Here is a 57671-nt window from a genome sequence, read left to right as displayed (position 1 = left end):
GGAATGTATATAAATAGTCGCCGAACTTGCATTTAACCAAACTTTAGGCGGATTAACACAATTATCTATAGCTTTTTGAAGTATTTGTGTACTGTCGATTCGAGAAGAATAAATTTCCTTTTTGTTTTTTTCTGTATATCTGCAATCAACTGATTTGCCAGTCAGGTTAATCAAAACATCCGCATTTTCAAACAAATTCTTCCAATCTCCTAATGTTTTTGCATCCCAATACACCTCATTTTCTCTTTTAGGATTTCGGGTTAAAATAAAAACCTGATTTCCTTTTTCAATAAAATATTTTTCAAGATTTTTCCCTAGAAACCCTGTTCCTGCAGCAATTATGATTTTCATCCTTTTGATTTTTATGGTTAAATAATATATTTTTTTGTTTTCACTTCTATTTCAGAACCTTCTGCTAACATTACAGAAATAGGATCTTGATGATTTAAATATTCAAAATCATTTCCGTAGATTTTTTTGAAATCAATTTCAATTTCATAATTTTTCACTCTGTAATAATTCCATTTCGGATGGCAAACTTCATACTCCGAAGTTGTATTTCCTATCTTCGTAAATCCCCAATAATGCTCAGTAATAAATTCAAATTCAGAGTCCTTTTCCATTTTCAAAGGTTCATTTTCAGCACAAACTTCAATAGAATGCCAAGTTTTATCTTTCCAAGAATATTTAATCAACAACTCATTATCTTTCTCATGAATCAAATTTTGCATTGGCATTGTCTCATAATTTTCTTTATAAATTGAATTGGCAACAAAACTCAAAGCAGGTTTGGGAACAATTTCTTTAATGAAAACAACACCTCTCTTCCACTCATTTCCTTCTTTTTTCTTCACATAAAATCTCAAATTCACTTCTTCAAAATTTCGGTGAAATGGAATTGATAATCCCAACAATTTTGTATTTAAAAACATAAATCCAACCAAACTCACATAGCATTTACCTTTATAAAAATCGAGTTCAGTACCTTCCGGTAGATATTTTGTTAAGATTTCAGGATTTATTTCGTAATTGATAATGGCCAACTTACGCCATTCTGCTTTTAAAAAATTCATAGCAATTCTTATTTTTAATTTCAATTAATCGTCATTTTTTCCGCTGTACTTTTAATGAGTTCATTTCTTTCCATCAAAAACTTTTTCAGATAATTTTTCAGAAAAACATTGTTGAAGAGTTTACCGATAATTCCAAATGGAGACTCAAATTCAAAAATGTCTATCATTATAGTGTATTCTCTTTCTTTTCTAAAAATATGTTGATGTTTCATAGATTTGAATGCTCCTTTTATCATGACATCCGTAAAATGATACGGTTTTTCCATTTGGATTATTTTGGAAGTTAATTTTTGATAAAAGCCCAAATGTTTGGCTCTCCAAGTGACAGTTTCATTTAATTCTATTAAGCCAGAAGTTTTTCCTGCAATTGCTTTTTCGTTAGTTTTTTGAGTTGATTTTTGATGCAAATCAATATCTCTTGATAAGTCAAACACAGTTTCTATATCTGATTTCATAATTGTTTTAAGATAAATTCTAGACATATAAGCATATTAATATAATTGCAACTAAAACTCTGAAAATCATCCATGAAAGTGTTGGAAGAAAATTTAATTTCAAGATTTTGCATCTTCTTAAATGTTCTAAAAACATGATGAAAACGACAAATCCAAAATAAATAAGATTGAAAAATGGATTGAAATTTGTAAATAAAGCAGGAATTAATAATATTGTTCCTATTAAAGAAACGGTCATCATATTTCCGAGGTAATTCCAAAATCTATCTTTTAAATAAACATTAAGAAATAAGGTTTGCCAAAGGATTTGGCCAATACAAATCATCAATTCTCTTGAAAAATTTTGACCGAAATTCAGTCCTAATTTCACTGAAAAAAGACTTAAAATATAAGATGAGAAAATCACTACAAATCCAATATACAACAATCTGTATTTCAAACTAAAATCTGGCGTACAAGATGTTTCAGTATTATCTTTTGCAGAAGGAATAATTTGTTTTCTATTGTAAGAAACAAAAGAATACAATTTTCTAAAAAACCAATAAAAAGGTGGTATTCTGGCTATTTTTTCTAAAAAAGGAAAAGAATTTCCGATAATAACCAATAGACTGTCTAATCCGTAGATTACCTGATTTTTGTTGTGGTCTACCAAAGCAATTTCATTTTTAGCACGATTGAAATCAATCAAGTTTTTATTCTGAAAACTAAGTTCCGTAAAGGCTTCTCTCCCGTTTTCGTCCAACATTCCTGATCTAATAAAACCTTTTGAGTAAATGTTACACATTGGACATTCGTTATCGTAAATAAGAGTGTGATTTTTGAGGGTTTTCATTGTTGTGGATTTAAAGATTTATATGAGTAATAATTTTCATATACATACATTATAGCTAATAATGGACTGTAAAAGAAGGCTGCTAAAATGATAAGACCAAAGAAATTAGTAATATCATTATATTGTTTAAAAGCTATAATTACTGTAAAAGACAACCAAACGGGAAGAATAAAAATCCCATAAATAATATAGCTTGTCGACTTTGGTATCTTCAAAAACAACTTTATCAGAAAACTTATTAACTGGGGGATTCCAACTATAAAATAGAACAATAAAATTCCCCATCCATTCGAACCACCAACAATAGCAACAACAATTCCTATTATGAGAAATAATAACTGTGCGTAATAATCATATTTAATAAACTTTTTCATCTTAATATATTTTAAATGTTAACTTTTACTTTCATTTTCCACCGAAGTAGAGTATTAAGAAAATATGAATGATTAAATTTTTCATAATTATTATTAATTTTAAATTTTCAGTAATTTTTGAAAATTAATTTTAAATAAAAAAGGATTTTAAAGTCCTTTCCTATTTCAATAAATTGGTAATCTTACCAACAAGCCAATGGTCGTCACTTTTAATCGCCAAATCCATTATGTTATTGATTTTTCCTGTCACCGAACTAAAATCTTCCATTAATTTGATAAATTCTTTAGCTTCAGGAGAATCTTTATCATCGATATCTTTCAATTCTTCTAAAAATGAAATTACAGGTTCTATCTCTCTTTTTCTACGCTCTTTTGTGATTTGCTTAAACAAATACCAAACATCTTTTTCAGCAACAAAGTATTCCTTTCTATCACCTTTTACAAACTCTTTCCTTACAATTCCCCAATCCATCAAAGCTCTTAAATTCATATTGGCATTCCCTCTCGAAATTTCAAGCCCTTCCATTACCTCATCGGTAGAAAGTGGTTTGTCACTCGCTAAAAGCAAAGCATGAACCTGCGCCATTGTACGATTGATTCCCCAATTCGTAGCAAATGTTCCCCAAGTCTGAATGTATTTTTCTTTAGCTTCTGAAAGTTGCATTTATCTAGTTTTTAAAATTGCTATTACAAATATAATTAAATATTTTGAATTTTCAATAATTTTTGAAAATTAATTTTAAAATAAAACAGACATCCTTTTGAATGCCTGTATTTATCTTTTTACTCTGTGAAAATATTAAAATTGACAATATGATTAATATTTTTTTTAATAATTGAAAAAAACACTTTATGGCTCAATATTTACACGAATTCCTTCGTTCCAAAATTTAGACTCGGGCATATAATATAGGTAAACATTACTCGCTTTACTTGTATATTCTCCTGCAAATTCCACTTTTAAATCTAAATTAATGACTTTTGTTTCATTTGCTCCAAAGTGCTCCCAATACAAGACTAAATAATTATCAAAAATTTCATAATAAGAAACTTGTTTTTTATCTATCAAATCTTTCAACAAAGCATTTTGTAAAGTTAAACCCGCCGGAATACCAATTTTGGCAGTAGTCATTGGTAATTGTGTGTTCTCTTTGTTTTTTATTGTTAATACTAATCTATTGGTTTCTCCTACTTTTGCCCTTGAAAATTTCAATCTCAAATCCATCGTTAAAGGAATATCAGTACTTTTGGGAGCTTTTAAAGTATAATATTCATAATCTAATTTATATGGCAAACCCTTTTTATGAATATAACTTACGTTAATTTTATTTTCTCCTGTTTTATAAGCAGAAGCAATACTCATACTAGGGAAAACGTCAGAACCATTAATTTTTATCATCGGCTTATCATTTCCAAACAATTTTTCATTTTGTTTGAAAAATCTTGATAAACTTTCTAATGCTAGACTTGTTGCCTGAGTAGAACCATAACCATAATATCCGTTCATTTGTATTAATTCATTGGCTACCTCAGCAATTTTTAACTGATTCAGTTTTTCATCTTTTTGCAATGCCATCATATAAAGTGATAATGTTTCTGCATTCGCTGAAAATCCGCCGGAACCTGTAAATGTAACGCCTGTTTTCAGTTTTTTGTCTTCGTATTGTTTATTTAAGAGACTTAATATTATATCATATTCTTTGTTTTTTCCAAGATTTGCCGAAACATTTGCCATTAAAGCTAATTGATAAGAATCTTTGGTTGACAGAGCTTTTCTTAGCATTACATCATAAGAATCAGACAATTCTGGGTTCACTCCAACTTTTGATAAAGCATAGAGAACATACATATTTCTGGACCAAGAATATTCTGAATAGGGCTGGTTGATTTCATAATCTCTTCTCACTTCAAAAAGTCCATTTTTGCCTTTCTTTGAAAGAATAAACGAGTGTAATTTTTGAATAATTTTAGTATCAATATTCACATATTTCTTCAAATCATTAAATTCTAATAAAGCAAAAGCTGAAACAGCAACATTAGATTGAGTAGCACTAAAATATCCGAATCCTCCATCTTCATGCTTATAACTCAACATTTTTTCAAAGCCTTTTTTCAAGTTTTTCAATACTGTCTTTTCTGTTTCATTATCTATTTTTCGGACAGATTTCAAATAATCCAAAATGAAAATATTAGGATAAACCGTAGAAGAAAGCTGTTCAAAACAGCCATAAGGTTCTCTTTTAAGACGTTCCAAATCTTCAAACATCTGTAATGCCCTGTTTTCAAATACATAATATGATGACTTGAAACTTCCGTCAATAAACTCAGGAATTTCTATTTTAATATTTTCTTCTTTATTATTAATAATTGAAAAACGATACGGAAATCCCTTCTCTTCAACCTTAAAAGGAAGAATCATTGATTCTCTAAAATCGTCTGACTTTACAACAAACTGAATATTAGAATTAACCACCTCATTTGTTTGCATTTTTACCCACAATCTTCCCGATTCTAGAGGTTTTAGAGAAATAATACTATCAAATTCAATAAGTTTTACGCGATTAGGAACAATAACATCCATTGTCATTCTTCTTGTTTGTGATGAATTATTTTTAATCACAACCGGAATATGCATTTCATCAGCTCTGGTAACATATTGAGGAATTTTTGTATCAATTGCTATTAAACTTTGTGCCGAATATGTTGTTTCATCTCTTCCCACCAATCCGTTTACAGAAATACCCTCTGTAAGAATTCTAAATGTAGTATTCGCATCAGAATTATAAAACTCAATCTTTGCTTTTCCGTTTTTATCGGTTTGAACTACAGGATTCCAATAGATAGCTTCTCTATAATCAAATCGATGAGCTGTATTGGTAGTTTCATATACAGGATATGAAAACTGTCGACTGTATGAATATTGAGTCAAACTATCTCTCGGAACAGCCAACACAGCAAATTGTGATTTAGGAGAAATATCAATTTTAGTTTGTGCTACATTGTTTTTCAATGAATTGATAATAACTACTCCATTTACTCCTCTACTTCCATAAATAGATGTAGCAGCTGCATCTTTTAAAACAGTGATACTATTAATATCATTTGGATTAATGGAGGTGTCGAAATTTTCCACAAGAACTCCATCTACAACAAATAAAGGTTTTTTATTAGAAACTGAAGAAATCCCTCTAATTAAGATATTAGTATTCCTTTCATTACTAATGGATGAAACTTCTATTCCTGCTACTTTTCCGCTTAACAAAGAACTTAGGGACTGATTTTGAATTTCATAATTTTTCACAGTTGTCACGGAACTTGTCGTTTCTTCTTTTCTCTGTAAACCATAGCCCAAAACAACAACCTGTTCTATGTTTGTCTCCTTACTTACAGTATCTGATTTTTTGCCTCCTTTTTTATAAAAAAAGTTATCTGTAGTATATTTTTTTTCGTTGGGTTTTTCTTTAATATCAGCTTCTTTTATAATTTCCTCAACATCAATATTATTCAATTTTTGTTTTACCAAAGGGTTAATATTCAGCTTATAGGACAATAATCTTATCTTAACTTTATGTTTAGGCTTAAATGATTTAGCAATCACTTTATAATGGGTATATTTTTCTAAATCTGAAAAATAAAACAATCCGTTTTCTGTAGTTGTTTGCTTGAGAATTTTTTGGTTCTGAATTCCTTCTTCCACCAAATATACTTCGGCTTTTACAGGTTTTCCATTTTCATCTTCGATAATTCCGTAGATAGGATTTTTCTTTTCGGGTAAATATTTATATTTCCTGCTATTAATAATCTCAGGAAGTAATTCAAAGTATCGATAACCATTGGTAAGCATTACCAAATCCAAACTTTTTGAGGCTTTCTCTTCTTTTTTGTCAAAATAAAACTGAGGTCTTTCAATTTTCCCTTTCAATTCAGAATCCATTAAAAGCCAAGATATAATATGATTTTGCTTATCATCCGCATACGTCCAAAGTTTATCGTCAATTACACTCATGCCCAAGTTTGCAGAGATAGGTTTGTTATTTTCATCCGTTGTTTCAATATTTACTATAGCTTTTTCTCTTGGTAAATAGTTTTTCTTAGAAGGAGTGATTTTAATTTTTAACTGTTTATCCTCATTACTGAAAACAATACGCTCTGCAAGAGGAATATTATTTTCTAAAATCGTAAACCGATAGATTCCAATTGGGAGGTTATCTTCATTTATTTCAATTTCATTATCTCCTTTTTTCAAAGAAACAGTCTCTTCATAAACATCTTTATCACGAAAACTACTTTTTATAAGAACATTTTTCGGGTCTGTAGAGACAATTTTTAATCTTAATTTTTTGTTTTTCTTTATTACATTAAAAACTACACCTTCATTTTTTGCAATAGGTAATGGATAAATCGATTTTATATTTTCAGGTTTAATGATTTTAGCATAATATGTTTCACCAATTTGCGGAATGATAGTAAAACTTCCCATCCCGAAGTTGTAAGCTGTAGCTTCTGTAATTTTTTTATGATTTTGGTTATAAATTTCTAATGAAGCATCTACAGGCTTTTCAAACTCATCTACAATTTTAAAGGCTATATTTTGTTCAAGTCCATTAATGAAAGTTCCGCCTTCAGGCATAAATTTCATATCAAGGTTATTCAAAACAATCGGGATATTTCTGGAAATAGACTCTGTAAAGCCATCAAAATTTACTTTAATATTCAGCAAACCATCTGAAGATTTTAGAACATCAGGAAGTCTAAAATTCAATTGATTTTTTCCTTCTTTATCAGTAATTAATTTTCCGTCTACAATTTTCTCTCCATGATGCATTATTGTATATTCCGCTTCATAAAAAGGAATAGGAAGGTTGCTAAGACTTTTCATTGAAAAATCTGCAATCACCTCATCTCCTGCTCCATATCCTTTTTTAGGAAAATCGAGCTTCATTAAAATTCTTGGAGAAACAATTTTTTGAAGCGTGATTTCTTTTTCAAAAGCATTTTTTCCTTCTTCATTTTGCATCCAATGGGTATAAGCGCGAATTTTGTAAATTCCTCCTTTCATGTCTTTATCAAAAGAAAAAAATCCTTCTGAATAGCCATTTTTAATTTCATATTTCAACTTTTTAAAAATACTTCCGCTGGGTTCTATCAATTCAAAATTAACCACACGACTTTCTTGTGTAGGAAGATTATTTTCTCCCTGAACAACGTAAATTTTATAGTACATTTCGTCCCCCGGCTTATAAAAGACGTGATTCGTTTGTACATATACTTTTTCTTTCCTAAAATCCTGAAGAATTTTTTGTGCTTTGGTAGGATTGATGAATAATAGCAACCCGAACAATATGATATAAGTAAATCTGAAATTCATGTCTTAAAATTTAAATGAAACCATGCAACCAAAAGTTTTGAAAGACGGTAGATTAAAAAAATCAAGTCCTCTTCCGTTATCTGTATCGTAGAAATTTTGGGTAGGATCTGCTCCTTTATTCTCCTGCCACAACAGGACATTATTAACATAGAAAGTAAGCGTCAACATTCTCGATGTATAATTAATAGGAAACTTTGCCGAAAGAGAAATATTATTAATTTTTATATAATCGGCTTTTTGCACATAATTTTCTGCAACTCCTAAATAACCGTACCTCGACCATCTGTTTTGAGACACATCTTGAGACAGATTATAAAAATCTACAGCAATTTGATTAAGATTTCCTTCTGAATTTACTCCCTCAAAAACATAATTTTTAGTATTTCTATCTTCGCCCGACTGAAATGACCTTCCGTAATAATCTAAAACTACCTCTGTTCCGTTCCAAATTTCTCCTCCCTTTTTCCACTCCCAATTGATATCCAATGAAAAACGTTTATAATTGAAATTATGATTGAATTTTAAAATGAAATCAGGAGTTGGATTGGCTATAATTTTAAATCCATCCGCTTTTTTTGGAAAACCATTCTCATCAATTATCATTTGTCCATCTTTATTTCTATCAAAATAACTTCCCATTACTATACCCAAAGGATTTCCACCAGAAAGGGTTTTATAAATATCATTAAATCCTGAAATCGGTAAATTATTATATCCTGAAACAACTTTGTTTACAATATCTTTATAGGAAAAAAACGAAATTCTGTGATTCATAAACATATTCTGAAAAAGCCTTACATTTTCGTAATTAAAACTCAAGTCATATCCTGAATAAGTATGGTTTGCTAAGTTTTTTAATTGTAACTGTTGATTTTCAAACACAGGAAATACATCATTATTTATTTTTCTATTAAAATATTCCCCTTCTATATTTATTCTATACCCCAATTTTAGGGCAATTCCGGCTTTCCATTCCTTTGTATCAATGGTTGAAAGCCCATTAAAACCCTGAACTTCACTTGCAGGAAAATATTTAAATGCATTCTGTGCATTAAGCAAGGTCGTAAAATAAGATGCATAAGAACGTGTAATTTCCGGCTCTGAACTCAGCTGAGTATATGAACCTAATACTTTGAAATTAAAGTTATTCCAATGAAAAATATCTTTGAATAAAACGAAAGCATTTGCTTTAGGAAGCCAATATTTATTATTGTTTGAAGTATTTGAAACATAAAAAGAGTTCCCTAAATTTAATCCCATCATAAAATCAGATTCATTGATTTCCATATCATAATTGAAAATATAATCCTGAGATGTACGCTGATATTGGTTGCTAAGTTGATACAGACTATTAAAAACATCCGACTTTGTATGATTCAATATAAAATTGAATGTGAAGATATTTCTAAAATAATAATCTCCTAATGAATAATTTCCTAAAATGCTAGAGTTATAAAAACTATTATTTTGTATTCTTTCATTATTTATACCTCCATTAAACCCAACTGTAGAAGGTTGGTAATGATCATAATTCCAATATCTTTCTGTTCTGTAAGATTGAATTAAATTCAGTTTAAAATTTCTCCATTTTTTGCTAAACTCAGCATTATATTGACGATGGTTATTTTTATAATTATATTTTTTATCTTGATTAAAAAGATAAAACGGATTATCAGCATTGCTACTATAACTTCTTTGAAGCTGATTACTCAAAAAAATATTCTGTGAATTGGAAAACGAGATTGGAGTCAGTAAATAATTTTGATAAACTCTATTAAAAAAAGCTATTCTATTAGTATTTGTAGCTTTATTTTCGTTGTAATTTAATCCGAAATTGAGCAAATAACCATTTATATTAAAATTCAGTCTTCCATCAATAGTATTTACAATGTTGAACTGGTCTTCAAAATACATCTGGTCTTTTTGCTGTCCCAAATCTAATGACAAACGAATTTTTTCTTGATATCCTTCTTTAATAAAAGCATTAACTTTCAGTTGATTTTTAAACCCAACTGTTGTCTTAAAAATATCATCGTTATAGATTTTTGCAGGTAAAATTCCGTTTGAAAGATTCACCAAACTTCCATTTTCATCAAATTCATAAGATTGATTATCAAAACCTAAGGTAGAAATATCTGGACCAAAGCTGAACATTTCATTCGTTTCTGGTCCTCTCCAAACCCAATTCCCGTTTTCGGCTCTTCCTTGCACATATTTATTTTGAGTTTTAGGAATAGAATTTCTGCTTTTAACTTCAAAAGAAGTAGTAAAATTTCCGTTAAGAAATAAATCTCTTTGTTGTATGGTTTTCAGCTTAAAAAGACTATCATTTTTTTGTTTAAGTTTTCTAACAGAATAATAATACTTGTCAGAATTTTTGCTTAAAACAGTTTTGGAGTTTTCAATGCTGAATGTATCATCATTATACTTAGTAATTGAATTATCATAATCTTTACTATAAATATTTTGTACATTTTGTTTTTCAACTCTACTATCTAATATATTTTTTAGTTCTTGAAGATTATAAGAAAGTACAGCATATTTATTTTTGCCATTGTTCCAAACTAAGGTATCATAAGGCTTCGCTGCAATAATCGCAAAACCTTTCTCATCGGTCAATTCGTAGATACCGCTGTTTTTATTATAAACTTTTAAAAAATTTTGAGGTTTATTTTTATGATTTAAAAATGTTCCTGAATAATATAATTGGGAATTCTGGGCAAAAACAAAGACGCTTGCAGCCAGAAAAAACAACAGGTAAATCCTTCTCATTATCAATAATTTATGTGAAAATTATATATTAAAGATTAACATATGAAAATTTCTATTTCACCGAATCTTTTACTTTTTTAAGGGTTTCCGTCCCTTTTGTTTCGATTACAACAACTCCATTTGAAGCCTTATTTCCATAAAGAGTAACCGCTTTTTCACCTTTTAAAACCGTTACAGATTCTATTATATCAGGATTTATTTGTTTGAAACCTTCTGCATCAGAAATCTTTCCGTCAATGACATAAAGAGGAGGATTAGAATTAATTGAAGAGCTTCCTCTAATCACAATATCAACTTTCCCAGAACCTTTACTTCCATAAGGACTTATGGTCAACCCCGAAACAGAACCTTGCAAAGAATTTGTAATACTTTTATCTTTCATATTTTCTGCTAATTTTGGAGATGACTCAAAAGTTCTATTTTTTTTAAAATTTCTATTCATCCCGGCTACAAGAGGTTCTTTCATCTCATTTACAATATCAAACCGATTAAGCGGAAATAAAGATTCTGCTGTGTCTGTTTCAATTATATTATTCTTTTTAGAAATATCATTTGAAGAAATGATTCTCGTAGAAGCATTTACAGAAGATTTTTCCCTTTTGATTCCCATTGCTATTACTTCTTCAATGTTTTTCACTTTCAAAGTATCTTTGGTTTTGGGGAAAACTTTTTCTTCTACCTCTTTCAAAATTTGTTCAGAATTTATATGATGTTGATTTTTTGAAAGATTAATCTCATTTTTCTGTTTTTTCACATCCTGATAAGCTAAAACCTGATTATTTTTTGATAAAATAGATTTTGCAGATTCTTTTTTGATGTTAGTTTTTACAATACTATCAATTTCCGCAGCCTTATTAAGTTTTTGAATTTCCAAATTCTCTGCAATTACATTCTGTAAAATTTCAGGTGCTGATTCTTTTTTATTTAAAAAGTAAAAAATCCCTGTACAAATCAGTAAACTTGCAGCAATTCCGTAAGGAAACCAGTTCTTAATTATTTTCTTTTTTTCTTCTTTTTTATCTAATTTTTCTTCTATTCTACCCCAAACTTTATCAAACCCAGGAAAAGTTTCAGCCTCATCCAAAGATTTGGAAGCTTCATTAAAAGTTTTATCGATATCGTGATTATTTTCCATTGTTGTAAATGTTTAAATGTTTTGATTAATCAAAAGTTCCTGCAGTTTTTTTCTTGCAAAGTTGAGTTGAGACTTAGATGTTCCTTCACTAATAGAAAGCATTACGGCAATCTCTTTATGAGGATAGCCTTCAATAGCGAAAAGATTAAAAATTGCTCTGCAACCTTCCGGAAGAAAATTCAAAAGGTTCAAAATATCTTTTTCAAAAGAAATATTGTCTCCGTTTATTTCAGCACTCTCAAAATGATGTTCATCTAAAGAAATATAAAGTTCTTTATTAGCGCGCAATTTTTGAAGACATTCATTCACAGCAATCTTTTTTGCCCAAAACTCAAAAGTATCAGGATTCTGCAATTGATTCATCTTTGTGAAAATTTTATAGAAAGCATCTGCCAATACCTCTTCTATATCTTCTTCACTTTTCAGATAACGCCTACAAACCGAATAAAGTTTACCTGACATTTTCTCGTAAACTTTCCGTTGTGCATTCCGGTTATTGCATTGACATTCTAACAATAATTCTCTTTCCATATGAAGGATTATACTATTATAGATGCACACATTTTAACAATGGTTGGAAACATCTTAAACTTTTTTTAAAATTAATCTAAAAATTGTATTCAATATTTAACTTTTTCGTCTGTAACAAATCTTTAATACCAACGACTATTAAATCAAATAATACGTTATAGTAATGAAAAACACCAAATTTGTATCATTACTTTTTGTTTTGTCTGCAGGAAGTATGATGTTTGCTCAAGATGACTTAATCAATAAGTTAAAAAACAACCAATCTCAAAATGCTAATTTCCAGTTCACTACCATCAAAGATGTAGGTGCAACTTCGGTAAAAAATCAAGGTTCTTCTGGAACTTGCTGGAGTTATTCAGGAAATTCTTTCCTTGAGTCTGAAATGCAAAGAATGGGTAAAAAACCTGTAGACTTAGCTGAAATTTTCACGGCAAGAAATTCTTATCATGAAAAAGCAAAACTATATGTTTTGAATAATGGAGCTATTAGCTGGGGAGATGGAGGTGAACTTCACGATGTAATCAATATGTACAAAAAGTACGGAGCTGTACCTCAAGAGGTTTACACCGGGTTAAAAAAAGGACAAACTTTGAATAATTTCAAAGAAATGCAGGGAAAATTAAAACCAGTTTTAGATAGTTTGGTTCAGGCTTCATCAAAAGTTAAACTTTCTGACAACTGGATGGCTTCTGTAGATGCTATTTTAGATGAATATTTAGGAAAAGTACCTTCAAACTTTACTTACCAAGGAAAAAATTATACTCCAAAAACTTTTGCTCAAGAAGTTGTAGGTATTAATACTGAGGATTACGTAGAAATTTCATCATATAAAGATTATCCTTATTTCCAAAAATTTGTCATCCCGATTCCTGATAACTGGAGTCACGATTCTGTATGGAATGTACCCATGAAAGATTTAACAGCTATCATTGATAATGCTGTAAACAAAGGATACTCTGTAGGTTGGGCAACAGATGTTTCGGAGCCTTATTTTTCATACAAAAATGGTGTAGCTTATGTTCCTGATATGGATTTAGACCAAATCAATGCAGAAAACAAAGGAAATCTATTTACAGAGCCTAAAAAAGACAAAACCATCACTGAAGATATGCGCCAGAAAGCTCTTAATAATCTTTCTACAACAGACGACCACGGAATGCATATCGTAGGATTAGCAAAAGATCAATCGGGGAAAGAATATTATATGGTTAAAAACTCTTGGGGTATAACGAATGATTTTGCAGGATATATTTATGTAACAAAACCTTATGTTGAATACAAATCAACTGCAATTTTAGTTCACAAGAATTCTATTCCGAAGAATATTTTAAAACAATTAAAGCCTAGTAAGAATATTGGTTTATAAAATTAGTTTTTACTATAAATAGCACTTTAGATATTTAAATCTGTTAAAAAATCCTCTTTTAGAAATTTTAAAAGATGATTTCTTTTAAAATTAATTAATGATAGTTGTTTTTAATAAAAATAAATCAAAGATAATAACTAGCCTGAATGTACTGTGTTGGCCCAATCGAATGTTATTACCCTCCTAAAAATGGGAATCTGGGATATTAGAGATGCCTTCCTTTGAGTGTTGGATATCCAAACTAAAAAAATTTAAGATGCGCTTTCAGAAATTCTGAAAGCGTATTTTGATTTGGAAAAATCTGAATCATATACCTTTAAATCTACTATAATAAATCTTGTAAAATGTCATACTTCATAATATTCTAGATAAATTTTGAAATATCAAGAAAAGAATAAAAATATAATTATATTTGCTAACTTTTATAAAAATCAACATGAGAGGAAAAATTACTTTATTTCTATTAGCAGTCCCATTTTTAGGATTCGCGCAATCAGGAATTGGGAGCATCAATTCAGGAGCCGTTTCTTCAGATAACTTCAGTCATTCCGTTGGTGAGATCTATGTAATTCCAATTGATCCTGAGCAAAATAACTCTGGAACAATGGGAATACTTTATCAAACAGTGTTACAAGTTTTAGGAGTAAGTGAAGTTAAAGAAGAAACTTTAAAAGTTTACCCTAATCCTACTACGGATTTTGTTTATATAAAATTAAATTCCAAATCAAAAATTGATGAAGCTGAAATCCATGATACTACAGGAAGGCTTATTCTAAAAGCAAAAATAGAATCTGATAAGCTTGATTTAAGACCTCTAAATCAAGGAGTTTACTTCATTTCTTTCAAGAACTCAGATTTAAAGCCAATTAAAATTATTAAAAAACCTTAAAATTATTCAAATTATGAAAAAATTATACGCTATTTTAGGAATATCTATTTCTTCCCTATTTAGTGCACAAGTTCCACAAGCTTTTAGTTATCAAACCATTGCTTTCAATGTTTCTGGTGCTCCAATCGCAAATGGAAATGTATCATTAAGAGTAAGTATTTTGGAAAACTCTGCTACAGGAACAGTTTTATATACAGAGACTCATAATAAAACAACAAACTCTAAAGGTTTAGTAAATCTTAATATAGGACAAGGAACGGCTACAACAGGAAATTTTGGAAACATCAACTGGGGAACAAACACAAAATTTGTAAAAGTTGAACTTGATCCTCAAGGAGGTTCTAATTATACAAATATTGGAGTAAACCAATTAATGAGTGTTCCCTATGCTCAAGTAAGTAAAACTGTTGTAACTGGTGCAGGACAAGGAATTACCCTCACGTCTCCCAATGGGACAAGTTATACTTTGAGTGTAGATAATTCTGGAAACTTAAGTCTCCCAACTACATCAAGTTCAAACCCAAATTTCCCTTCTGACCTATATATGTATGGCTCATATAACAATTTTAATGCAAACTCATCAGAATTATTGAGAAATTTATATGGATCTGAAAAAATAGGGTATAAATATTTACCTTCTAATACACAAATTAAATTTATTGCTGGTCAAAATACTTCTGCACAAGTATATGGTTCAGACAGTCAAAGTTCATTAGTTATTAATGGAGGAAACTTTAACGCTTCTTCTAATGGCTTTTACAAAATTCACATTGCTAACTATGGTCCATCAATCCTAGTAAAAGTATTGAATATTAATCCTACTATTCAGCTAAATTATAATGGAAGCAGTACTATTCCTCAAACCTCTACCACAACTTATAATACTTCAACCAATAAATTTTCAATAAATATAACGGATGTTACTTCCTCAAATTTTTCTGGGTTTAATATTCTTTTACCTGGAGGGGGTAGTACAAATCAAGAACTTTTGGGTGATAATTTAAGTGATGGCAGTTTTGATATAGAAGGTGCTTATATTATGATCCCGAACCTAACAACTACTCCAAAAAACTTCAAAGTCGAATTTAACATTAACTTTGACGGAACTGGAACTTATACAATTACACAAATATAAATTTAAAGAGGCACAAGCCTCTTTTTTTATTTAAAATGAGTTGAAAAAGAATCATAATTACTAAATTTGTGAGTCTTAAAAATCAAATAATAAATTACACTATAATGTCAGACAAATCAAAAATCTATTACACCCTTACGGACGAAGCTCCAATGTTGGCAACACATTCTTTTTTACCAATTGTAAAGGCTTTTACAAAATCTGCAAACATTGAGATTGCTGTTCCGGATATTTCTTTGGCAGGAAGAATTTTAGCAAACTTCCCTGAATTTTTGAAAGATGACCAAAAAATCGGTGATGCTTTGGCTGAATTAGGTCAATTAGCTACTCAACCTGATGCAAATATTATCAAATTACCAAACATTTCTGCTTCTGCACCTCAACTAGATGAAGCAATTGCTGAACTACAAGCTAAAGGTTTTGCAGTTCCTAACTACCCTTCTGAACCAAAAACAGAAGAAGAAAAAGCTATTAAAGCTAAATATGCTAAAGTTTTAGGAAGTGCCGTAAACCCCGTATTAAGAGAAGGGAACTCTGACAGACGTGCTCCAAAAGCCGTTAAAAACTATGCAAAAGCAAATCCTCACAGAATGGGTGATTGGACTTCTGACAGTAAAACTGACGTTGCTCATATGGACAATGGAGATTTTTACGGAACTGAAACATCTACAACTCTTGAAAATGCTACAAAATATAAAATTGTTTTCAAAGGAAATGATGGTTCTGAATCTTTATTAAAAGATTTTGCAAACCTTCAGGCTGGTGAAGTTATCGACTCTTCTGTAATGAACCTAAATGCTTTAAAATCTTTCGTTCAAAAAGCTATTGATGAGGCTAAAAACAAAAATGTACTTCTTTCTGCACACTTGAAAGCTACAATGATGAAAATATCTGACCCTATTATTTTCGGAGCAATTGTAGAAACTTTCTTCAAAGATGTATTTACAAAATATGCTGAGACTTTCAAGTCTTTAGATATTAACCCAAACAACGGTCTTGCTGATCTTTTTGAAAAAATCAAAGGAAATGCTCAGGAAGCTGACATTAAAGCTGATATTGAAACAGCATTAGCAAACGGACCAAGAGTGGCAATGGTAAACTCTGACAAAGGAATTACCAATTTCCATGTTCCTTCTGATATTATTGTTGACGCTTCTATGGCTGCATTAGTAAGAGGTGGAGGAAAAATGTGGAACAAGGACGGAAACGAAGAAGATACAGTTTGTATTATTCCGGATCGTTGTTATGCTGGTTTCTATCAATCAGTTATTGATGATATGAAAGCAAACGGAAAATTAGATCCTACAACAATGGGTTCTGTTCCAAACGTTGGTTTGATGGCTCAAAAAGCTGAAGAATATGGATCTCACGATAAGACTTTCCAGGCTACAGGAAACGGAACTATTGAAGTTCAGGATGAAGCAGGAAATGTTCTTCTTTCTCAAAATGTAGAAACAGGAGACATCTTCAGAATGTGTCAAACTAAAGATGCCCCAATTCAAGACTGGGTAAAATTAGCCGTAAACAGATCTAGATTATCCGACACTCCAGCTATTTTCTGGTTAGACAAAGGAAGAGCTCACGACAGAGAAATCATCAAAAAGGTTGAAAAATATCTTGCTGATCATGACACAACAGGTCTTGACATCAAAATTATGGATGTAAAAGATGCCATGACTGAGACATTAAAAAGAGCAAGAGAAGGAAAAGATACAATTTCAGTTTCCGGAAACGTATTGAGAGATTATTTAACAGATTTATTCCCAATCCTAGAGCTTGGAACTTCTGCTAAAATGCTTTCTATCGTTCCTTTGATGAATGGTGGAGGTTTATTCGAAACAGGAGCAGGAGGTTCTGCACCTAAACACATCGAACAGTTTATTGAAGAAGGATATTTAAGATGGGATTCTCTTGGTGAATTCTTAGCACTTCAGGCTTCTTTAGAGCATTTGTCTCAAACTCAAAACAACACTAAAGCTCAAGTTTTAGCTGATGCATTGGATGAAGCTAATGCTAAATTCTTAGCAACTGATAAATCTCCTGCAAGAAAAGTTGGTGGAATCGACAACAGAGGTTCTCATTTCTATTTAGCAATGTATTGGGCAGAAGCTTTAGCAAACCAAACTGCAGATGCTGAACTAGCAGCACAATTTGCTCCGGTTGCACAGGCAATGCAGGAAAACGAAGCAGTAATCAACCAAGAATTAATCGGTGCTCAAGGTAAGCCTCAGGAAATTGACGGTTATTACAAACCAGATACCTACAAAACATATGCTGCAATGAGACCAAGCACTGTGTTGAACGAAATTATCGACGGAATTTAATTTCTTTACAATTAATAAATAAAAGCTCCTTATTTAGAGGAGCTTTTTTATTGGTTAATTATTATTCATAACTAAATTAACAACCATTAAAATATTAGAACGGAATATTTAATTATTTTTTATTTTTTTCAATATGTTTGCAAAATTATAAAATCTTTAATGAAAAAAAACTACATTATTCTTCTTTCATTATCAATGATTGGTTTTGCAAATGCACAGGAAAACGAAAACCACATTGATGAAGTTGAAATCCATGCAAGATCGAAAGTAACAAAAGAAAGAGAAGAATTTAAAAAACACGCTCAATCCACTGAAATTATTTCTGAATACGAAATTAACCGTAATAATCCCGCATTCATAGAGCAAAGCCTTGGAACAATGGCTGGTGTTCAGGTAGAAAAGAGAACCCAATTGGGAGGTCAGAGAATTGTAATACGAGGATATGGTAACGACCAGAAATTCAACAATTGGGGAGTCAAAATGTATCTTAACAATATTCCTCTTACCGGAGCAGATGGAGTTACCATCCTGGATGATATCAATTTCGGACTAATAAACCGTATAGAAGTTATAAAAGGACCTGCAGCAACATTATACGGAGGAGGTTCAGGTGGTGCCGTTAGGTTATATATGCAACCTGAAAGCAAAAAAGGTGTATTTATTTCAGAACAGTTTAATACCGGTTCTTTCGGACTATTCCAAAGTTCAACTTCTGCAACCTCTGTAGGAGAAAACCACTCAATTACTGCCAACTATGGTCACATAGGTAGTGACGGATACCGCCCTCATGGAAAAAGTATCAAAAATTTTTATAATATTACAGGAGAATTCAAACTCAATCCCAATCAAAAAATATCTTTATTAGCCTCTCATGGTAACTCCTTAGAGCAGGTTTCGGGTCAAATTTCTTATGATGATTACTATAATGGGATTGATAATGGAAATTTTGCATATATAAGGCGTGGAGCGAAAACAAAATTTATCACTTCCAGAGTAGGAATTGGTCATGATTGGAAAATCACTCCAAATTTCAACAATAATACAACTGTTTTTTATACAGGTACAAACGGTGAAAGAATTGCAGCAGGAGCTAATGAAACTTCATCTTTTTCTAATTATGGTCTCAGATCTGTATTCAACTTTAATAAAGATTGGAAACATTTCAAAAATCAAACGGAATTCGGAATTGAAGTTCAACAATCACAATCTAACATTACCAATTACCGCTATAAAAGTGTAAAAAATACAGAAGAACCAGTTTTAAGACCTCTGTATGATGGATCGTATTTAAAGAATACAAACAATCAATCCAATTATTTTGCAGTTGAAAAAATCACTTACAAACCTTGGGATTTAATGTTTCTTGCAGGGGTAAGCATTAATCAAATCAAATACAACAGAGAGGATCTTTTGGCTCTTCCTGGATTATTCGTAATCAACGGTAAAGATTATTACAATAAAAACTTATCTTTTGATAAAAAATTCAAAGCAGTAGCCAGCCCTCATTTCGCGTTACAGAAAACTTGGAAAAACCAGATATTTAATCTTAGCTACAGTGAAGGATACAACGCCCCTACTTCAGCTACAGCTTTTATAAGTGGCCTGAATGTGACAAACGATAATCTTATTGCAGAAAAAGCCAAAATGTGGGACTTCAGTATTCAAGGATTGATAAAAGACAGCTCCATAGATTATCAATTTTCTTTATTTAATATCAATATCAAAAATAAACTTACCCAACTAGGAGGAAGAATACCTAATGCTGAACAGACACCATATACTTATTGGGCAAATACCGGAGATCAAAAAAATAAAGGTATGGAAATAAGTGTAGGGTATTCTCACAAGCCGGAAAATTTATTTATTTCAAAAATTCAGCCGTTTATAAGCTTCACTTATAATAATTTTAAATATTCAAATTTCAGTACTTATTTAAAAGAAGACGGTAAAAAAGCAGACGTTTATGTATATGATGGTAAAAATGTAATCGGAATTCCTAAGACAAAATTATCTTTGGGACTTGATTTTGAAACTAAAATCGGATTATACTGGCAGAATACTTATAACTACATCGGAAGTGTTTATACAGATTTTGCCAACACCAACAAAGTGAAAGGTTTTGGTCTTTTAAACTCCAAAATAGGTTATAAACATACCTTCAACCAATGGGATTTAGATATATTTTTAGCTGGAAATAATCTTACTAATCAAATCAATTACACATTTCTTTTTTATGGAAATAATATCAATGATTCGGATCAAGACAATCAATATAACAATCCTGCTGTTTACACCGATATTACACCTGGAGCAAGTAAAGCCTATTTCTTTACAGGATTCAGTTTAAAATATCGTTTTAATAATTAACCTTCCTACCAAAAGCCCCTCTTGTAAGGGGCTTTTATATATTCCGGAAAATTAGTTTCACTAAAGTTAAATGCAAGATTATTCTAAATGAAAATAGATCAAAAATCCGTTTTTATTTTAAACTCATCTAAAGGAAAGAGAATACTAATAAAAACATCATCAATTCCATATCTACATCATAAAACTTTCAGGAAACCATCTAAATCCTTTACCAGAAGGTTCTTTCTTAGTAAAACCTAAACCCGGCCAAGGCAAATGATAGGCAAAAGCTCTTGCTTTAGTTTCAGATAATTGTTCAAGAAGTTTTATTCTGGAACTAGTTGCAATATCCAAGTCTGTATCTCCAAAATATCCCCAATCAGGATGTGGGAACAAAACAACATCTGAATGTATCAAATCCGCAATATAAAGCAACTTCTCATTTCCTGAAGAAATAGTCATAACTGTTAAACCAGGTGTATGTCCCGGAGCTAATTGAAATCTGAAATTATCATATAATGTTTGATTCAAATCAAAGAAATTCAACTTTGGTTTGATTGTTTTTAAAATATTTTGGATAGGCGGAATAATCTGATTCAAAAATTCAGGTTGCTCTTTCAATGCGCTATTACCGAAATCTTTAATTGTTGCCTGAAGCCAAAAATCATATTCAATTTTAGAAATAAAAATTTTCGCATTCGGAAAAACAAGATTATTCTGTTTATCTACTACTCCACCAATATGGTCAGGATGAGCATGAGAAAGAAAAATATCTGTAATATCATTTGGAGAAAAACCAGCTTTCGCAAGGCTTTTCAATAAAAATCCAGTCGTAGAATCAGCAAAAATCCCCATTCCTGTATCTAATAAAATAAGCCTGTCTTTTGTTTTAACCAGCAAAATATTCATGGCCATATCGATGTAATCATCAGCTCGAAAATTTTGTTTAAGAATATTCTTCAATTCTGAAACATTTCCTCTTGGCGCAAAAGAAGTCAGATTTTTCTCATGAATAAAACCATCCGTAAGAATGAATAAATCTAATTCTCCCAATTTCAATTTCTTATATCCTGAAAAATCATTTTCTGGATTAATATTTCTCTTTTTTATTCCTGCAAAAGCGTTTGAAAAAGGTACCAAACTCAATGTACCAGCCAATAATCCGCTTTTAATAACTTCTCTTCTGTTCATAATTTTAAATGTGTGCTTTTCTAATTTTAATCATACTTAGGATAAATAATCCTAGAATTCCTATTACAAAATATCCTTCTGCAACCTGTAGTTGAATTTCAGGTTTTATTATACTTGCAACTCCGTAACTTACCGCCGATGTAATGATAAAAGCCACTCCGCCTGTGAGACCTCCAGCAATACCTGCGGAATTTGGAAATCTACCAACACAATAGGCATAATAATTATTAAAAATAAATCCGGCTGTTACATGAATTACAAAAGCAAAAACTACCAAGCTATAAATATTATTAATGAAAAATGACTCTACAAACATCAAAACAATCAAGCCAAGCTGGATAAAATTGGCATACCTAATCTTTGGTAAAAATTCTTTTTTAATGAGTGCTTTTCCTAAAAAACCACCTGTCATCCATGCAAAACCAAGAAACAACGAAACATAACCAGTTGCTACTTGTGGATACCCCAATTTGTGCTCAATGATAAAAGCTCCACAGAGATTGAAAAAGAATACCATTGCATAACTTAATCCGCACATTAGCATACCATAGAAAAAGTCTTTAGTTCTGAACATTGTTTCATATTCTTTTATTAAAAACTCAAGATGAAAAGGATTTCTCCTCTTCAGTGTTTCACCAGAGAATATTAATTCAAAAATTAAAACCAATACACTATACCCTGCCAAAAAATAAAAATTAGATTGCCAACCAAAGATTTTTTGTAAATATCCTCCAATAAACGGAGCTACAATCGGACCAACCGACCATACAATCGTCATTATGCTCAAATAATGTTTTCTTTCCTCACCTTCATACACATCAACAAAAAAAGCCCTTTTCGAAACTGCCACAAAACCCGATAAAACACCCTGTAAAACCCTCATTGCATAAATCACCATAATGCTTTGCGTAGTTGCTGTAATTAAAAAAGTAACTGCAAACAAAGCCAATGAAACCAACGATATTCTATACCTTCCAAATGAATCAACAATACTTCCTGCAAAAAATTGGGTAATACCGTAACTAATCAAAAATATAGATAATGTAAGCTGAATATTACTTTCCGGTTGATGCAATTCTGTCGCCATACTCGGCATTGAAGGGAGGTAAATATCTGTAGCGAAACCAGACATCGGAAATATAGCAAATGCCAAAATAGTAGCTATAAATTTATTCTTTTCTTTAAGAGTATTCATTTTGCTATTCAAAAGTTAATAAAAATGCTGATTTCCAAAAATAAATCTGAAAATCTCATTTTTTTGATGATAAATTTTAGTTGTTTACTAATTTCATTGAACCTTCGGTATATCTTTCTCCGACATTTGGATACTTTTTCAGTATAGAATCAATTATTTCCAAATCTGATTTAGAAAGTTTTATACTTGCAGCAGCAATATTTTCTTCTAAATATTTGATGCGTTTTGTTCCAGGAATTGGGATAATATCATTTCCTTGATTCAGAACCCAAGCCAATGCCAACTGAGTTCCTTTTATACCTTTTGATTCAGCAAAATCATTAATTTCTTTTGCTAATTTTCTATTATTTTCAAGATATTCAGCTTGATAACGAGGTAAGGTTTTTCTAAAATCTTCGTTGGCAAAATTCTGAATCTCATTAATATTCGAGAAAAACCCTCTTGCTAATGGAGAATAAGGTACTAAAGTAATCCCTAGCTCTCTAATGGTAGGCAAAATTTCGTTTTCAACATCTTTTGTTAAGATAGAATATTCTGACTGTAAAGCCGTAATTGGATGAATTTTGTTTGCCTTTCTGATGGATTCGGGAGAGGCTTCGGACAATCCTAGATATTTTACTTTTCCGGCTTTCACCAAATCTGCCATAACACCTACAGTTTCTTCAATAGGAATATTTTTATCAACACGATGTGCATAATAAAGGTCAATCTCTTCAATTTTCAATCTTTGAAGGCTAAAATCGACTGCTTTTTTTATCCATTCCGGAGAACCGTCAAAATAAGTTCCCGAATCTGCACTATGACTTGCTTTTTCTCCTTTAAATCTAAATCCGAACTTTGTAGCAATGAATATTTTATCACGATTGGGTACTAAAACTTTTGAAATAAGTTTTTCATTCTCCCCATTTCCGTACATATCTGCTGTATCCCAGAAATTGACACCTAAATCTAAGGCTTTATGAAGCGTATTAATACTTTCCTGTTCGTCCGAAGGACCATAAGCGAAACTCATCCCCATACATCCCAAACCAATAGCAGATAACCCTTGTCCCGTTTTTCCTAATTTTCTAAATTCCATAATTATTTGTGACTTAAAATTTATAGAACAAAATTAAAACGGAGATTTGTGTAATCACATATAGAATTCAAACGAAGAATTATAAAATTCAAACAATAGAATTTCTAATCATATTTGGAGTCATTCCTGTTTGTTTTTTAAAATAATTTGTAAAATAGGCAGGTTCTTCAAAGCCTAAACCATAGGCTATTTCAGAAATATTCCAGTCGGTATGTTGTAATAAAGCATTAGCTTCCTGAATAATTCTTGAACTAATCTGCTGACTTGTGGTTTTCCCAGTAATTTCCTTTACAGAACGGTTCAGCGAATTTACATGAATAGAAAGACTTTCTGCGTAATCGGTGGGAGTTTTCAATTTTAAATTTCTCTCAGGACTGTCAATAGGAAATTGCCTCTCCAACAACTCCATAAACAAAGACACCACTCTCTGTGAAGCATTCTGATACGGCTCGTAATTATCTGTAGGCTGCATTTTCATGGCTTCATGCATCAAGATGTAAAGATAATTTCTCAGCATATCATATCGATGAATATAATCTGACTCTATCTCCTCCATCATCTTCATAAAAATATGTGACATAGAGCATATCATTTCTTCATCAACAAAAAAAACAGGCGAGCCTCCCACTTTGAAAAGCTGTGAATCCTGAAGATTTCCCAATCGGTTTCCGTTTTGTAAAAATTTGTCAGTAAAAAGACAAAACCACCCCTTTTGATCAGCATTATCAGCTTCCCAGGAATAAGGGACAACAGGATTGGAAAACAGCAGAGCGGGTCTATCGATTTTCAGCCATTTGTCTGCATAATGAAGAGTTCCAGTACCTAAAATCAATGAAATTTTATAATAATCTCTCCTACTATAAGGTGTTGACAATGAGCAATTATCCCTTGAGAACACATTAAAATGCCCCAATCCTGAATTCAAAAGACAAGAAGGAAAAACCTTTGCCTGAATCCGTTGATAAAAGTCTTGTATTGATTCTGATGATTCCATAATTCAAAATTATAAAATTCAAACAACAATTATATTATAAAATAATTACGATTGATAAAATAAAATGACTGATCTTGCGACCAGCCATTTTTTAAAATTGAATGTATAGTTGATAATTGTTTTAATGGTGATGCTTTTTGTCTAAATCTTTCTTATGGATTTTTGACTTATGAGCCATATGTTTATATCTTTTGTCATTATTTTTATTTCTGTTATACACAGCAACCGGATTTTGGCCTTTATAGTATTTATTTTTAAACTTCAAATACTTCTCACGTCCCAAAATTCTTTCTAATTCAGAATATCTATCATTTCTCCAACCGTCAGGATTATGTACATATACCTTATTCCAAGAATCATAATTTGAATATCTGTCATTTAAAGCATAAATCTGGTTTGCCTGAGTTTTTGATAATACCAAATCAACGATTACATTTTGCCAATTAATATCTGAAACACTTCTTCTGTAATCATTATAGTAATCCGACTGCGCATAACTTAAACTAAATGTTCCTAGTAATAATGCTGTTAAAAATAATTTTTTCATTTTGCTTCACTTTTGAATTAATCTAACATTTTCAATTAAAATGCCAAATCAATTTCAACCAATCCCAAAGTTTGTTAAATTTATCACAACTAACTGATAATCTTATAAATAAATTATCCTTTTATTACAAATTCATCAATCTCTTTCATTTGATATTAAAATAAAGACTCATCAATTTCAACAAATCATTTACATTTCTTAATTTTTTAATAATTATTTTTAAAAAATTATAAATTAAATCCAAATATCATTTTTAATTTGTAATTTTAAAGAAAAGAGATTCAAAAAAGAATCTTAACTCGCATTATTAATTCAACTCAATATCAATAATTATGGAAAATATAAAATTTGAAGTATCTCCATATCAAGATGAATTGCAGATATTAATTGATGGAAAAAAGGTAGGTTATATGTCTATAGAAGTTGACGGTAGACTATTAATCGTGTATTATACGAAACTTGATGAAGAACGTGAAGGGAAAGGATATGCTAAAATGCTTTTGGATGAATTGGTACGCTATGCCGAAGAAAAAGATCTTCTTGTAGATCCTGAATGCGATTTTGTAAAACAACAGTTTGAGCATCATCCTGCAAGATATAAAGATATCTGGCATGCTTAATTTAGCCTTTCCACCAAACTTTAAACTTTTTTTCTGGTTTATTCAAATCAACCGGTTCACCAATCATGGGTGTCATAATATTTAAGTTTTGAGCTTGCCCAAGACTTGTGACTTTTTCCAAAGGTTCATTCCATGCATGAAGAGCCAATGCAAACTTTGAAGAGTGAACAGGGATAATATTTTTTGCATTCACATCAAGACTAGCCTGAATTACATCTTCAGGTAACGCGTGAATATATTTCCATGCATCATTGTATTGCCCATTCTCCATAATTGCGAAATCAAACGGCCCATATTTATCTCCGATCATTTTAAAATGAGTGTCATATCCGCTATCTCCTCCCAAAAATATTTTCTTCGTTGGAGTTTCAAGAACATAAGAAGTCCACAAAGTAAGATTTCTTTTCATTTTTCGCCCCGAAAAGTGCCTTGCCGGAGTAAAAGTTATTTTAAGATTATTTTTTAAAACCGCTTCTGCACCCCATTCTTCCTCAATCAACTGATTTTCAGAATAGCCCCATTTTTCAAGATGAGCACCTACACCTAAAGGTAGAATTACCTTTCCGACCCTGTCTTTAATTGATTTTACAGTCGGATAATCCAAATGATCATAATGATCATGCGTGATAACAAGATAATCTATATGAGGAATATCTTCAGGCTTAAAAATATCTGCTCCAGCAAAAGCTTTATTAAAAAACTTAAACGGAGAACCATATAAACTTAAAACAGGATCGATCAAAAAAGATACCCCATCAGTTTGAATATAATAAGAAGAATGCCCCAACCAAACAAAAATATCCTGTTCTTTTGGTATACTTTTCAAATCCGTATAAACAGAAGGAATATCTTTTAAAGGTTTCAAAAGCGGATCTTTCTTACCAAAGAAGAAATCATACATCACTTTTGGCATACTATATCCTTCCGCAATAGATGGTGTATAGCTAAGATTATGAAACTGATTATTCTTGTAATGTTTAGACTGCTTCATTCTTTCAAGCCGTTTTCCTTTCGCTTCTGCACCAAAAGCTTCCTGACTTGTAATAATAAAATATGCTAAAACTATTAAAGTAACTATTATAACAACTGAATATATCATCTATATAGAAAATAATGAATAAATACCAAAAAATTCCAGGATTAAAATAATAAAACTGAAAATAAAACTGCTATTCTTTAACTAATATTATGCCGTTTTTAAAATAATTTATCACTTATTAGTTCTTACATAATCTTAAACTTTATAAATTTGACAACCAAATCTCTAATAATTGAAAAAATACATCCTTATTCTATTTTTTTTAATTTTTAATTCATGTGTTTCCGTAAAAAAACATAATGAACAAAGAGCATCTTTCATCACCCCAGAAAAATTGAAAGAAGATGTAGATTTCGCTTATTCTAAACTAAAAAAAATGCACCCAAATCTATATTGGTACATTTCAAAGGAAAGTTTAGACCATAAATTTGACAGCGTTAAACAGACCATAAATCAGCCATTAACACCACTTCAGTTTTATTTTAAGCTACAACCTGTTATTACAAGCATTAGAGAAGGTCACCTTTCGCTTAAAATTCCGAGAAAAAAAATTACAAAAAGAGAGTTTAGAAATTTAAAACATAAAAAACCTTTGTTTAGCCGTTTTGATTACTATGTAGGCAATGATCATCTGTACATTATCGAAAATAGAGATTCTATTCAAAATATAAAACCTGGAACCGAAATCTTATCAATTAATAATGTTCCGGTTTCTAAGTATATGAAAAAATATAAATCATTAATCAATAGTGATGGGTTTAACGATACCTTTCAGCCTTATTTTCTGAAAGATGTATTTTTTAGTTTCTATATCTCAGAGAACGGACTTACAGACAAAGCTACCATTGAAACATTATACAACGGAGAAAAAAAGACATATACCCTAACTCGAGAAGTTAAGTCTAAAAATGAACTTGAAAAAGACAAAGAATTAAAAAAAAGGAATCAGGAAAAGAAAATAAATGACTTTGTAGCTTACAACAATTCCTATAACCGAAATTTTAAGTTTCTTGACAAAGACAGTACAATCGCTTTCATAAAAATAAAAAGCTTCTCAAGAGAATTTTCTGATAAGTTTTATAAAGAAGCTTTTACAAAGATTAAAAATGCAAAATCTTCTTATCTTATTATTGATGTTCGCAATAATTACGGAGGGTCACTAGATGAAATCAATAATCTATACTCTTATCTCGCTCCCGAACCATACGTTTTGATAAAACCGTCTCAGCTAACATCAAAAACGACTCCATTAAAAACTAATTATTTCAGAAAAAGTAAACCTTTTGAGTATGCCATAAAGAGTATTTTTTATCCAAGTTATTTCATTTCACAAGCTTTCAGCACCTACAAAAAAGACGGAAAAGTGTATTATAAAATGAAAGCAAGTAAACTAACTCAACCCAATAAAAATGCTTTTAAAGGAAAAGTTTTTGTCTTAATAAATGGAGGAAGCTTTTCAGCATCTTCAATCATAACGTCTAAACTTAAAAACGATAAAAGAGTAACTCTTGTAGGTGAGGAAACAGGAGGAGCCAACGATGGTACTGTTGCTGGTTTTTATTCTTACCAAAAACTTCCAAACTCTAAAATAAAGCTACCCATCGGCCTTCTTTTGGTACAACCTAATATCACTTTTACAAATACCAAACGAGGTGTAATTCCGGATGTTACAATAACGGAAGGGATACAGGATATCATTGATAAAAAAGACCCGCAACTAGATTGGGTAAAAAATGAAATAGCAAAGGAAAAAGAGAAAGGAAATAAATGATTTAAATAGTTTCGGCGGGCTTTTAGCCCGCCGAAACTTTATTTTTTCAATTGTTCTACAAGGTTTTCAACCTGTTTAATATATCTTCCGTACAGTTTTTCAAACCACCATCTACCAAACAAAAACAAAACAAATAAAGTCGCCAAAAGGGTGATAATGGTCGTTAATGCAATTTGCAAATCAGACAATGGTACAGGACGTGGGATAAACTCTAAAACAATTATTAACTCACAAACCAAAAACGGAGCAAAAGCAACATAAAACGAAAGATAATATTGTTTGTTTAAATCAAGCTGATGCAACAAATCGAGCAATCCGTCATACGTTTTCATAGCGGTATTTGACATATCTTTATACAGCCCGAAGAACTTACTAAAAAAGAAAAATGTAACAAAAACCATTGAAGCTATAAGTATTGAAATATAAAACTTAAACTTAAAAGGAGCTTCACATACTAAAATCAACCCAAAAGCAAAAATAAAAACCCCAACTGTGGACCAAAATTCCATTCGCATATTTTTACGTATTTTTTCTAATGGAAGGTTGATTTCATCTCTTTGTTCGATGCTGATTTCCGGAGTTTCTCCTAAAGCATCATCTTCGTTCCATGCTTGTTTTAATTCATCTATATTCATTGTTGTGGATTTAAAAAATTAATGTTTTTACAATTCTTAAGTTCAGATCATGAAATAAAAATCCTGAACATTTTTTTATTTCGAGTTTAAGATATCTTTCAATTTATTTTTGGCGCGATTCATTTTTACCCTTACATTTCCTTCCGAAATACCCATTTGTTCTGCAATCTCTCTTCCAGAAAAATTCTCTAAATAGTAGAAAATAAAAGCTTTATCGATGGGATTTAATTGATGAATCGCTCCATACATTTTTGCAAATTTTTCTTCCCTTTCATGATTATATTCATCTTCTACTATATTCAAATTAGTAAAATCTTCATTTCCTATAAAACTTCTCCTTTTTTCAGCTTTAAAGAAAATAATTGCTGTGTTCAAAGCAATCCTATACAACCATGTTGAAAATTCACTCTCTCCTTTGAATTTAGGATAAGCCTTCCAAACCTGAAAAGTTATCTCCTGAAAAAGATCATCCCTGTCGTCTTTCTCATCCATATACATCTTAGAAATCTTAAAAATGATTCCCTTATGTTTTTCAATTTTATCTAAAAATTCCTGTTCAAATGAGCTCATGATTTCATACTCTAAAGAGTTAGTTAGTTCCTCAAAAAATTGTTACAACTTTTATAAATAAAAATAAAAAAACCGATAGAAAAATTCCTATCGGTTTTGATGTGTGTTTTTTTAGCCCCCATCTATATCCCCCTCTTTTTTCGAAACTATTTTTATCTGAATTAATCTGGCTTTAACCTTCTTATATTAAATGTTTCACAGTTAGTAGAAAAAAAGTAGAAATGTTACACTTTAATATTAAAAAATCCAATAAAATTTAATTTTTAAATTAAAACCTTGTTTCAAGAGGCTTCTAGGGGGCCTTTAAAAACACAAAGTTTTTGATTATTCCACTACAATTTTCTTTGAAATTGTATTTTTAGCTGAATTTACTTTTACTAAATAAACTCCTTTTTGAACTCCATTAATTTCAATTTTGTTTGTTCCTTTATTCAGTTTTTGATTTTGTTTTACTATTCTTCCTGAAATATCATAAATCTCAAATGATGCATCATTCAGATTATTTTCAATAGTAAACACTCCATTTTTAACAGGATTCGGATAGATTTTAAACTGATCCTTATTATTATTGTTTACCTCATTTGTTGCTAAAGCTCCATCCCCGATACCCACAGCATACCAAGCTTTTACATTTTGAAGCTGTTCATTTCCATTCGCTCCATACAAATCTGTTACTGCTTGTTTTGTAAAATTATAAGCGTCCATATAGTTTGTATTCGGAGTCATATAAGTTGTTAACGCTCTGTAAATAATTTTTTCAGCTTTATCGATACCTATTCCTGTTACACTGAATGTATTTCCGATATCATTTGTACCTGAACCACCTGCAGACAATAAATAAAACCAATAATTTCCTACTCCACTATTGGTGTGAACACCTCCTTTATCTGTATTCAAATCTGTAGGATCTGCCCAATGTGTTCCGTTGTAAGTATCCGGTTGAGGACCTCCCAACAACGACTGCGCATTATTAGGGTTTGACAAATCTCTAATATGAGGTGTTGGTGAAGCATCAAATAGTGACGGTTTTGTAATACCCTCTCCCATTGTCCAGTTTGGAGTTACATTTGAATAAAATTCAATCGCAGTTCCCATCATATCTGCAATAGATTCATTGATTGCTCCTGATTCTCCTTCATAATTCAAACCTCCCAATCCATTTCTTCCAATAATTAAATGTGAATATTCATGTCCCGCAACATCTACTGCAACAAGCGGATTGGCAAGACTAAACAAACCGTTGTAAAATGTTCCGTTTCCGTATAACATACATACAATTCCTCCATATAAAGGTGTATCTAAAGCTCCCGCATTTAATCCTCCAGCACTAGGACCAAAATCAACATTATAATAATTATCGATTTTAGAACCTAAACCGTCATAACTATTTCTATTATGCTTGTTTATATAATAATCATAAGCGGTTTTCATTCCCCAATGAACTTCTACTGCCGGTTTCGTTGCATCTGTTGTAAAATTTGCCGTAGGGCTGATATATTCTTCAACATTGATAATTCCGCCATTCACAGTATCGATATCAAGATTTGTCCCGTTCATGGTATGAATGTTTCTTGTATTGTCTTTCAAACGATATTGTCCATTATAAGAATCTACAGTAATTGACTGATTTCCTTTATAATAAGTTGCACTTACCGAAGGTGTATCTGCATCATGCAGTCTTGAAAGTTTTTTTATGATTGCGCTTGTATTATTATCTATATAATAGGTATAAGCCTGTATAGGATTCATAGATAATGCTTCAACTTTAGAGGTATGGTATGTTTCTGCACTTCGCCCCTTATTTACTTTAGCAATAACTTCTTCTACATTTGAAACCGTTATTTTTCCTTGAGCTTTAATATCAGAAGCAATTATTGATTTTATTTTCGTAGAAGTTGGCTGTTGTTTAGGAGAAAGATTAATATTCGTAATTATTTCACCATTTACATAAATGAGTTTACCATCTTTTTCATGTACCAAAACCATATCATCCATCACCTTCACTCCTTTATAGTAATGTTCATAAGTAGAATGTTTAATTCCTAACTCATCCTTGGTTTCTTTAACCAGTTTATAAGAATGATCATTATCTGTGCCCAGCCATTCACCTAAGTGACTCGTTAAAAAACCGGAAGGAATATTTAATCCACTAAAGTTTGCATTAAAATTCCCCATCACAGAAGTTTTACTGATTCTAGGCAAATCTTTAACAGAAATCTCTTGATTATCTCTGTTTTGAGCCTGAACTATTGATAAAGGAGCAATACCTAAGGCCAGGGTAAAAGCCAAGGTTTTGATAATAGTAGTGATTTTTTTCATATTTTACTTTAATATTTCACAGTTAGTAGAGAAACATTAAAAATGTTACATAAAATTTAAAAAAATCAACAATTATCATTTCTAATTATTATAAAACCTAATTATGGAATACGATTTAATGCTTTTTGCAGAACAGGTAGATCAATAAAATCAAGCTTTACTCCAATTATAATAAATGTAACAATAATTACTGTAAAGAAAAAGATACTGAAAAAATACATGAACACAAACCAGATAACTGTATTAATGATATTCCCTTTAATTCCTAATTTATTAATCCAAAAACTTTGAGAACGCTCAAACCAAGATTTTTTCTTTGGAAGTTTGGGCTCCACTTCTATTCCGTTGAGTTCATCCACAAGGTTCACGACAACATCAATGTATTTTCCGTACATATAATATACCCAATACTTTAAAATAAACCAGACCAATGACAATATCACCAATAGAGAAACAATAAAAATGGCCAAATTGTACTCCATCTCAAAGTGGAAATCAATCTGAATCAGTGACAGTAAAAAGGCTAACGGAATATAGGATATATAATAAGAAATGTAGATTTGTTTCGATATTAAAAGCTGGGTTTTCAGGTTAAATAAGTCATAGTTGGTATTGATACTCCCTTTTCTGAGCAGTTTATAAAGTTTCAGAAACCTTGAATAATAATAAATAATAATTAAAAGAGTTAAAACAGAAACTAATATTGCTATTATTCTAATATTAGCATTACTTGTCACAGCAGGTAACCCTGTAAAAAGCAAAGGCAATGTGACAACCATGAGCCAAAACTCCGTCTCCATATTTATTCTGAGCATCTGCAACGGTGAATGTATCTCTGTCTGTTTTTCCAGAGAAATTTCGGGGGGAACCTGTTCCGAATCTTTTTTCCAAAGTTCTTTTAAATTCTCTAACTCCATTTTTAAGTGTTTGATTATAAAATATTTCTCTGTTTTTCAATTATCTCCTTCAGCCTCATTTTTGCACGATTGAGCTTCACCCTTGCGTTACCTTCTGTTATTCCTAACTGATTTGCAATCTCTTTACCCGGAAAATCTTCCAAAAAGAAAAAAATAAGAGCTTTATCAATAGAGCTCAATTGATGAATAGCATCATACATCATCTTCATATTCACATCATAAGAATCATTATAATTTTCCTGATGTACATTGAGATTATCAAAACTTTGATTTTGTATAAAACTACGCTTTTTTTCGCTTCTGAGAAATACAATTGCTGTATTGAGGGCTGTTCGGTATAGCCAGGTAGAGAAATCACTTCTCCCTTGGAAATCTCCATATGATTTCCACGCCTGATAAATGATCTCTTGATAGAGATCATTTTGATCGTCCTGATTGTCCATATACATTTTAGAAATCTTGAAAATAACACCTTTATGTTTTTCAATCTTATCTAAAAACTCCTTTTCAAGTGAAGACATAGCTTATACCCTGTGTAGTTAGTAGCAACTTTTACAAATTGTTACATTTTTTCAACAATATAAGTAAGATTTTAACATATTTAAAGTTAAAATCAATAAAATTTAGAAATATTTTTTTTAAAACTTTAATATTATGTTAAGTCCAAACCCAGATATCCGCACAATTCAGGTATTTGTAAATTTTTAAAATATTACACAATTTGTATAATTATAAAAACAATGGACTTATTCAATCTTTATAAAATTTTAAGTTGTGAACAAGATATTTTAAAGTGAAAGATTTCTGATTACGGAAAACCGTAATATTTTGAAAATAATACGAATTATATTTGAAAATATTTCCGTAAAAATACGGAAGGATTTATAATATTAGTATTTTATATTTACGAAAAAAATTTTAACTTAATATATTGCGTCAATTGTGACGATAGCAGCTATTTTTCCTAAACACCACACATAATCGAAAGACTTAAATTAAATATGAACATACAACCAAATAATCAAACTGTTGAGAAGTGTTTAAAACAAAGAACTTATTATATTGACTTTTATCAAAGAGAATATGTCTGGAATAAAGAAACTGTAAACATATTACTTGACGATATTTTTTATTCATTTGATCTTGCTTATGAGGAACATAAAGAAAAAGACTTAACACCTGAAATTATTGCGAAATATAATTGGTATTATCTAAATATTTATATTACTAACACAATCGAGGGAAAAGAATATATTGTAGATGGTCAACAAAGACTTACTACACTTTGTTTGATTGCTACTAAATTATATCACTTGGCATGTGAGAATGAAGATTATTTTGAAAATATATTAGATACACTTAAAGATTGTGTGTTTGGAAAAGACAAATACAAAGGAAATATTTTTTGGATTGATAATGAAAAAAGAGGAAGTGTAATGCAACATATAATTTCTAACCCTAAAGATGATTACACTAAACCATTAAAATTCACTACAGAAGAAAATTTACTTAACCGATATTCAGATATTGATAAATACATTGAAGATAAAAAACTTACCAAAGAAAAACTTCAAGCATTTATTATGTATTTCTTAGAAAGACTTGTTCTCGTAGAACTTAAAATCGAAAAAGATGATACCCCTATGGTCTTTGAAGTAATCAATGACAGAGGTGTCGCATTGAAACCTTTTGAAATTTTAAAAGGAAAATTAGTTGGAGCTTTAGACAAAGACGACACTGACAAATACAGTGAGATTTGGGAAAAATCTTTGAATAAGATAAGAGGAAATGAGGATGCTTTTTTTATTGACTACTTAAAAGGTAAATTTATTTTCAAAAAAAATGCTGAAATAGAAAAAGCTATCAACAATGAATATCACCGATACATTTTTGCTGATAATGAAATTGCAAATAAATTGGGATTCAGAAAAAAAGACGACAACCATTTAAAGAATATTAAATCATTTATTGAAAATAATCTTGTTTATTACACAGACCTTTATTCAAGAATTAAGCAAAATGACTATTTATACTTAAGTTACAACTATGATATAAACGATTTATCTGGTCAATATCAAAATATTTTGGCTGCTTGTGAAGTAAATGACAAACAAGAGCAGAAAAAAATCGAAACAATTTCAAAAGAAATTGATAGACTTTATATGCTCTTGCGTTTAAATGGAATTTATAGTAGTAATGATTTTACTGAAATTCAATATAATCTTAATGCCTTACTTCTAAATATAAATCCATCTGGATTTAGAAATATTTTTGACAATCAAATAATTGAAAAAATTAAGGAAGCAAGAAATGTAACAGAAGTAAGTTCAGTTCTTGAATACGATAAATTTGCAATGAGAGGATACGAAGATATTGATAGACGACCTTTAAGGTACTTCTTTGCTAGAATTGAAAAATTTATTTGTGATTCTACTGATAAAGAAATGGAAAACTCTGTTCATTATATTTCAACAAAAACAGGCCACAAAACAGGTTATCATATTGAACATATTTTATCAAGAAACAAACAAAATCAAGATTATTTTAGAACCGAAGAAGAATTCGAATTAAAAAGAAACAAACTTGGCGGATTACTACTCCTTTACAATATGGATAATATCATTTCAAATAACGAACAATATTACAATGGGAAAAGAAAAACCTATAATAATGGATTAGTTTGGGGGAGAACACTTATAGACACATTCTATCATAAAACAAATTCAAGGTTTGCAAATTTTAATTCTGACTTTAAAAACAAAACTGGATTAGAATTCACTTCTATTGACAACTTTGATAATAACGCATTGGAATATAGAAGTAGGTTGCTTTATGAAATTGTCAAAGAAGTATGGGAAATTAAATAAAAACAACTGCTAACATCGTATTGCCGAAATGGTGGTTTAAGTTTAACCTGAACTACTCTACCTTTTTAGCCACCGCTATTTTTCCATTCCACTAAAAAAAAATTAGATAAATATGGTTCTAACTTAAACTTGATAAAATATGAAACTTAAATTATTAATTTTAATCGTAATATCATTTGTTTTATTTAGTTGTGGGAATAAAGAAAATAAAACCAATCTTAAAGAAGATGTTTCAAGTGAAAAACTACTAACGAATAATACAAAACTTGAAGAACTTAAAATAGAAGCTTCAAGATTAAGAGCAGGAGGTTCAATTAAAACTGTAGAGTTAATTGATGAAAAAGCAACTATTAAATATGTTTCTAATTTTAAAGAATATAAAGAACTAAATCCTCAATCAAGCTTAACAGAGTCAGAATTAAAAGCGTATTGGGAATCTGGAGACGCTATTAAAAAGACATTAATTGATGGTTCAGTTAGAATAATGCGAAAATTACCTTTTGTAAATGAAGTAAATACCATTTTACCGTATGACAAAAAAGTTTATGAAATTTCAATAAGAAAATCAGAACTTGAGAAGTTTATTGGAAAAGATTTCAAATCGATTCTTGAAAATTGGGATAAATCCTTTTCAGAACCATATGTTTATAGCAAAAAGGGCAGACAAGAATTTTTCGAAAAATTCGGACATATAAAATAATAAGAAACAAGATAAGAAAACCTGCCTCACAGCAGGTTTTCTTTATGGCTTATCATTGCGAGGAATGAAGCAATCCATTCAAAATAATATCATAAATCCAGCAGATTGCTTCGTCTTTCATCCTCGCAATGACGCTTTAAAATAAACTTTCATCCACAAAATTCGGAAGAGTAACTTTCAGTTTTGGTTCTACTTCCATTGCTCTTTTAATCGCGAAAATAGCACCTTCATTTCTAGCCCAGCTTCGTCTTGAAATTCCGTTGTTAACATCCCAGAACAACATAGATTTCAACCTTCTGTCAGCATCATCACTTCCGTCTAATAACATTCCGAACCCCCCGTTGATCACTTCTCCCCAGCCTACTCCACCTCCATTATGAATAGAAACCCAGGTCGCACCACGGAAACTGTCACCAATCACATTGTGAATCGCCATATCCGCTGTAAATCTCGAACCGTCATAAATATTGGAAGTCTCTCTGTAAGGCGAATCCGTCCCCGACACATCATGATGGTCTCTACCCAAAACAACAGGTCCTATTTCCCCATTTTTAATGGCTTTGTTGAAAGCCTCAGCGATTTTCATTCTTCCTTCTGCATCGGCATATAAAATTCTAGCCTGTGAACCCACCACCAAATTATTTTCCTGTGCTCCTTTTATCCACTGGATATTATCTTTCATCTGTTGTTGGATTTCTTCAGGAGAGTTTTTCTGAATTTCTTCTAAAACCGCACATGCAATATCGTCTGTTTTCTTCAAATCTTCAGGTTTTCCGCTTGTACAAACCCAACGGAATGGCCCGAAGCCATAATCAAAGCACATTGGTCCCATAATATCCTGAACATAAGAAGGGAATTTGAATTCTCTTCCCAACGTAGGATTTTCAACCATTACATCGGCTCCGGCTCTTGAAGCTTCCAATAAGAATGCATTTCCATAATCGAAGAAATACGTTCCTTTTTCCGTATGTTTATTGATGGCGGCAGCATGTCTTCTCAATGTTTCCTGAACTTTTTCTTTGAATAATTCAGGATTTTCAGCCATCATTGTATTGGATTCTTCAAAACTTTGTCCGACAGGATAATATCCTCCCGCCCAAGGATTGTGAAGCGAAGTCTGGTCTGAACCTATATCTATTTTCAATCCAACTTCATCAAACTTTTCCCAAACTTCCACTACATTTCCAAGATAAGCCAAAGAAACCGTTTCTTTATTTTCCTGAGCTTTTTTTACTCTTTCTACCAATTCATCAAGGTTTTCATGAATTTCATTCACCCATTTCTGGTCGTGACGAATTTTTGTAATCTTAGGATTTACTTCTGCACAGACCGTTACACAACCTGCAATATTTCCTGCTTTTGGCTGAGCACCGCTCATTCCGCCTAAACCTGAAGTCACGAAAAGTCCGCCTTTTGGTTCTTTATTTATTTTCCTGAAAGCATTCAGAACAGTAATGGTTGTTCCGTGAACAATACCTTGCGGACCGATGTACATATAACTTCCCGCGGTCATTTGTCCGTACTGAGTTACACCCAAAGCATTGAATTTTTCCCAATCATCCGGTTTAGAATAATTAGGAATCATCATTCCGTTGGTTACAACAACTCTCGGTGCATCTTTGTGTGAAGGAAATAATCCCATCGGATGCCCGGAATACATCGTTAAAGTTTGTTCGTCTGTCATTTCCGACAGATATTTCATTGTCAATAAATACTGTGCCCAATTCGAAAAAACCGCACCATTTCCTCCGTAAGTAATCAGTTCATGGGGATGTTGCGCCACTGCATAATCCAAATTGTTCTGAATCATTAACATAATAGCTTTTGCCTGTTCAGATTTTCCTGGATACTCAGAAATCGGCCTCGCTTTCATCTCGTAATCAGGACGAAAACGATACATATATATTCTACCGTATTTTTCTAATTCTTCCTTAAATTCAGGCAATAATTCCGCATGAAATTTTGGTTCGAAATAACGCAAAGCATTCTTCAGTGCCAATTTTTTTTCTTCCTCACTTAATATTTCTTTACGCTTTGGAGCGTGATTAATATTTGCTTCGTATGGTTTTGTTTGTGGTAATTGATTGGGTATACCTTGTTGAATCTGTTCTTGAAATGTCATATTTTATTTTAAGTTCAATGTTCTACAATCAAATTCTTTTGATTCTTTAAAGATATTCAAATTGGAAAATACAATGCAACAAATACCGAAAAATTCATGTGATGAGCAGTTCCCCTCCTTTGGAGGGGTGGCGAAAATTCAAAGAATTTTTGACGGGGTGGTTTTAAAATCTATAGTGTTGAATAATAAAATTCTCCAAATCTTTCATTACAATTTGTAGATTATTCTTCATATCAAAATCAGTTATTCTGAAAACCTTCAAACCCAAAGATTCAAGATATCGTTGCCTTTCTTCATCACAAACCTGTTTCGCATCATGACTCCAACCGTCAATCTCTACAACCAGTCCAAGTTTTTTCACATAAAAATCGACAATATAATTTCCAATAATTCTTTGTCGGTCAAAATCCATATTATGAAATGTTTTTGCACGAACCTGCTGCCAAAATAATACTTCACTCAGAATTCCGGCTTTTCGTTTTCCGCTCAACAACTTTTTTAAATGAGGATTATATGGCAAGTTTGCAACAAAATTAATCCGAATAGAAGTTCCATTAATTTCAGTTAAAATTTCATCCATTTGTTGTGCTTTTTGTTTTTTTAACCACCCCGTCTTCTCCCTTCGGTCGAATCCACCCCTCCAAAAGAGGGAAATTAAGCTTCACATAAAATTAAACCTTTATTCTAAAATAAAAAACCTTGCTAAAATTGCAAGGCTTCCTGTTATATTAATAAAAATTACAATTAAACATTATTTATCATCATTATTATCACTCAGGCTCCAATAATTATTTTCTTCATCCTCAGAACCTATTTCTTCCATTGCATCATCATCTTCAATTCCGGGAATATCTAGTCCTTTATCTAATTTATCATTGTCTAAATTTTCATTAAGAATAGGATTTCCATCTCCGTCTAATGAAATATGCTTTTCTTTATTAAAAATATCTTCACCGGAATCGTAATTTATTTGTTCTAATCTTCTTTCCTGCTCTTTAGGATTGTTTTCTGGTACCATGATATGAAATTTAGTTTTTAGTTATAAATTCAAAAAATATTTGTATTAATTTACAACATTTTCCAATATTACCCTCACTTTTTGAGCTGAATAAGTTCACCTTTTCTCTTGACAATATTTTTATAATCCCATTGAATTTTCTCCGATTTTTCAAGAGCTCTTATGATGTCTCCTTCATTAATTTCAGAAATGTCATTATAAAAAACCGAGGCATCCTGAAACTTTTCACCCAAAACATTCAAAAATTCTTCATTAAAAGATTTACCACTCCAAAACATCAGCCGAATTCCTTTCTTTTGTTTACTATATCCCACAATAGGATTTCCCTCCAAAAACCAAACAGGATGCGCATGCCAAATCTTAGATTCAGCCTCAATTAAGTTCTCATCGATAATTTCAGATAATTTGAAGCAGATAGATTTATCTGTATCAGACAGGTTATTGTTATATTTTTGAATCTCAGTACTCATCGTTTCATTTTAATTATTAAAATTAATCATTAATACGAAACCTGTCACTATCTAAATTAATGAAATCACTGATTGGTATTTCCCAACATCGGAACGAATTTATAAGCTCCAAACTCTTCTTTTTCAAATTCTGTAGGGGATATTTTCGTGAATCTGTACAGTACCTGTTCATCCGTCGGACCTAACGGAATAACCATTTTCCCTCCCACTTTTAGCTGTTTAAGCAATTCTGTCGGTAAAACAGATGCTCCGCAAGTCACAATAATTTTGTCGAATGGAGCAAAAGTCGGCAATCCGGCAAAACCATCTCCAAAACTTTGAAATTTCGGAATCACATTAAGTTCCCTTAGTTTTCTTTTAGAAAAATCAAATAAATCTTTCTGTCTTTCCACAGTATATACAAGAGCTTTCATTGCTATCAAAACAGCTGTCTGATAACCACAACCCGTACCAATTTCTAAAACTTTCTCACCAGCTTTTACCTGTAAGAGTTCAGATTGTTCTGCAACGGTTGAAGGATGCGAAATCGTCTGATGCGCCAAAATCGGGAAAGCTCTGTCTTCATAAGCAAAATCTTCGAAAATACTTTCTATAAAAAGGTGTCTCGGCACTTCATTCATTGCTGAAAGTACGTTTTCATCCGAAATCCCGATTCTGTTTCGAAGATAATCAACTAAATTCTTTCTTTTTCCTTTATGTACAAACGAATCCTGCATGCCACAAAAATAAGAATTTGCAGATTATATCTTAAATATTCGGAAAAAGATTTATCCACAAAAAAACTCTCTTCTGATATCCTAAATCTAACTTCTTTATTATCTTTACAAAAATTTAATAAAGCTATGTTAAAAGCAGGTTTGGTAGGTGCCGGACATTTAGGAAAAATACACTTAAAACTTCTAAATCAATCAGATAAGTACGATTTTGTAGGCTTCCATGACAAAGATGTAGAAAACGGAAAAAAGCTAGAGGCTGAATTCGGATATAAATATTTTGAAAATTTTGATGAATTATTAGAGCAAATCGATATGCTGGATATCGTAACTCCTACAATTTATCATTATGATTACGCATTAAAAGCAATTGAAAAAGGGCTTCATTTTTTCATTGAAAAACCTGTAACCCAAACTCTTGAACAGGCTGAAGAAATCCTTCAAAAATGTCAGGAAAAAGGTATTAAAGCACAAGTTGGACACGTTGAAAGATACAATCCGGCATTTATTGCAACTAAAGAATACATCAAAAACCCGATGTTCATCGAAATCCATAGGTTGGCAGAGTTTAATCCTCGTGGAACAGATGTTTCTGTTGTTTTAGATTTAATGATTCATGACCTGGATATTTTATTAAGTATCGCAAAATCTGCTGTTAAAAACATTCACGCAAGTGGTGTTTGTGTAGTAAGTAAAACACCTGATATAGCGAATGCAAGAATTGAATTTGAAAACGGTTGTGTTGCTAATCTTACTACTTCCAGAATTTCGATGAAAGCAATGAGAAAAAGCCGTTTCTTCCAGAAAGACGCCTATATTTCTGTTAATTTCTTAGAGAAAAAAGCAGAAGTTATCAGAATGAAAGATGCTCCTGAAAATCCTACTCCATTTGATATGATTATTGAAAATGCCGAAGGTGAAAAGAACCAAATCTTATTTGAATACCCTAATATTCAGCCCAATAATGCTATTTTAGATGAATTGAATTCTTTTGCTGATTCAATTACAGAAGATAAGCATGTAGAAGTTTCTTTGGCAGATGGAACGGAAGCATTAAAAGTAGCTTTGGAGATTATGAAACTGATTAGCTGAAGAAAATTCAAAAATATAATTTAAACAAACTAAGAAATAATTTAAATTGCAAGTCCCTTTTAGATTGTAAAAGGGACTTATTTATAAACTTACGATTATGAAAAAATTAGGACTTATTTTGATGTTGATATCTGGGTACATTTTTGCTCAAAATTCTGTTTTAGACGAAAAAATAAGTTCAATTATTAAAGATAAACAAGCTACTGTCGGAGTTTCTGTTTTAGGTTTTGAAGATGGTTTTAAATACAATAAAAACGGAGACAAAAAACTTCCGATGCTCAGTGTTTTTAAATTTCATATTGCATGTGCTGTTTTAGATTTTGTAGATAAAGGAAAACTTTCATTAAATCAGAAAATTTTAGTAAAAAAAGAAGATTTACTCGAAAATACCTGGTCTCCCATTCGAGAAAAATACCCTAACGGAAATATTCAACTCACTTTAGATGAAATCATTAATTACACTGTTGCGTGGAGCGACAATAATGGTTGTGATATTTTATTGAGATTAATTGGAGGCACACAAACTGTTCAGAAATTTATGAATAGTAAAAAAGTGAAAGATTTTCAGATTAAAAACAATGAAGAACAAATGCATAAAGGTGCAAAATTTTTGTATGAAAATTATACCACTACCAATTCTTTGAGTTTACTTTATTATAATTTTTACAATAACAAGATTTTATCAAAAAAATCTACTGATTATTTGTACAACATCATGTTGAAAACATCAACAGGAATAAATAAACTAAAGGAACAATTGCCTAAAGAGTCTATTGCTCACAAAACTGGGTCTTCAGGCAAAGTAAAAAATTTAACCATAGCTGAAAACGACTCAGGAATAGTAACTCTTCCAAATGGCAAACATTATTCAATAGTTGTATTTGTAAACAATTCTACTGAAGCTGAAGCTGTAAATTGCAGAATGATATCCGACATTTCAAAGGTTGTCTGGGATTATTTTAATAAATAAAATTTAAATCTTAATTTTAAAGACTGAAATTAAAACCTATCATGAAAAAGATATTATTAACCTTCACTATATTTTGTTTCACCTTTTCATTTGCTCAAAAAGGACAAAATTATTTGGAAATTAGTTATTCAAGCATGTGTTGTGGAACATTATCACCAGACCCGGTAATAAACTATATCAATCAGTTTCAGAAAAAAAATAAAATAAAACCTATTGAGGTTTTAATTCAATCCGGACTTGGAAGAGAGGGGGAATTCAATCTATATATTAGCACTGATAACTTTTCAAAAACTAAAAAATCTGCATTTATAAAAGGGCTTCAAAAAGTGATTCTTACTCAAAATTCAAAAAGAAATCCGAGCAAAGATGGTACTGTAAATTTTGAGGAAACAGCTCCTGTAACCAAACAAGATTTAGCTAATACAAGAAACTTAACTATCTATAAAAAATAATTTAAATTAAATAAGGAAAAATGATCAAAAACATTGTAGTTATCGGAGCGGGAACCATGGGAAATGGTATTGCACACACTTTCGCACAAAGCGGATTTAAAGTAAACTTGGTAGATGTATCTCAAGATGCTTTAGACAGAGGATTGAAAACCATTACTACGAACCTTGACAGAATAATTGCAAAGGGAAACCTTACAGAAGAACAAAAAGCTGAAACATTAGGAAATATTACCACTTTTACAGAGCTTAAAAATGCTGTAGGAAACGCAGATCTAATTGTAGAAGCAGCAACAGAAAATCAGGATTTAAAATTAAAAATCTTTGGTCAGATGGATGAGTTCGCACCTGCAAACTGTATTTTGGCAACCAATACTTCTTCAATTTCTATTACAAAAATTGCAGCTGCTACAAAAAGAGCAGATAAAGTAATCGGAATGCACTTTATGAATCCTGTGCCAATCATGAAATTGGTAGAAATCATCAAAGGCTACTCTACTTCAAAAGAAACTTTTGATGCGATATATGAAATGAGTAAAACTTTAGGAAAAGTTCCTGTAGAAGTAGACGATTATCCTGGTTTTGTGGCAAACAGAATTTTAATGCCAATGATTAACGAATCTATCGAAACTCTTTACAATGGTGTTGCAGGAGTAGAAGAAATTGATACGGTAATGAAATTAGGTATGGCTCATCCAATGGGACCACTTCAATTGGCGGATTTCATTGGTCTTGATGTTTGTTTAGCCATCTTGAACGTAATGTATGACGGATTCAAAAATCCTAAATATGCTCCAAATCCATTATTGGTAAACATGGTAATGGCAGGAAAATTAGGGGTAAAATCAGGAGAAGGTTTCTACGACTACTCTGAAAGTAAAAAAGCTGAAAAAGTTGCAAAAATGTTTTCAAAATAAATCTACAAATTATGAGTTGTGAGTTATAAATTATAATTTTGTAATCAATAACTACAACTTTAATGAGATTTAAAGAAAAATATATTCAAATATCAATGGTCATCATTACTTTAGTGATGACCATTTTACGTTTTTTGCTTAACGAAAAAGGACGAACAAACCCCGATTCTATAAGATACATGAGGTTTGCTCATGGATTACCTGAAATTGATAATACCACAACACCTTTAGGATATCCTGCAGCTATAAAGTTTTTCACTTTTTTTGGATTGGATGAATTCTGGAGCAGTAAGGTTATTGGAATTTTAGCTTTCCTGTTTATTGTTTTCTTCACCTGGAAGAAGAAATTTTATTACAAAGAATCTATTGTTTTAAGTGCTTTATTCAGCTTTCTTTCCATTTATTCTTATACAATGAGTGAGGCTCTTACATTACCTTTCGTTCTGCTCTTATTGTATTCTGCAATGCTTGTCATTAAAGATAAAATCGGAAAATGGGAAGGTATATTGTATCTCTCTTTAAGTCTGATTGCCATTTATAACATCAGGTATAGCGGGTTATTTATTGTTGGCGGAACCGGACTTTTTGGTCTGCTGTTTTGGAAAAGAAAATTTTCATCAAGTTTCATCATTTCAGGGATAGTAGGATTTATTTTTATAGTCTTATATAAATTCATTTTTATTGATTATTTTAATGAAAGCTATGTTGACCAATTTTTAAATATTGGATTACATTCCACTCCCAAATTATTGGTTGAGTTTTTCCAAGGAATGTGCACCTCTTTCAATCCTTTTGTTCATATTGCCAATCCAGCAGGTGGAATTATCAATTATGGAATATACGGAATCGGATTTTTAAATATTCTTTTAATGATTTTCCTTTTTATAAGAAAAAAACTGACAGAAGTAGAATCCTTTTTTATTACAATCGGGGTTTCTGGTATCATTTGTTCTTATTTTGTTCAGTATTTTTATTCTGTAAATGCTATTGACTATCGATTAATTGCTCCATTCAGTTTTCCTATTTGGTTGGTGTATTTCAATAAATTATTCCAAATTTTTGATATAAAAGTATATGCAATAGGATTTTTGAGCTTAATAACAGGCTTGGTTTTCACTTGGTTATCAAAAGGAAATTACCTCGAAAACAGAAAAATCATGACCGAATTTTTACAATCTGAAAACTTAGACAAAGTTCCTTTAAAATTTTATCTGGAAAAAGAAGAAGACCTTGATAAAATACAGATTGCCGAATTGATAAGCACAATAAATCCCCAAGTCAGAATAACTTTTAAGCCCAAAGACAGTTTACAAAAAACAACGCTCACCCAATATAAAGTTTTGCAAAAAATCAAGATTGACAAGAACAAATATCAATAATTTTATTATCTTTGGTTCAAAGTTAAAACATTAGAAAAATGAAATTACCAAAGTTTTTATTAGCAGATAATTCGGAATTTCCTGAGGATTTATTCGTTGTACATACAGAATATCCAAGATTTATCTTAAACGTTGAGGAAGAAGAAGTTGAGTGGCTAGATGATTTGGAAGGTGACGATGAAGAAACTATGGCTGACGAAGCTACAAAAGTAGTAGAAGCTGCGTTTAAATGGTGCGACGAAGAGTTGGCTAAATATGATGAAGAAGAGGAAGATTAATAACTCTAAAAACATAAAAAAGGAACTCAAATTGAGTTCCTTTTATTTTTTATTCAGCTTTATTGAATTTTAATAATAAGAGATTGTCTTTGTACAACTCCAATGTATTTCCTGAAACTACATACTTATTGGCTTTTCCCATCATATCCAAAAAGTTTTGTTCCACACTCATATTATCACAAGCCATTCTTGTAGAACCCATTTGCCCAGCTGCAAAATCACCTGTTGAAGCATCTACTTTCGCCGTTCCGAAATAATTATTACATCCGGCATTTCCACTTATTTTTTCTCCTTCAATATTTAAAGTCGGAATTTTACCTTTCACATTATCAACCAGCGTCCATTTTGTATTGGCCAATGAGGGTTGAGCTTTACCAACTTTTGATGCAGACGGGCTAGACATTGTACCACAAGATACCAAAACTGCTGCCGTACAAATACTTAAAAAAAGATTTTTCATTTTTTTCTTTTTTGATTTAATCAAATTTACGCAAATATTATTATTTGACCGATTTTCAAAGCATTTTTAATACTCTTTAACACCCATTTTACTATTTCATTTTTTAGCTTTTAAACAAAAAACGGACTTTTCAGTCCGTTTCTATAGTTATATTTATTTTTTTAATTATCCTCTCAATTCAGCATTAAATTCTTTTTGGAAAGATTTAATCAAAGAATCCATAACCGTCGCAATTTCCTTCTCCTCAAGTGTTTTTTCTTCATTTAAAAGCTCAAAACTCATTGCATAAGATTTCTTACCTTCAGGAAGATTTTTCCCTTCATAAACATCAAATAAATTGATATTTTTAATGAAAGGAGATTTATTCTTCTTAGCTGTTTGATACAAATCCTGGTAGTTAACATCCTTATCAATTAATAAAGCCAAATCTCTTCTAATTTTGTTAAACTTAGGAATATCTTTGAATTTCAATTCATTATTAGAACGTAATTGCTGAGCCAATTCTAATTCAATTTCAGCATAAAAACACTCTTGATCAATATCAAAATCTTTTAATATTTGAGGAGCAACTTTACCTATTCTCACTAAAGCCTTTCCGTCAGCTTCATATATTAAAGCATCAGAGAATCTCTCATCCGTTAATGCAACCTCTTTATAATCAATCGATAATCTTTCTAATAAAACCTTTACATAAGCCTTTAAATTATAAAAATTTGTTACAGATTTTGGTTGCAACCAGTTTTCAGCAACATCTCTTCCTGAAATCAATATAGCCAATTGTTTTCTTTCTTCGTATTTATCTCTTTTATGATAAATTTTCCCGAATTCAAAGAATTTGATATCCTGATTTTTTCTATTGATATTGTAGATTGCATTCTGAAGAAGACCTTCCATCAAAGATTTTCTCATAAATGCCAGATCACCACTCAAAGGGTTCAATAATTTCACAGCATCAGTTTCATCTTTTACAGATGTTAAGGAATTATTCATTACTTCATTGAAACCTAGAGCTTGTAAAGTTCTTGCCCAACTATTCTCTAATTCATCCTGATCCGCGGCATTTAACCTTACAGGAGTGAAGGAAATCTTTTGAGGAGCATCAATTTTATTGTAACCGTAGATTCTTAAAATCTCCTCAATAACGTCGATTTCTCTGGTTACATCTGCCCTGTAAGCTGGAACTGAAATTTCAAACCCGTTCTGGATTTCATTTAAAACCTTAATATCAAGAGCTTTTAAAATTTCTTTTACTTTCTCTCTGTGAATTTTAGTTCCCAGAATTTGCTCAATTTTAGAAAATCTAATGATTATATAATTATCTTCAATTTTCTTCGGGTACTCTTCCAATAGCTCTCCTACCAATTTTCCACCTGCTATTTCCTGAATCAGTTTAATAGCATGAGTAATTGCCGTTCTTGTAATATTAGGATCTACACCTCTCTCAAATCTGAAAGAAGCATCAGTATTCAGCCCATGGAATTTAGCTCCTTTTCTTACCGCTACAGGATTGAAATAAGCACTTTCTAAGAAAATATTTTTGGTTTCATTAGAAACACCAGAATTGGTACCACCGAAAACTCCGGCAATACACATTGGATTATCTTTTCCGTCCTTGATGATAATTTCAGAACCATTTAAAGTTCTTTCAACACCATCTAAAGTCGTAAATTTTGTACCTTCTTTTACAGTTCCTACTTTTACTTTTTTATCTGCAATTTTGTCTGCATCAAAAGCATGAAGTGGCTGACCTAAACCATGAAGAACGTAATTGGTAATATCCACAACATTATTAATCGGGCTTAAACCAATTGCTTTTAATCTGTCTTTCAACCAGGTTGGTGAATCGGCAACATTCACATTTTCAATGACAGCACCGATATATCTTGGAGCTAATTCAGCATCCTCAACTTCTAAAGAAAAATCATGAGAACCTTCATTATTTAAAGCTTCAGAAGAAATTTTTTCAAATTCAGATTTTTGCTGATTTGTTGAAAGGTAAGCATATAAATCTCTTGCAACACCGTAATGAGACATTGCATCGGTTCTGTTCGGCGTTAAGCCAATTTCAAAAACCTCATCGTTTGATAATTCAAAATAATCTGCAAAATTTTTCCCAACTTCATATTTTTCATCATCAAGAACCATGATTCCTCCGTGATCATCACTTAAACCAAGCTCATCTTCGGCACAAATCATTCCCTGAGAAACTTCTCCTCTTATTTTTGCTTCTTTGATTTCAAAAAAGTTTCCGGTTTTATCGTAAATTTTAGTACCAACAACTGCAACAGGAACAGTTTGCCCAACCTCAACATTAGGAGCTCCACAAACAATATTCAACACTTTTCCGTTACCTACATCTACTGTTGTTTTCTTTAATTTGTCAGCATTCGGATGTTTTTCACAAGTTAAAACTTTACCTACCACAATACCCTCCAAACTTCCTTTTACGCTTTCAAATTTCTCTATCCCTTCAACCTCAAGACCAATGTCAGTAAGGAATTCACCAATTTTTTCAGTTTTTAATTCCGTTTTGATATAATCTTTAAGCCAGTTGTTTGATATTTTCATCTGATAATTTCTATTTATTTTTTAGGACAGATGGAACCTTTCGGTTTCATTTCATCTATTTTGAAAATTTTATTTGAATTTTTCGAGCTACAAATATCGTGTTTTTTTTGAAAATTTCCTTATGCAGACTGTTATAATTTACTAATTTTGAATCTATATAAAAAGAAATTTCATTGTCTTCATTAACGAAAATCAGAACCTTAATATTGACTTTATGATAGTAATGAAAATATTAAAAAAGCTACATCAATAGATGCAGCCTCTTTCAAATTAAATCAATAACTATAAAACTTTTCGTTATTTTATAAATCATTCTCTTTTTTGAAGTCATCATCCAATAAGTCATATACCGCTTTATCTCTAAGCATTGTTTTGACTACAAACGGACAAGTAGGATAAATTTCAACATTCTCTTCTCTGGCAAAGTTCATCAATGCATTATACAGTTGTTTTCCGATATTTTTACCTTTAAACTCGTCATACACCAGAGTTCCGTTAGCATTGAAGTTCCCGTTTTCCATCCATTCGTATTTAATATATCCTGCTTCAATATCATTTACAAATACAACAAATCTTCCTTTATCCTCATCTTTTACATGAATTATTTTAATAACATCCATTTCACCTAATATTTAATTATAACTTGATTATAACTTGGCAGAATAAATCATTAAAACATTCCGTTAGTATTTGCTGATTGAGCCAACTCCGGAACACTTTGTAAAACATCCCAATGTTCAGTTATTTTACCTTCATGATTAAATTTAAAAATATCAACACCAGCAACACCAAGATCATTAGTATCATTACTATAAATATTCTTAAACTTCACATGTGCCCAAACATAATTTCCTGAAGCAATAATTTTATAAACTTCAACACTCATATTTGGAAAATCTACCAGTCTATCCTCAAAAGCTTTACCAGTACCATCTGCTCCTGTAGGAAGAAAAGGGTTATGTTGTATATATTCTGGGACAATGTATTTTCTAACTGATTTTAGAGGTTCTTTTTTATTGATCATTTCTTCATACAATGCTAACAAAGAATTTGAATTTCTTACAGCTTCTTTATCATTATGATTTATAATAATTTCCATATTTTATTTTTTTAGTGAGATTATTGAATAGTTTTTAAACGTTTAGCAGCCTGTTCTTCAAGAGTTGATTCTTTAATATATTTTAAAATTCCTTTAGCATCCTCTCCAACTGCTACACGTATAGGTGCTGGGTTTTGTTCAGAAATATCTACAATCTGCTTAGCTGCTTCATCTGCATCTAAACCTTGGGCCTGTCCTGAATTCATACGCTCAGCAAATTTGTTAAAAGTAGCTTCATAGTTTTTTGCTTGCTCCGAAGTAAAAGAATCACGCACTTTGTCAATAGCTGCAGCTGTTTTTGCAGGTCCTCCTGTAAGCATATTACCTGGCGCAACAATTATCACCTCTATTCCGAATTCCGCAAGTTCAGCACGATAAACAGTCATTAAAGCTTCTGTTGCCGCTTTACTTGCAGCCGACAATCCATTAAACGGACTAGGAAAATCAACACTAACGGTACTAATTTGCACTATTCTACCTCTAGTAGCTCTTAATGACGGAATAAAAGCATTGGTTACGGTTAATACACTGAAAGTATTTACTTCAAACTCTTTTTGAATCTCATTTTTCTTGATTATTTCTAAAGGTCCTGGTGTAAGGATTCCCACATTATTAACCAAAACATCAACTCTTCCATTAGATAATTCATTAACTTTTGATGCAAAACTTAAAATCTGTTCATCTTTAGTAAGGTCACACAATATAAGTTTCACATTACCATCAGATAACTCTTGTAATTCTTTAATTTGCTCATCATCTGTAGCCGTTCCAAAAACCTGATATCCACGTTTTACAAATTCTAAAGCCATATTACGTCCTAATCCACTTCCCGCTCCTGTAATAACAACATTTTTATTCATAATAATATTTTAAAGAATTATGGTATTTAAAATTGCAATACGTTTTTACCTCTGGTATGACCTTCCAGAATATAAGTATATGCTTCGGCTGCTTTTTCAAAAGGAAAAACCTTGTCCACTTCCCAATAAAACTTACCTTTTGCAACACCTTCAACCACATGTTTTAGGTTATTCACGTTTCTTTTCACCCAAACAGGCTTTACACGAGGTGAAGAAACAAGTTTACCTGCAATCGTACCTATAAAACCATCTGCTTTTACTGTACTTAAAGACGCCTGTGTAGCTTCTTCAGTTCCTGACATATCAATAGATGCGTCAAATGCTTCAGGATGAACTTCTTTTAAACGATCTACCAATCCTTCACCGTAAATCACAGGAACAGCTCCCAATTTCTTTAAATAATCCTGATTTTTAGAGGAAGCAGTGGCAACAACATCAATTCCTCTTTCTTTTGCCAACTGAATTGTAATAGAACCTACCCCACCTGAAGCTCCATGTATTAAAAGTGATTTTATATCTCCAATTTCATCTAAAATTGTAGAAGCAGTCTGTGAGACTCCTGCCAATGAACCAGCAACTTCCCAACTCATCGATTCTGGTTTAGAAATCAAATTTCCTATTGGAACATCAATCACTGTAGCGTGTGTAAAACTTCCTCCGGATCCTAAAACAGCATCCCCCACTTTGAATTGATTGTTATCAGAATTTATTTCCAAAATTTCCCCTGCAAACTCTGTCCCGAAAGTTTGGGGCATATTTCCATGCTTAAACTCTCCTGTCATTCTTCTGGCATCAATAGGATTTATACCTGCTGTTTTCACTTTTATCCTGGCCATATCAGAATTTAATGGAGGCAACTCCTGAGTATAAAATTCTAAAACTTTATCTGCTGAACCATATGACTGGGCTATTAAAACTGTTGTATTCATTATTAATTATTTTGTATTAACTAATTCAAAAGTACAATGTTTAAAAAAGTCAACCACTATGGGTTACTTTCAGGAAACCGATAACTTTCAGGTTACCACACAAGAATATGTATAAATAAAAAGAGAGACTTTATTTCTAAAATCTCTCCTTTTTATCTTTGTATAATTATTACAATCCGATTACTGGCATTGATAACATTAAGATGTTTTCATTTTCCTCAAGCCCATCCAATGGTTCAATGATTCCCGGTCTGTTTGGCTGAGACATTTTCATTGTAATATCGTCTGAACCAAGAATCGTTAACATTTCAGTTAAAAATTTAGAACTAAATCCGATATTGATATCTTCACCATTGTAATCACATGGAATCTGCATATCTGCCTTGTTTGCATATTCTGTATCTTCTGCATGAAGATGAAGAATATTTGCAGACAATTTGAATCTTACCTGATTCGTAGATTTGTTTGACATGATAGAAGCTCTCTTAATTGCACCCAACAAAAGATTTCTGTTGATTGTCAATACGTTTGGATTTTCTTTAGGAATAACCGCAGTATAATTCGGGTATTTCCCGTCGATTAATCTACAAATCCAGATATGTTTACCAAAAGTAAATTTAGCCATATTCTCATTGAAGTCGATTGTAACGTCTTCATTTGAACTTGCTAAAATATTTTTGAAAATATTTAAAGGTTTTTTCGGCATAATGAATTCCATTGGTTCGGCATTCATTAAATCCGTTCTTTTGTATACCACCAATCTGTGAGAGTCTGTAGAAACAAAGTTCGTTTCATTTTCTCCAAACTGGAAAAGAACTCCCGTCATTACAGGACGAAGAGAGTCGTTACTGGTTGCAAAAAGTGTATTGGTAAGCGCCTCAGACAAAACTCCTGCAGGCATTGTAACACTTTGTGAAGCATCAAACTCAGGCAATTCCGGATAATCATCAGCATTGTCTAATGCTACGGCAAAATTATCTTTTTCATCCAAAATTTCAAGCTGACTTCCGGTTCCTTCAGCGTTGTCCTTTACAGCTAACGTTAAAGGCTGCTCGCCATAAGTCTTGATAAAATCCTGAAAAATCTTAGCAGGAACAGCAAATTTCCCTGAATCATCAGACTTCACCTCAAGAGAAGTTACAAGAGTTGTTTCGCCATCAGATGCTGTAATGGTAACATTATTTTCGTTTAACTCAAAAAGATAATTTTCTAAAATCGGTCTCGATTGAGAACTTGATATTACGCCACTTACAGTTTGTAACGCTTTCTGCAGTTCACCACTTGAAATAATAAATTTCATAGATTTAAAAATAAGTTTCTACAAATATAATAAATAGAAAACAGATAGAAAAGAATAATCATGAGAGTTATTAACAACCATCATTAATCTGTTTTTAGACTTGAAATAATATTTAGATTTCTATAGTCATTAATTTTGATATCGAAAACCTCAGTTGTATAATAGCTGATATTCACTTTCTTATTTAGTAGACTGCCATATTCTTTGGGTAAATCAAGATTAGACTCTATAGTTGAAACCCAATACAATTTAGTTAAATTTTTATTATCTCCTACAATGTGAAATATAACAAAATTATCTTTTTCAATTTTTGAAACTATTCCATTAATCAGTAATTGAGAAGTTTCTGTTTCAGTAACAGTTTCTTCATCCTCCATTACTTTTGAAAAGACTTCAGGGCATTCATTCACCATCATCATTCCAACCTGTACACCAAAGTTTTCCATTTTTTTTTCATTGCCAATATCAGCAATTAGGTCGATCCCAAAATCTTTTTTAAGTTCTTTCTTATAAGGCGTAGAGTGTTTAAAAGCACATAACCCAAACTGCGTACTCATCTCTTTTTTTGTTTTACCTGTACCCTCAAGGCTTTTTATACATTCACAAACTTCACGAGAGAATTTTTGTTTATATTCTTGAGAAAAGGTGAAGCATGACATCAAAGTAAGCATTCCGACCAATAAATTCTTTTTCATTATTATTTTTTTCAAAGATAATTGATTCAACAAACAATATCCAAAAACTTATATTACATTTGTAAAAAAATCATGCGAAAACCGTCCATCCATAAAAGTTTTTTGAATGCTTTCAAGGGTGTGTTTTTAATGGTTAAAAATGAAAGAAATTTTCAGATTGAACTCTTAGCTTTCTTTATCAATCTTTTCCTGATTTTTTACTTTAAACCTTCTGTTGTCTCCCCTCCTATTCCAAGGTTGAAAAGTATAAGCTCATTACTTTCCTCGTGAAACTTTTGCAACGCAAATCTTTTCAGAATATCTACCCAACCTCCAAAAACTCCGTCATATTCACCATACGTAATGCTATCTCCGAAGAATAATCCATACATCATTTTCATAATTGTTTTTATTTGTGTCAAAGTACCGCAAATAGATTGAATTAGAAAAGCAACGCAAATATTTTTTTATTAATTCTTTTAAATGCCTTAGTCTTTATTTGGCAATAAAATATCAACTTCATAGCCTAACTCAGCAAGATAACCCAATCCGTTTTGTTTTTCTATTTTATTGGTTCCTACCCAACCGTTTTTTAGTCCCTGCAAAATGAGTTCTCTTATATATTTAGGTTCATTAATGTTGACTATTTCTTCTATCCCTTTTATTCTGTTCATTAATTTTACACCGGACTTTAAAATTTGTCCCATAAAATAATGATCAAGAGTGAGAAAATCAATCACTAAAGGTGTTTGCTTTTGTCCTTCTAAATATATTTTTACCGTTAGTGTACTCGTCTCGGTTCCTAAATGATATTTGTCGGTAACGGAATACAAATATTCTAAATTATCAATCGTTATTCTTCGTAGTTTTCTTTTCATTTTACCTTGGCATAAATTAAAATGATAGACTTGAAGTAAGTAGTAAACTAGTTCAACTTTGAACTTAACCCCGCATTTTGCAAAACCTATGTTAGCGGAAGTAATATTTCATTTCAGTAAATGTAATGGTTTTATCCATTTTTAGAATGTTTATCATTTCCAAGGTTTTATTTTCTATCTCGCAAAGTATATTTTTGTTTTCAAACATAAGTAGTAAAATCAAATAGTTTAAAAATACAAGTGAAATTTTATAGTTTGGGAAAAGGTATATAAATTTTATTAATGAAATTCTAAATTTTGGAAATGCTTCAATAAGTCTTTGTTCAAAATCATGTGAATTTTGAATATTCAATGCAATTAAAAAATTAATGTCACTTACTTCCCATTTTAAAATATCTATATCCAAAATGTGAACTAAATTTGGGTCAATATGGAGTTTAATTTCATTTCTTATTTTGTCATATATATCTGTTGAAGTAATTTCTTTTGGAACTGTTTTTAAGCTGTGTATATGATTTATTTCCTCATTCTTATTCTGATTTGTAATAAGGAATTCTTTTATTGATGTAATTAATTCTTTTGCAATTAAATAAATAAGCGGTTTTTCTGGCGAATTTTCTTGTTCAATTGAGTTTCCATTAGAATCTAAACCAGTAAATTGTAAATGTCCACCTCGTGTCACATTTGCATATTTTGTTCCTAGTTTTAAATCACTGTCAATATGTGCACCTCCATCTTTATTAACGATGTTTAAAACTAATTCTTTACGACTTATTTCTACATTGTTATTCCATTTAGTTATTATTCCATTCCACCAATTTTCAAAATTATTAATTAGAACTTTACTTTTATCAAATGATATAGGAGAAACTTTTATTGTATCATTTGTAAAAGTGTGAGAGAAATTTGGGAATAATGCCTCTTTTACTTTTGGAGCAACGAATTCATTAATTAAAACACTATCGAAATATGCAATTTTATCTTTAATATCAAGATGCTTAAGTAATGACTTTGATTGATTTGTGTCATGAACTAAAACTCTTATTGAAGTTGCTAATCGCATACTTTCAGCTTCAAGCCCATTATCATAATTTTGAATTGATGCTTCGATTAGTTGAATATGCTCTTTCAGTTTTCTTTCTAAATCTTGTTGTGTTAATTCGTTGTTTGATAGCATTTGTGTTCTGTTTGGAGATTATTTCTGCTAACGATTGGCTCGGCTTTGCGACAGCGACCGAAGGGAGATGTCGCAAGAACGGAAAAAGTATTGGCGAAGTGCGGGCTTAATTTGAACGAAAGTTCAAGTTCAGATCAATCGTAGCCAATATTTTTTCAATGGAACTAAGTTAATTAAAAATGTGGAATTGGAAAATATTGGCGGCTAAAAAAGTAGAGTAGTTCAACTTAGAGTTTAACCCCGCATTTTGCCAATACTATGTTATACGACGTTTTTTATGGCTTACAATGAATATAAACTTCTGTATTTGCTTCAAAGCAACTAGAAATTAGAGAAGAAATAAACCATAGAATTTGTATTACTTCATTTCTTTCACGAAATGATTCTCCATTCTTTAACTGTTGTAGTTTGTTTTCTAAGCCTGACTTCGAGATAAAATTTATAACAATATGTACTTGTTTTTTAATATTCGGATAACCCTTAACCTTTTTAAAATATGCAATTGTATCATTTGAATTTTGACCTGTACGAATTCTATTTATTTGAGTTTGCACAGAATCATTATTGTATAAATTATTCCAAAGGTTTTCTTTTATATCCCACTGGTTATCTGATGGAGATAAGTTTCCTAAATTTTTTAACGCTTGGCCAACGATATCTTGAAAATCCGAAGCAGAAAAAGCAGAATTTTTATACTTAGAATGATAAAATGCTATAGATTCTTCATCTAATCCTATATGATCTGCCCATTCTTTTGAAAGATCATCACAAACAAAATATTCATATTTTGTTTTAAACTTATTTTCTACAAATCCAAAAACCGACTGAGTATCGAATTCTTCGGAATCCGAACGAAATATACCTTTTTCGGATGTTACATTTTCAAGTTCTGGATGAGTTATGAATATTTTTAATGTAGCATCCAAATTTCCAAGTAATCTATTGTCTTTAAATAGTTTTCTGTTTGAATATATAAATTCTGGATTATCGAATGTTATGATATAACTCTTAGTCCAATTTATAACTTTTAGAATTGGATAACATAAACCTGTCTCATACTCAATATAAAGTTTTGAAAGTTTTTTTGAACGTAGGGTTATAGATTTATTATTTAAAAATAAACTTAAATCACTTACAATTTTATTTTTTATAGTAAAATTATCATCTGTATTATCTATTTCTAGTAAGTATTCAAATTCCTTTAATATTTGAATTAAATTAATTTCTCTTTCTAATACATCATCATTTTTTTTGATTTTCAAAAAACATCTTTTG

54 protein-coding genes (1 of these 54 running past the window's edge) are annotated in these 57671 nt (G+C 31.1%); 16 read left to right on the top strand and 38 right to left on the bottom strand.

Going from position 1 to position 57671, the window contains the following annotated elements; all coding sequences use genetic code 11:
* From OH806_RS14855 to OH806_RS14810, 10 genes are all read right to left on the bottom strand, one after another.
* Positions 1 to 351 carry the 5' portion of a TIGR01777 family oxidoreductase gene (locus tag OH806_RS14855; protein ID WP_264744463.1) on the bottom strand. 543 nt of this gene lie to the left of the window's left edge, so 351 of the gene's 894 nt are visible here — the first part of the coding sequence; the start codon lies at positions 349 to 351; its stop codon lies off the left edge, out of view.
* A 17-nt stretch (positions 352 to 368) separates the two neighbouring features.
* Entirely contained in the window at positions 369 to 1073 is a 705-nt protein-coding gene (locus OH806_RS14850) for a YqjF family protein (RefSeq protein ID WP_264744462.1), read from the bottom strand.
* Positions 1074 to 1093: 20 nt separating this feature from the next.
* The gene (locus OH806_RS14845; RefSeq protein WP_264744461.1) at positions 1094 to 1555 is read right to left on the bottom strand and encodes an SRPBCC family protein; all 462 of its coding nucleotides are present in this window, start codon (positions 1553 to 1555) and stop codon (positions 1094 to 1096) included.
* A complete protein-coding gene (locus OH806_RS14840; protein ID WP_264744460.1) occupies positions 1548 to 2360 on the bottom strand; it encodes a DUF393 domain-containing protein in 813 nt (270 codons plus the stop codon). Before OH806_RS14840 ends, OH806_RS14845 begins: the two co-directional genes overlap by 8 nt.
* Positions 2357 to 2734, bottom strand: a complete 378-nt coding sequence (locus OH806_RS14835; protein ID WP_264744459.1) for a hypothetical protein — start codon at positions 2732 to 2734, stop codon at positions 2357 to 2359. Before OH806_RS14835 ends, OH806_RS14840 begins: the two co-directional genes overlap by 4 nt.
* A 160-nt stretch (positions 2735 to 2894) precedes the next feature.
* Positions 2895 to 3398: a GbsR/MarR family transcriptional regulator gene (locus OH806_RS14830; RefSeq protein ID WP_264744458.1), complete on the bottom strand. Its 504-nt coding sequence runs from the start codon at positions 3396 to 3398 to the stop codon at positions 2895 to 2897.
* Between the two features lie 186 nt (positions 3399 to 3584).
* Positions 3585 to 8102 (bottom strand): TonB-dependent receptor plug domain-containing protein, encoded by a 4518-nt coding sequence (locus OH806_RS14825; RefSeq protein ID WP_264744457.1) that lies wholly within the window; start codon positions 8100 to 8102, stop codon positions 3585 to 3587.
* A 3-nt stretch (positions 8103 to 8105) separates the two neighbouring features.
* Entirely contained in the window at positions 8106 to 10874 is a 2769-nt protein-coding gene (locus tag OH806_RS14820; protein ID WP_264744456.1) for a hypothetical protein, read from the bottom strand.
* A gap of 52 nt (positions 10875 to 10926) precedes the next feature.
* A complete protein-coding gene (locus OH806_RS14815) occupies positions 10927 to 12009 on the bottom strand; it encodes a TonB-dependent receptor plug domain-containing protein (RefSeq protein ID WP_264744455.1) in 1083 nt (360 codons plus the stop codon).
* Positions 12010 to 12021: 12 nt separating this feature from the next.
* On the bottom strand, positions 12022 to 12540 hold the full coding sequence (locus OH806_RS14810) for an RNA polymerase sigma factor (RefSeq protein WP_264744454.1): 519 nt from the start codon (positions 12538 to 12540) through the stop codon (positions 12022 to 12024).
* Positions 12541 to 12703: 163 nt separating this feature from the next.
* Here OH806_RS14810 and OH806_RS14805 point away from each other — a divergent pair, with 163 nt between their 5' ends.
* The 5 genes from OH806_RS14805 (at position 12704) to OH806_RS14785 (ending at position 20621) form a co-directional block, all read left to right on the top strand.
* Positions 12704 to 13906, top strand: coding sequence for a C1 family peptidase (locus OH806_RS14805; protein WP_264744453.1), 1203 nt, complete (start codon positions 12704 to 12706; stop codon positions 13904 to 13906).
* 436 nt (positions 13907 to 14342) lie between these two features.
* On the top strand, positions 14343 to 14795 hold the full coding sequence (locus OH806_RS14800) for a T9SS type A sorting domain-containing protein (protein WP_264744452.1): 453 nt from the start codon (positions 14343 to 14345) through the stop codon (positions 14793 to 14795).
* 13 nt (positions 14796 to 14808) lie between these two features.
* A complete protein-coding gene (locus OH806_RS14795; protein WP_264744451.1) occupies positions 14809 to 15930 on the top strand; it encodes a cadherin repeat domain-containing protein in 1122 nt (373 codons plus the stop codon).
* Positions 15931 to 16034: 104 nt separating this feature from the next.
* The gene (locus OH806_RS14790; protein ID WP_264744450.1) at positions 16035 to 18254 is read left to right on the top strand and encodes an NADP-dependent isocitrate dehydrogenase; all 2220 of its coding nucleotides are present in this window, start codon (positions 16035 to 16037) and stop codon (positions 18252 to 18254) included.
* Between the two features lie 159 nt (positions 18255 to 18413).
* Positions 18414 to 20621: a TonB-dependent receptor gene (locus OH806_RS14785; protein WP_264744449.1), complete on the top strand. Its 2208-nt coding sequence runs from the start codon at positions 18414 to 18416 to the stop codon at positions 20619 to 20621.
* Between the two features lie 171 nt (positions 20622 to 20792).
* Here OH806_RS14785 and OH806_RS14780 read toward each other — a convergent pair whose 3' ends face one another.
* The 5 genes from OH806_RS14780 to OH806_RS14760 form a co-directional block, all read right to left on the bottom strand.
* Entirely contained in the window at positions 20793 to 21791 is a 999-nt protein-coding gene (locus tag OH806_RS14780; RefSeq protein ID WP_264744448.1) for an MBL fold metallo-hydrolase, read from the bottom strand.
* A gap of 4 nt (positions 21792 to 21795) precedes the next feature.
* A complete protein-coding gene (locus OH806_RS14775) occupies positions 21796 to 22986 on the bottom strand; it encodes an MFS transporter (RefSeq protein ID WP_264744447.1) in 1191 nt (396 codons plus the stop codon).
* A gap of 76 nt (positions 22987 to 23062) precedes the next feature.
* Positions 23063 to 24064 (bottom strand): aldo/keto reductase, encoded by a 1002-nt coding sequence (locus OH806_RS14770; RefSeq protein ID WP_264744446.1) that lies wholly within the window; start codon positions 24062 to 24064, stop codon positions 23063 to 23065.
* Positions 24065 to 24152: 88 nt separating this feature from the next.
* On the bottom strand, positions 24153 to 25058 hold the full coding sequence (locus OH806_RS14765; RefSeq protein WP_264744445.1) for a helix-turn-helix domain-containing protein: 906 nt from the start codon (positions 25056 to 25058) through the stop codon (positions 24153 to 24155).
* Between the two features lie 121 nt (positions 25059 to 25179).
* A complete protein-coding gene (locus OH806_RS14760; protein WP_264744444.1) occupies positions 25180 to 25605 on the bottom strand; it encodes a hypothetical protein in 426 nt (141 codons plus the stop codon).
* A 332-nt stretch (positions 25606 to 25937) separates the two neighbouring features.
* Between OH806_RS14760 and OH806_RS14755 the strand changes: the two genes are divergently transcribed.
* On the top strand, positions 25938 to 26225 hold the full coding sequence (locus OH806_RS14755; protein ID WP_264744443.1) for a GNAT family N-acetyltransferase: 288 nt from the start codon (positions 25938 to 25940) through the stop codon (positions 26223 to 26225).
* 1 nt (position 26226) lies between these two features.
* On the opposite strand, the gene OH806_RS14750 is transcribed toward OH806_RS14755, so the two are convergent.
* Positions 26227 to 27324 (bottom strand): MBL fold metallo-hydrolase, encoded by a 1098-nt coding sequence (locus OH806_RS14750; protein ID WP_264744442.1) that lies wholly within the window; start codon positions 27322 to 27324, stop codon positions 26227 to 26229.
* 172 nt (positions 27325 to 27496) lie between these two features.
* Here OH806_RS14750 and OH806_RS14745 point away from each other — a divergent pair, with 172 nt between their 5' ends.
* Complete coding sequence (locus OH806_RS14745) at positions 27497 to 29035, top strand: S41 family peptidase (RefSeq protein ID WP_264744441.1); 1539 nt, start codon at positions 27497 to 27499, stop codon at positions 29033 to 29035.
* Positions 29036 to 29073: 38 nt separating this feature from the next.
* Here OH806_RS14745 and OH806_RS14740 read toward each other — a convergent pair whose 3' ends face one another.
* The 5 genes from OH806_RS14740 to OH806_RS14720 all read right to left on the bottom strand — a co-directional run bounded on the left by OH806_RS14740 (position 29074) and on the right by OH806_RS14720 (position 33997).
* Positions 29074 to 29670 carry a hypothetical protein gene (locus tag OH806_RS14740; protein ID WP_264744440.1) on the bottom strand — a complete coding sequence of 199 codons (597 nt, stop codon included), beginning with the start codon at positions 29668 to 29670 and terminating at the stop codon, positions 29074 to 29076.
* A gap of 75 nt (positions 29671 to 29745) precedes the next feature.
* Positions 29746 to 30240, bottom strand: a complete 495-nt coding sequence (locus tag OH806_RS14735) for an RNA polymerase sigma factor (protein WP_264744439.1) — start codon at positions 30238 to 30240, stop codon at positions 29746 to 29748.
* A 324-nt stretch (positions 30241 to 30564) separates the two neighbouring features.
* Positions 30565 to 32559: a M4 family metallopeptidase gene (locus OH806_RS14730; RefSeq protein ID WP_264744438.1), complete on the bottom strand. Its 1995-nt coding sequence runs from the start codon at positions 32557 to 32559 to the stop codon at positions 30565 to 30567.
* A 101-nt stretch (positions 32560 to 32660) separates the two neighbouring features.
* On the bottom strand, positions 32661 to 33476 hold the full coding sequence (locus OH806_RS14725; RefSeq protein ID WP_264744437.1) for a hypothetical protein: 816 nt from the start codon (positions 33474 to 33476) through the stop codon (positions 32661 to 32663).
* Positions 33477 to 33490: 14 nt separating this feature from the next.
* Positions 33491 to 33997, bottom strand: coding sequence for an RNA polymerase sigma factor (locus OH806_RS14720; RefSeq protein ID WP_264744436.1), 507 nt, complete (start codon positions 33995 to 33997; stop codon positions 33491 to 33493).
* A gap of 480 nt (positions 33998 to 34477) precedes the next feature.
* On the opposite strand from OH806_RS14720, the gene OH806_RS14715 reads away from it, so the two are divergent.
* Positions 34478 to 36343, top strand: a complete 1866-nt coding sequence (locus tag OH806_RS14715) for a DUF262 domain-containing protein (protein ID WP_264744435.1) — start codon at positions 34478 to 34480, stop codon at positions 36341 to 36343.
* Between the two features lie 139 nt (positions 36344 to 36482).
* Complete coding sequence (locus tag OH806_RS14710; protein WP_264744434.1) at positions 36483 to 37043, top strand: hypothetical protein; 561 nt, start codon at positions 36483 to 36485, stop codon at positions 37041 to 37043.
* A 136-nt stretch (positions 37044 to 37179) separates the two neighbouring features.
* Here OH806_RS14710 and OH806_RS14705 read toward each other — a convergent pair whose 3' ends face one another.
* The 5 genes from OH806_RS14705 to OH806_RS14685 form a co-directional block, all read right to left on the bottom strand.
* Positions 37180 to 39165, bottom strand: a complete 1986-nt coding sequence (locus tag OH806_RS14705; RefSeq protein ID WP_264744433.1) for a urocanate hydratase — start codon at positions 39163 to 39165, stop codon at positions 37180 to 37182.
* 163 nt (positions 39166 to 39328) lie between these two features.
* Positions 39329 to 39745, bottom strand: coding sequence for an endonuclease domain-containing protein (locus OH806_RS14700; protein ID WP_264744432.1), 417 nt, complete (start codon positions 39743 to 39745; stop codon positions 39329 to 39331).
* Positions 39746 to 39916: 171 nt separating this feature from the next.
* Complete coding sequence (locus tag OH806_RS14695; RefSeq protein WP_264744431.1) at positions 39917 to 40183, bottom strand: hypothetical protein; 267 nt, start codon at positions 40181 to 40183, stop codon at positions 39917 to 39919.
* A gap of 74 nt (positions 40184 to 40257) precedes the next feature.
* Positions 40258 to 40653 (bottom strand): DUF1801 domain-containing protein, encoded by a 396-nt coding sequence (locus tag OH806_RS14690; protein ID WP_264744430.1) that lies wholly within the window; start codon positions 40651 to 40653, stop codon positions 40258 to 40260.
* 65 nt (positions 40654 to 40718) lie between these two features.
* Positions 40719 to 41369: a protein-L-isoaspartate(D-aspartate) O-methyltransferase gene (locus OH806_RS14685; protein ID WP_264744429.1), complete on the bottom strand. Its 651-nt coding sequence runs from the start codon at positions 41367 to 41369 to the stop codon at positions 40719 to 40721.
* Positions 41370 to 41495: 126 nt separating this feature from the next.
* Here OH806_RS14685 and OH806_RS14680 point away from each other — a divergent pair, with 126 nt between their 5' ends.
* The 6 genes from OH806_RS14680 (at position 41496) to OH806_RS14655 (ending at position 46451) form a co-directional block, all read left to right on the top strand.
* Entirely contained in the window at positions 41496 to 42458 is a 963-nt protein-coding gene (locus OH806_RS14680) for a Gfo/Idh/MocA family protein (protein ID WP_264744428.1), read from the top strand.
* 97 nt (positions 42459 to 42555) lie between these two features.
* Complete coding sequence (gene bla, locus OH806_RS14675) at positions 42556 to 43428, top strand: class A beta-lactamase, subclass A2 (protein ID WP_264744427.1); 873 nt, start codon at positions 42556 to 42558, stop codon at positions 43426 to 43428.
* A 41-nt stretch (positions 43429 to 43469) separates the two neighbouring features.
* Positions 43470 to 43880 carry a hypothetical protein gene (locus OH806_RS14670; RefSeq protein WP_264744426.1) on the top strand — a complete coding sequence of 137 codons (411 nt, stop codon included), beginning with the start codon at positions 43470 to 43472 and terminating at the stop codon, positions 43878 to 43880.
* Between the two features lie 23 nt (positions 43881 to 43903).
* Positions 43904 to 44794 carry a 3-hydroxybutyryl-CoA dehydrogenase gene (locus tag OH806_RS14665; RefSeq protein WP_264744546.1) on the top strand — a complete coding sequence of 297 codons (891 nt, stop codon included), beginning with the start codon at positions 43904 to 43906 and terminating at the stop codon, positions 44792 to 44794.
* A 62-nt stretch (positions 44795 to 44856) separates the two neighbouring features.
* Positions 44857 to 46173, top strand: coding sequence for a hypothetical protein (locus tag OH806_RS14660; RefSeq protein ID WP_264744425.1), 1317 nt, complete (start codon positions 44857 to 44859; stop codon positions 46171 to 46173).
* Positions 46174 to 46211: 38 nt separating this feature from the next.
* On the top strand, positions 46212 to 46451 hold the full coding sequence (locus OH806_RS14655; RefSeq protein ID WP_002977986.1) for a hypothetical protein: 240 nt from the start codon (positions 46212 to 46214) through the stop codon (positions 46449 to 46451).
* Between the two features lie 49 nt (positions 46452 to 46500).
* On the opposite strand, the gene OH806_RS14650 is transcribed toward OH806_RS14655, so the two are convergent.
* From OH806_RS14650 to OH806_RS14615, 8 genes are all read right to left on the bottom strand, one after another.
* Entirely contained in the window at positions 46501 to 46911 is a 411-nt protein-coding gene (locus OH806_RS14650; protein WP_264744424.1) for an META domain-containing protein, read from the bottom strand.
* Between the two features lie 165 nt (positions 46912 to 47076).
* Positions 47077 to 49479 carry a phenylalanine--tRNA ligase subunit beta gene (gene pheT, locus OH806_RS14645; RefSeq protein WP_264744423.1) on the bottom strand — a complete coding sequence of 801 codons (2403 nt, stop codon included), beginning with the start codon at positions 49477 to 49479 and terminating at the stop codon, positions 47077 to 47079.
* A 302-nt stretch (positions 49480 to 49781) separates the two neighbouring features.
* Positions 49782 to 50099: a GNAT family N-acetyltransferase gene (locus tag OH806_RS14640; RefSeq protein WP_264744422.1), complete on the bottom strand. Its 318-nt coding sequence runs from the start codon at positions 50097 to 50099 to the stop codon at positions 49782 to 49784.
* Between the two features lie 50 nt (positions 50100 to 50149).
* On the bottom strand, positions 50150 to 50578 hold the full coding sequence (locus OH806_RS14635; protein ID WP_264744421.1) for a nuclear transport factor 2 family protein: 429 nt from the start codon (positions 50576 to 50578) through the stop codon (positions 50150 to 50152).
* Positions 50579 to 50598: 20 nt separating this feature from the next.
* Positions 50599 to 51438, bottom strand: a complete 840-nt coding sequence (locus OH806_RS14630; RefSeq protein ID WP_264744420.1) for an SDR family NAD(P)-dependent oxidoreductase — start codon at positions 51436 to 51438, stop codon at positions 50599 to 50601.
* 26 nt (positions 51439 to 51464) lie between these two features.
* Positions 51465 to 52367 (bottom strand): NADP-dependent oxidoreductase, encoded by a 903-nt coding sequence (locus OH806_RS14625; RefSeq protein ID WP_264744419.1) that lies wholly within the window; start codon positions 52365 to 52367, stop codon positions 51465 to 51467.
* Between the two features lie 169 nt (positions 52368 to 52536).
* The gene (dnaN, locus tag OH806_RS14620) at positions 52537 to 53667 is read right to left on the bottom strand and encodes a DNA polymerase III subunit beta (RefSeq protein WP_264744418.1); all 1131 of its coding nucleotides are present in this window, start codon (positions 53665 to 53667) and stop codon (positions 52537 to 52539) included.
* Between the two features lie 83 nt (positions 53668 to 53750).
* A complete protein-coding gene (locus tag OH806_RS14615) occupies positions 53751 to 54362 on the bottom strand; it encodes a hypothetical protein (RefSeq protein WP_264744417.1) in 612 nt (203 codons plus the stop codon).
* Positions 54363 to 54434: 72 nt separating this feature from the next.
* Between OH806_RS14615 and OH806_RS16565 the strand changes: the two genes are divergently transcribed.
* Positions 54435 to 54632, top strand: a complete 198-nt coding sequence (locus OH806_RS16565) for a diacylglycerol kinase (RefSeq protein ID WP_319804135.1) — start codon at positions 54435 to 54437, stop codon at positions 54630 to 54632.
* Here OH806_RS16565 and OH806_RS14610 read toward each other — a convergent pair.
* From OH806_RS14610 to OH806_RS14595, 4 genes are all read right to left on the bottom strand, one after another.
* On the bottom strand, positions 54560 to 54742 hold the full coding sequence (locus OH806_RS14610) for an SGNH/GDSL hydrolase family protein (protein ID WP_264744549.1): 183 nt from the start codon (positions 54740 to 54742) through the stop codon (positions 54560 to 54562). The genes OH806_RS16565 and OH806_RS14610 overlap by 73 nt on opposite strands.
* 87 nt (positions 54743 to 54829) lie before the next feature.
* Positions 54830 to 55219, bottom strand: coding sequence for a hypothetical protein (locus OH806_RS14605; RefSeq protein ID WP_264744416.1), 390 nt, complete (start codon positions 55217 to 55219; stop codon positions 54830 to 54832).
* Between the two features lie 91 nt (positions 55220 to 55310).
* Entirely contained in the window at positions 55311 to 56396 is a 1086-nt protein-coding gene (locus OH806_RS14600; protein WP_264744415.1) for a hypothetical protein, read from the bottom strand.
* A gap of 275 nt (positions 56397 to 56671) precedes the next feature.
* The coding region (locus OH806_RS14595; protein WP_264744414.1) for a hypothetical protein at positions 56672 to 57671 on the bottom strand (1000 nt) is incomplete at its 5' end.

Source organism: Chryseobacterium oryctis (genome assembly GCF_025971925.1).
Taxonomy (GTDB): domain Bacteria; phylum Bacteroidota; class Bacteroidia; order Flavobacteriales; family Weeksellaceae; genus Chryseobacterium; species Chryseobacterium oryctis.
This window is presented reverse-complemented; position numbering and strand designations above follow the sequence as displayed.

Excerpts from the sequence above, each read along its gene's own strand:
- pheT (WP_264744423.1), bottom strand. The coding sequence starts at position 49,479 with ATGAAAATATCAAACAACTGGCTTAAAGATTATATCAAAACGGAATTA.
- OH806_RS14690 (WP_264744430.1), bottom strand. The coding sequence starts at position 40,653 with ATGAGTACTGAGATTCAAAAATATAACAATAACCTGTCTGATACAGAT.
- OH806_RS14805 (WP_264744453.1), top strand. The coding sequence starts at position 12,704 with ATGAAAAACACCAAATTTGTATCATTACTTTTTGTTTTGTCTGCAGGA.
- OH806_RS14710 (WP_264744434.1), top strand. The coding sequence starts at position 36,483 with ATGAAACTTAAATTATTAATTTTAATCGTAATATCATTTGTTTTATTT.
- OH806_RS14705 (WP_264744433.1), bottom strand. The coding sequence starts at position 39,165 with ATGACATTTCAAGAACAGATTCAACAAGGTATACCCAATCAATTACCA.
- OH806_RS14835 (WP_264744459.1), bottom strand. The coding sequence starts at position 2,734 with ATGAAAAAGTTTATTAAATATGATTATTACGCACAGTTATTATTTCTC.
- OH806_RS14660 (WP_264744425.1), top strand. The coding sequence starts at position 44,857 with ATGAGATTTAAAGAAAAATATATTCAAATATCAATGGTCATCATTACT.
- OH806_RS14610 (WP_264744549.1), bottom strand. The coding sequence starts at position 54,742 with ATGAAAATGATGTATGGATTATTCTTCGGAGATAGCATTACGTATGGT.
- OH806_RS14655 (WP_002977986.1), top strand. The coding sequence starts at position 46,212 with ATGAAATTACCAAAGTTTTTATTAGCAGATAATTCGGAATTTCCTGAG.
- OH806_RS14600 (WP_264744415.1), bottom strand. The coding sequence starts at position 56,396 with ATGCTATCAAACAACGAATTAACACAACAAGATTTAGAAAGAAAACTG.
- OH806_RS14730 (WP_264744438.1), bottom strand. The coding sequence starts at position 32,559 with ATGAAAAAAATCACTACTATTATCAAAACCTTGGCTTTTACCCTGGCC.
- OH806_RS14735 (WP_264744439.1), bottom strand. The coding sequence starts at position 30,240 with ATGAGCTCATTTGAACAGGAATTTTTAGATAAAATTGAAAAACATAAG.
- OH806_RS14680 (WP_264744428.1), top strand. The coding sequence starts at position 41,496 with ATGTTAAAAGCAGGTTTGGTAGGTGCCGGACATTTAGGAAAAATACAC.
- OH806_RS14670 (WP_264744426.1), top strand. The coding sequence starts at position 43,470 with ATGAAAAAGATATTATTAACCTTCACTATATTTTGTTTCACCTTTTCA.
- OH806_RS14700 (WP_264744432.1), bottom strand. The coding sequence starts at position 39,745 with ATGGATGAAATTTTAACTGAAATTAATGGAACTTCTATTCGGATTAAT.
- OH806_RS14725 (WP_264744437.1), bottom strand. The coding sequence starts at position 33,476 with ATGGAGTTAGAGAATTTAAAAGAACTTTGGAAAAAAGATTCGGAACAG.
- OH806_RS14755 (WP_264744443.1), top strand. The coding sequence starts at position 25,938 with ATGGAAAATATAAAATTTGAAGTATCTCCATATCAAGATGAATTGCAG.
- OH806_RS14820 (WP_264744456.1), bottom strand. The coding sequence starts at position 10,874 with ATGAGAAGGATTTACCTGTTGTTTTTTCTGGCTGCAAGCGTCTTTGTT.
- OH806_RS14760 (WP_264744444.1), bottom strand. The coding sequence starts at position 25,605 with ATGAAAAAATTATTTTTAACAGCATTATTACTAGGAACATTTAGTTTA.
- OH806_RS14800 (WP_264744452.1), top strand. The coding sequence starts at position 14,343 with ATGAGAGGAAAAATTACTTTATTTCTATTAGCAGTCCCATTTTTAGGA.
- OH806_RS14795 (WP_264744451.1), top strand. The coding sequence starts at position 14,809 with ATGAAAAAATTATACGCTATTTTAGGAATATCTATTTCTTCCCTATTT.
- dnaN (WP_264744418.1), bottom strand. The coding sequence starts at position 53,667 with ATGAAATTTATTATTTCAAGTGGTGAACTGCAGAAAGCGTTACAAACT.
- OH806_RS14740 (WP_264744440.1), bottom strand. The coding sequence starts at position 29,670 with ATGAATATAGATGAATTAAAACAAGCATGGAACGAAGATGATGCTTTA.
- OH806_RS14810 (WP_264744454.1), bottom strand. The coding sequence starts at position 12,540 with ATGGAAAGAGAATTATTGTTAGAATGTCAATGCAATAACCGGAATGCA.
- OH806_RS14720 (WP_264744436.1), bottom strand. The coding sequence starts at position 33,997 with ATGTCTTCACTTGAAAAGGAGTTTTTAGATAAGATTGAAAAACATAAA.
- OH806_RS14840 (WP_264744460.1), bottom strand. The coding sequence starts at position 2,360 with ATGAAAACCCTCAAAAATCACACTCTTATTTACGATAACGAATGTCCA.
- OH806_RS14785 (WP_264744449.1), top strand. The coding sequence starts at position 18,414 with ATGAAAAAAAACTACATTATTCTTCTTTCATTATCAATGATTGGTTTT.
- OH806_RS14845 (WP_264744461.1), bottom strand. The coding sequence starts at position 1,555 with ATGTCTAGAATTTATCTTAAAACAATTATGAAATCAGATATAGAAACT.
- OH806_RS14780 (WP_264744448.1), bottom strand. The coding sequence starts at position 21,791 with ATGAACAGAAGAGAAGTTATTAAAAGCGGATTATTGGCTGGTACATTG.
- OH806_RS14605 (WP_264744416.1), bottom strand. The coding sequence starts at position 55,219 with ATGAAAAGAAAACTACGAAGAATAACGATTGATAATTTAGAATATTTG.
- OH806_RS14715 (WP_264744435.1), top strand. The coding sequence starts at position 34,478 with ATGAACATACAACCAAATAATCAAACTGTTGAGAAGTGTTTAAAACAA.
- OH806_RS14825 (WP_264744457.1), bottom strand. The coding sequence starts at position 8,102 with ATGAATTTCAGATTTACTTATATCATATTGTTCGGGTTGCTATTATTC.
- OH806_RS14815 (WP_264744455.1), bottom strand. The coding sequence starts at position 12,009 with ATGGAAAATAATCACGATATCGATAAAACTTTTAATGAAGCTTCCAAA.
- OH806_RS14650 (WP_264744424.1), bottom strand. The coding sequence starts at position 46,911 with ATGAAAAATCTTTTTTTAAGTATTTGTACGGCAGCAGTTTTGGTATCT.
- OH806_RS14635 (WP_264744421.1), bottom strand. The coding sequence starts at position 50,578 with ATGGAAATTATTATAAATCATAATGATAAAGAAGCTGTAAGAAATTCA.
- OH806_RS14640 (WP_264744422.1), bottom strand. The coding sequence starts at position 50,099 with ATGGATGTTATTAAAATAATTCATGTAAAAGATGAGGATAAAGGAAGA.
- OH806_RS14615 (WP_264744417.1), bottom strand. The coding sequence starts at position 54,362 with ATGAAAAAGAATTTATTGGTCGGAATGCTTACTTTGATGTCATGCTTC.
- bla (WP_264744427.1), top strand. The coding sequence starts at position 42,556 with ATGAAAAAATTAGGACTTATTTTGATGTTGATATCTGGGTACATTTTT.
- OH806_RS14830 (WP_264744458.1), bottom strand. The coding sequence starts at position 3,398 with ATGCAACTTTCAGAAGCTAAAGAAAAATACATTCAGACTTGGGGAACA.
- OH806_RS14750 (WP_264744442.1), bottom strand. The coding sequence starts at position 27,324 with ATGATATATTCAGTTGTTATAATAGTTACTTTAATAGTTTTAGCATAT.
- OH806_RS14625 (WP_264744419.1), bottom strand. The coding sequence starts at position 52,367 with ATGAATACAACAGTTTTAATAGCCCAGTCATATGGTTCAGCAGATAAA.
- OH806_RS14850 (WP_264744462.1), bottom strand. The coding sequence starts at position 1,073 with ATGAATTTTTTAAAAGCAGAATGGCGTAAGTTGGCCATTATCAATTAC.
- OH806_RS14630 (WP_264744420.1), bottom strand. The coding sequence starts at position 51,438 with ATGAATAAAAATGTTGTTATTACAGGAGCGGGAAGTGGATTAGGACGT.
- OH806_RS16565 (WP_319804135.1), top strand. The coding sequence starts at position 54,435 with ATGCGAAAACCGTCCATCCATAAAAGTTTTTTGAATGCTTTCAAGGGT.
- OH806_RS14770 (WP_264744446.1), bottom strand. The coding sequence starts at position 24,064 with ATGGAATTTAGAAAATTAGGAAAAACGGGACAAGGGTTATCTGCTATT.
- OH806_RS14790 (WP_264744450.1), top strand. The coding sequence starts at position 16,035 with ATGTCAGACAAATCAAAAATCTATTACACCCTTACGGACGAAGCTCCA.
- OH806_RS14685 (WP_264744429.1), bottom strand. The coding sequence starts at position 41,369 with ATGCAGGATTCGTTTGTACATAAAGGAAAAAGAAAGAATTTAGTTGAT.
- OH806_RS14695 (WP_264744431.1), bottom strand. The coding sequence starts at position 40,183 with ATGGTACCAGAAAACAATCCTAAAGAGCAGGAAAGAAGATTAGAACAA.
- OH806_RS14765 (WP_264744445.1), bottom strand. The coding sequence starts at position 25,058 with ATGGAATCATCAGAATCAATACAAGACTTTTATCAACGGATTCAGGCA.
- OH806_RS14775 (WP_264744447.1), bottom strand. The coding sequence starts at position 22,986 with ATGAATACTCTTAAAGAAAAGAATAAATTTATAGCTACTATTTTGGCA.